The sequence below is a fragment of the Mucilaginibacter sp. P2_A4 genome, from assembly GCF_056405015.1.
The window spans coordinates 1-57,671 of record NZ_JBFUCX010000021.1 but is presented as its reverse complement, the minus strand read 5'-3'; the positions used below and the strand labels follow the sequence as shown (position 1 = coordinate 57,671).

Annotated in this window: 44 protein-coding genes and 1 pseudogene (1 of these 45 running past the window's edge); 17 read left to right on the top strand and 28 right to left on the bottom strand. The window is 41.8% G+C overall.

Going from position 1 to position 57,671, the window contains the following annotated elements; genetic code table 11:
• On the top strand, nt 1-148 hold the 3' end of the coding sequence (locus AC1DYB_RS27775) for a DUF4249 domain-containing protein (protein ID WP_477439820.1). It extends 671 nt beyond the left edge of the window; only the last 148 of its 819 coding nucleotides appear in the window; its start codon lies beyond the left edge, outside the window; it ends in the stop codon at nt 146-148.
• Between the two features lie 141 nt (nt 149-289).
• On the opposite strand, the gene AC1DYB_RS27770 is transcribed toward AC1DYB_RS27775, so the two are convergent.
• From AC1DYB_RS27770 to AC1DYB_RS27715, 12 genes are all read right to left on the bottom strand, one after another.
• Complete coding sequence (locus AC1DYB_RS27770) at nt 290-1,960, bottom strand: M81 family metallopeptidase (RefSeq protein ID WP_477439818.1); 1,671 nt, start codon at nt 1,958-1,960, stop codon at nt 290-292.
• Nucleotides 1,961-2,041: 81 nt separating this feature from the next.
• On the bottom strand, nt 2,042-5,284 hold the full coding sequence (locus tag AC1DYB_RS27765) for a glycosyl hydrolase (protein WP_477439816.1): 3,243 nt from the start codon (nt 5,282-5,284) through the stop codon (nt 2,042-2,044).
• A 456-nt stretch (nt 5,285-5,740) separates the two neighbouring features.
• Nucleotides 5,741-7,447 carry a hypothetical protein gene (locus AC1DYB_RS27760; RefSeq protein WP_477439814.1) on the bottom strand — a complete coding sequence of 569 codons (1,707 nt, stop codon included), beginning with the start codon at nt 7,445-7,447 and terminating at the stop codon, nt 5,741-5,743.
• 105 nt (nt 7,448-7,552) lie between these two features.
• A complete protein-coding gene (locus AC1DYB_RS27755; RefSeq protein ID WP_295717102.1) occupies nt 7,553-8,764 on the bottom strand; it encodes a DUF4998 domain-containing protein in 1,212 nt (403 codons plus the stop codon).
• A 31-nt stretch (nt 8,765-8,795) separates the two neighbouring features.
• Nucleotides 8,796-10,028, bottom strand: coding sequence for a DUF4959 domain-containing protein (locus AC1DYB_RS27750; protein ID WP_477439812.1), 1,233 nt, complete (start codon nt 10,026-10,028; stop codon nt 8,796-8,798).
• A 53-nt stretch (nt 10,029-10,081) separates the two neighbouring features.
• Nucleotides 10,082-11,992, bottom strand: a complete 1,911-nt coding sequence (locus AC1DYB_RS27745; protein ID WP_477439810.1) for a RagB/SusD family nutrient uptake outer membrane protein — start codon at nt 11,990-11,992, stop codon at nt 10,082-10,084.
• Nucleotides 11,993-12,017: 25 nt separating this feature from the next.
• Complete coding sequence (locus AC1DYB_RS27740; protein ID WP_477439808.1) at nt 12,018-15,209, bottom strand: SusC/RagA family TonB-linked outer membrane protein; 3,192 nt, start codon at nt 15,207-15,209, stop codon at nt 12,018-12,020.
• Nucleotides 15,210-15,870: 661 nt separating this feature from the next.
• Nucleotides 15,871-16,908, bottom strand: coding sequence for an aldose epimerase family protein (locus AC1DYB_RS27735; protein WP_477439806.1), 1,038 nt, complete (start codon nt 16,906-16,908; stop codon nt 15,871-15,873).
• 69 nt (nt 16,909-16,977) lie between these two features.
• Entirely contained in the window at nt 16,978-17,118 is a 141-nt protein-coding gene (locus AC1DYB_RS27730) for an AraC family transcriptional regulator (protein WP_477439888.1), read from the bottom strand.
• Between the two features lie 119 nt (nt 17,119-17,237).
• Nucleotides 17,238-20,576 (bottom strand): DUF5107 domain-containing protein, encoded by a 3,339-nt coding sequence (locus AC1DYB_RS27725; protein ID WP_477439804.1) that lies wholly within the window; start codon nt 20,574-20,576, stop codon nt 17,238-17,240.
• 15 nt (nt 20,577-20,591) lie between these two features.
• Entirely contained in the window at nt 20,592-21,935 is a 1,344-nt protein-coding gene (locus AC1DYB_RS27720) for a sugar porter family MFS transporter (RefSeq protein WP_477439802.1), read from the bottom strand.
• Nucleotides 21,936-21,992: 57 nt separating this feature from the next.
• Nucleotides 21,993-24,248, bottom strand: coding sequence for a hypothetical protein (locus tag AC1DYB_RS27715; protein WP_477439800.1), 2,256 nt, complete (start codon nt 24,246-24,248; stop codon nt 21,993-21,995).
• 376 nt (nt 24,249-24,624) lie between these two features.
• On the opposite strand from AC1DYB_RS27715, the gene AC1DYB_RS27710 reads away from it, so the two are divergent.
• Nucleotides 24,625-25,530 (top strand): AraC family transcriptional regulator, encoded by a 906-nt coding sequence (locus AC1DYB_RS27710; protein WP_477439798.1) that lies wholly within the window; start codon nt 24,625-24,627, stop codon nt 25,528-25,530.
• A 236-nt stretch (nt 25,531-25,766) separates the two neighbouring features.
• Nucleotides 25,767-26,531, top strand: coding sequence for an SDR family NAD(P)-dependent oxidoreductase (locus AC1DYB_RS27705; RefSeq protein WP_477439796.1), 765 nt, complete (start codon nt 25,767-25,769; stop codon nt 26,529-26,531).
• 202 nt (nt 26,532-26,733) lie between these two features.
• On the opposite strand, the gene AC1DYB_RS27700 is transcribed toward AC1DYB_RS27705, so the two are convergent.
• Nucleotides 26,734-27,543, bottom strand: coding sequence for a helix-turn-helix domain-containing protein (locus AC1DYB_RS27700; protein ID WP_477439794.1), 810 nt, complete (start codon nt 27,541-27,543; stop codon nt 26,734-26,736).
• A 68-nt stretch (nt 27,544-27,611) separates the two neighbouring features.
• Nucleotides 27,612-28,496 carry an oxidoreductase gene (locus AC1DYB_RS27695; protein WP_477439792.1) on the bottom strand — a complete coding sequence of 295 codons (885 nt, stop codon included), beginning with the start codon at nt 28,494-28,496 and terminating at the stop codon, nt 27,612-27,614.
• A 194-nt stretch (nt 28,497-28,690) separates the two neighbouring features.
• Between AC1DYB_RS27695 and AC1DYB_RS27690 the strand changes: the two genes are divergently transcribed.
• On the top strand, nt 28,691-29,932 hold the full coding sequence (locus AC1DYB_RS27690; protein ID WP_477439790.1) for an MFS transporter: 1,242 nt from the start codon (nt 28,691-28,693) through the stop codon (nt 29,930-29,932).
• A gap of 34 nt (nt 29,933-29,966) precedes the next feature.
• Here the strand turns inward: AC1DYB_RS27690 and AC1DYB_RS27685 are convergent, their stop codons facing one another.
• From AC1DYB_RS27685 to AC1DYB_RS27670, 4 genes are all read right to left on the bottom strand, one after another.
• Nucleotides 29,967-30,722, bottom strand: coding sequence for an HAD-IIB family hydrolase (locus AC1DYB_RS27685; protein WP_477439788.1), 756 nt, complete (start codon nt 30,720-30,722; stop codon nt 29,967-29,969).
• An 80-nt stretch (nt 30,723-30,802) separates the two neighbouring features.
• On the bottom strand, nt 30,803-31,819 hold the full coding sequence (locus AC1DYB_RS27680) for a nucleoside hydrolase (protein ID WP_477439786.1): 1,017 nt from the start codon (nt 31,817-31,819) through the stop codon (nt 30,803-30,805).
• Nucleotides 31,820-31,964: 145 nt separating this feature from the next.
• Nucleotides 31,965-33,260, bottom strand: a complete 1,296-nt coding sequence (locus tag AC1DYB_RS27675; protein WP_477439784.1) for a hypothetical protein — start codon at nt 33,258-33,260, stop codon at nt 31,965-31,967.
• Nucleotides 33,261-33,465: 205 nt separating this feature from the next.
• Nucleotides 33,466-33,783, bottom strand: coding sequence for a hypothetical protein (locus AC1DYB_RS27670; protein ID WP_477439782.1), 318 nt, complete (start codon nt 33,781-33,783; stop codon nt 33,466-33,468).
• A gap of 313 nt (nt 33,784-34,096) precedes the next feature.
• Between AC1DYB_RS27670 and AC1DYB_RS27665 the strand changes: the two genes are divergently transcribed.
• Nucleotides 34,097-34,336, top strand: a complete 240-nt coding sequence (locus AC1DYB_RS27665; protein ID WP_477439780.1) for a helix-turn-helix domain-containing protein — start codon at nt 34,097-34,099, stop codon at nt 34,334-34,336.
• A 64-nt stretch (nt 34,337-34,400) separates the two neighbouring features.
• Here AC1DYB_RS27665 and AC1DYB_RS27660 read toward each other — a convergent pair whose 3' ends face one another.
• On the bottom strand, nt 34,401-35,330 hold the full coding sequence (locus AC1DYB_RS27660) for an AraC family transcriptional regulator (RefSeq protein WP_477390926.1): 930 nt from the start codon (nt 35,328-35,330) through the stop codon (nt 34,401-34,403).
• 156 nt (nt 35,331-35,486) lie between these two features.
• On the opposite strand from AC1DYB_RS27660, the gene AC1DYB_RS27655 reads away from it, so the two are divergent.
• Nucleotides 35,487-36,989 carry an aldehyde dehydrogenase family protein gene (locus AC1DYB_RS27655; RefSeq protein ID WP_477439778.1) on the top strand — a complete coding sequence of 501 codons (1,503 nt, stop codon included), beginning with the start codon at nt 35,487-35,489 and terminating at the stop codon, nt 36,987-36,989.
• Between the two features lie 231 nt (nt 36,990-37,220).
• On the top strand, nt 37,221-37,595 hold the full coding sequence (locus tag AC1DYB_RS27650; RefSeq protein ID WP_477390922.1) for a DUF779 domain-containing protein: 375 nt from the start codon (nt 37,221-37,223) through the stop codon (nt 37,593-37,595).
• Between the two features lie 103 nt (nt 37,596-37,698).
• Here AC1DYB_RS27650 and AC1DYB_RS27645 read toward each other — a convergent pair whose 3' ends face one another.
• Nucleotides 37,699-38,121, bottom strand: a complete 423-nt coding sequence (locus AC1DYB_RS27645; protein WP_477439776.1) for a secondary thiamine-phosphate synthase enzyme YjbQ — start codon at nt 38,119-38,121, stop codon at nt 37,699-37,701.
• Between the two features lie 326 nt (nt 38,122-38,447).
• On the opposite strand from AC1DYB_RS27645, the gene AC1DYB_RS27640 reads away from it, so the two are divergent.
• From AC1DYB_RS27640 to AC1DYB_RS27620, 5 genes are all read left to right on the top strand, one after another.
• Nucleotides 38,448-39,002: an RNA polymerase sigma factor gene (locus AC1DYB_RS27640; protein WP_477439774.1), complete on the top strand. Its 555-nt coding sequence runs from the start codon at nt 38,448-38,450 to the stop codon at nt 39,000-39,002.
• A 5-nt stretch (nt 39,003-39,007) separates the two neighbouring features.
• Nucleotides 39,008-39,826: a zf-HC2 domain-containing protein gene (locus AC1DYB_RS27635; RefSeq protein ID WP_477439772.1), complete on the top strand. Its 819-nt coding sequence runs from the start codon at nt 39,008-39,010 to the stop codon at nt 39,824-39,826.
• A gap of 15 nt (nt 39,827-39,841) precedes the next feature.
• Complete coding sequence (locus AC1DYB_RS27630; RefSeq protein WP_477439770.1) at nt 39,842-40,693, top strand: DUF4097 family beta strand repeat-containing protein; 852 nt, start codon at nt 39,842-39,844, stop codon at nt 40,691-40,693.
• 11 nt (nt 40,694-40,704) lie between these two features.
• Nucleotides 40,705-41,520, top strand: coding sequence for a DUF4097 family beta strand repeat-containing protein (locus tag AC1DYB_RS27625; RefSeq protein ID WP_477439768.1), 816 nt, complete (start codon nt 40,705-40,707; stop codon nt 41,518-41,520).
• A gap of 313 nt (nt 41,521-41,833) precedes the next feature.
• A complete protein-coding gene (locus AC1DYB_RS27620; protein WP_477439766.1) occupies nt 41,834-44,185 on the top strand; it encodes an ABC transporter permease in 2,352 nt (783 codons plus the stop codon).
• Between the two features lie 41 nt (nt 44,186-44,226).
• Here AC1DYB_RS27620 and AC1DYB_RS27615 read toward each other — a convergent pair whose 3' ends face one another.
• The gene (locus AC1DYB_RS27615; RefSeq protein ID WP_477439764.1) at nt 44,227-45,411 is read right to left on the bottom strand and encodes a GAF domain-containing sensor histidine kinase; all 1,185 of its coding nucleotides are present in this window, start codon (nt 45,409-45,411) and stop codon (nt 44,227-44,229) included.
• A gap of 418 nt (nt 45,412-45,829) precedes the next feature.
• On the opposite strand from AC1DYB_RS27615, the gene AC1DYB_RS27610 reads away from it, so the two are divergent.
• Nucleotides 45,830-46,531 (top strand): NUDIX hydrolase, encoded by a 702-nt coding sequence (locus AC1DYB_RS27610; RefSeq protein ID WP_295720811.1) that lies wholly within the window; start codon nt 45,830-45,832, stop codon nt 46,529-46,531.
• A 78-nt stretch (nt 46,532-46,609) separates the two neighbouring features.
• Here AC1DYB_RS27610 and AC1DYB_RS27605 read toward each other — a convergent pair whose 3' ends face one another.
• Nucleotides 46,610-47,557 carry a Smr/MutS family protein gene (locus tag AC1DYB_RS27605; RefSeq protein WP_477439762.1) on the bottom strand — a complete coding sequence of 316 codons (948 nt, stop codon included), beginning with the start codon at nt 47,555-47,557 and terminating at the stop codon, nt 46,610-46,612.
• Nucleotides 47,558-47,695: 138 nt separating this feature from the next.
• Between AC1DYB_RS27605 and AC1DYB_RS27600 the strand changes: the two genes are divergently transcribed.
• Together AC1DYB_RS27600 and AC1DYB_RS27595 are read left to right on the top strand one after the other, a co-directional pair.
• Nucleotides 47,696-48,202 (top strand): DUF892 family protein, encoded by a 507-nt coding sequence (locus tag AC1DYB_RS27600; protein WP_295720813.1) that lies wholly within the window; start codon nt 47,696-47,698, stop codon nt 48,200-48,202.
• A 272-nt stretch (nt 48,203-48,474) separates the two neighbouring features.
• On the top strand, nt 48,475-50,355 hold the full coding sequence (locus AC1DYB_RS27595) for a M1 family metallopeptidase (RefSeq protein ID WP_477439760.1): 1,881 nt from the start codon (nt 48,475-48,477) through the stop codon (nt 50,353-50,355).
• A 74-nt stretch (nt 50,356-50,429) separates the two neighbouring features.
• On the opposite strand, the gene AC1DYB_RS27590 is transcribed toward AC1DYB_RS27595, so the two are convergent.
• Nucleotides 50,430-50,828, bottom strand: coding sequence for a YtxH domain-containing protein (locus AC1DYB_RS27590; protein WP_295720815.1), 399 nt, complete (start codon nt 50,826-50,828; stop codon nt 50,430-50,432).
• Nucleotides 50,829-51,033: 205 nt separating this feature from the next.
• Nucleotides 51,034-51,228 (bottom strand): cold-shock protein, encoded by a 195-nt coding sequence (locus tag AC1DYB_RS27585; protein ID WP_090644815.1) that lies wholly within the window; start codon nt 51,226-51,228, stop codon nt 51,034-51,036.
• A gap of 427 nt (nt 51,229-51,655) precedes the next feature.
• Between AC1DYB_RS27585 and AC1DYB_RS27580 the strand changes: the two genes are divergently transcribed.
• Nucleotides 51,656-52,309, top strand: coding sequence for an HAD family hydrolase (locus AC1DYB_RS27580; RefSeq protein ID WP_477439758.1), 654 nt, complete (start codon nt 51,656-51,658; stop codon nt 52,307-52,309).
• A gap of 92 nt (nt 52,310-52,401) precedes the next feature.
• Nucleotides 52,402-53,163, top strand: a complete 762-nt coding sequence (locus AC1DYB_RS27575; protein ID WP_477394822.1) for a hypothetical protein — start codon at nt 52,402-52,404, stop codon at nt 53,161-53,163.
• A gap of 3 nt (nt 53,164-53,166) precedes the next feature.
• Here the strand turns inward: AC1DYB_RS27575 and lysA are convergent, their stop codons facing one another.
• The 4 genes and pseudogenes from lysA to AC1DYB_RS27555 form a co-directional block, all read right to left on the bottom strand.
• On the bottom strand, nt 53,167-54,342 hold the full coding sequence (lysA, locus tag AC1DYB_RS27570; protein ID WP_295720818.1) for a diaminopimelate decarboxylase: 1,176 nt from the start codon (nt 54,340-54,342) through the stop codon (nt 53,167-53,169).
• A 72-nt stretch (nt 54,343-54,414) separates the two neighbouring features.
• A complete protein-coding gene (locus tag AC1DYB_RS27565) occupies nt 54,415-55,725 on the bottom strand; it encodes an aspartate kinase (RefSeq protein WP_295720819.1) in 1,311 nt (436 codons plus the stop codon).
• A 578-nt stretch (nt 55,726-56,303) separates the two neighbouring features.
• Nucleotides 56,304-56,903, bottom strand: coding sequence for a hypothetical protein (locus AC1DYB_RS27560; RefSeq protein ID WP_477439756.1), 600 nt, complete (start codon nt 56,901-56,903; stop codon nt 56,304-56,306).
• 2 nt (nt 56,904-56,905) lie between these two features.
• A pseudogene (locus tag AC1DYB_RS27555) lies at nt 56,906-57,671 on the bottom strand (hypothetical protein); the annotation flags it as partial.

The window sequence follows — 57,671 nt, the reverse complement described above, 5'->3', positions numbered from 1 at the left end:
ATACAAATACTTTTTCAGCCTCACCACCGGCGCTACCGGCGACGGTAATAATGCTGCACCCGCAAACCCCCTATCTAACATAACAGGTGGTGCATTGGGGTATTTTAGTGTACATACCGTACAAAGAAAAACTCTGACTGCGCCGTAAGTAGCGACTGACGGTGTAAAATTTCAGTCATCCTGAACTTGTTTCAGGATCTCACAGGACAGGTAATCATCATGTAGTATACCTTGCCTTTGGGATGCCGAAACAAGTTCGGCATGACTTTTTTTTATTAATGAATAATCATCACAATCCATTAGACGATGGAACCAGCCTAGCCGATAGATCCGGTTCTTTCATATCCTTATCCAGCGGAAACATAGGGCGTTGAATCCTGTGATAAGGCAGGCGCTCGATGTTCTGGTCAACGCCTCCCGGTGTTAGGGCAAGCAGCCAGTCGGCCCGCATGGCATAAAGCTCGGGCTCCAGGTAACCAATTTTCACTACCACAATATCGGCCTTTCGTGGGTTAAGACCCAGGCGGTTAAAGTCGATCTCCTTGTGGTACGGCTTACGCTTTTGAGTAATAATAACATGTACGCTGCCTACCCGCACTACAGCTTCAACCTCGGCATCCTTATCGCCATATTGTATAGATTCTACCGTTCCGGAGAGCCTTACCGGCGGAGCATACCTGGCATCTACCCTGGCTCCCGCATAACCTTCCACATGTTTACCAACGCCTGCTGCAATGGCGCTTTTTATCAACTCAGGCGCAGGGATAGAGGCATAAATTAGTGTCGGGCCATTTTCGCCCTTTAATTCCGGGCGGGCAAGGATCTGCGTCAATGTCCAGGTAGCATCGCCGGCGCCACCTGCAGTAGGGTTATCGCCCGAATCACTGATATAAAAAGGATGTTTACTACTTGTCAATGCCTTGTTAAGGCATTCGGTAAGGTTGCCGGTGGGCGCTACAAACTCAAAAGCTTTGCGGGCATCCCAAAAGCTTTGCGCCAGTTGCCCGGCTGTATGGGTAACCTTATCCTTGTCATCCCCTGTAACCATCACCACCGCATGGTTGCGGGGTTCATCTGCCCAGGCGTAACCTATCCATATCGCAGCGTCAATGATTCCCAGTTGCGCGGTAGCGGGTGCAACCGCTTTATACAGGCTTTTGCCGGGCTCTATCCGGGTACTCGTTTTTTCGCCGGGCAGCAATATGGGTATTGAAATGTAGGCCTTGTATGCCGGTTTGCCCTTTCCGCTTTCAATCCGGCTAATCAAATTTTCCACAGCCCGCTGTTTTGTTTGCATGGCATCCTCATGAGGTGCCATCCGGTAACAGGTAATCAAATCGGTGTTTAGGGCCAAACGCCAGGAAACATTGCCATGCAGATCCATCGAAGTAGAAATGATTGTTTTTTTACCAACCACTTTCCTGATCCTTACAATCAAATCCCCCTCCGGATCGTCAAGGCCGACTACGCTCATGGCGCCGTGAATATCAAAATACAAGCCATCGTAGGGCAAATACTTCTTAAGTGAATCCAGTGTTTTATTAACCAGTGATTCATAGGCCAGCCTGGTAACCGCACCGCCAGGCAGGCTTTTACCCACCAATGCAGGGAACCACACCGCCCTTTTGCGAACCGGCGAATCAACCGCTAAAAATGGGTATGAGCTAAAGACTTCCCCACCATATTTTGCGTGAAAAGCCGCTTCATCGGTAAGCGCCGGCGAAAAGGTACTCGATTCTATCCCCAGCCCGGCAATAGCTATCCGGGGCAAGGGCCTGGCAAAATGTGAATTGTTTAATTTATTGGATACGGAACTATGTTTATTTTTTCTGCTGGTAGCAGAGGTTGTAATTTTATTTTTAGGATCTGCACTCTTTAAGCTAACCGGATTGGCCCGGATGAAACCCGCCATTAAACCAATTGAAATTGTTATTAACCACAAACGCTTTACCATATTCATAAATAAAAAGGTTGTTATAAAGATACATTTTTACTTGAATGTGCCACGCCTGGTGATTTAACTTCGGGTACCTCTTATTTTTCAATATTTAACGGTTGTAATAGTAACCGGTCCCATCAAGCCCGATGTCTGCAACCCACTATTTGGGTTATAAAGGCTATTGCTTGTCCAGGTTTTGCGTTGCTCTGCAGGTAGCTTGCTGTCGCCTATCAGGCGGTTCATCCAGTTATTTACTACCGATACTTCCAGGGTGTTTGTACCATTTTTAACCGCGTTGGTAATATCAACCCGGTAAGGATAAGTCCATACACCGCCAACGTTGATACCGTTTACTTTTACTTTAGCCATCACTTTAACATCGCCAAGGTTAAGATATAAACGCGCGCCTTTTGCCGGTTTTAAAACTTTGAAGGTGTTTTTATAAACTGCTGTACCTGCATAATATTTGATACTATCATTTGCTGATGTTGTCCAATCTGTTAATTCATTAAATACCACCATTTGCTGAGGGCCACGCATTTTGGCATCGAAGGCTACCTGCCATGGTCCTTTTATATCCATAACCGGTTGTTGGGCCGGGAAGTTGACACCATTTTGTTTTTTGCTATCAATAGGCTTCCTGAAAACGATAAACGCGCTTTGCAATGGCTGCAAGCTTAACGGAACTGTTGTTTTTTTATCTTTTGATGAAAATTCAGGGAGCAAACGGGTAGCGCCCGTTACCGGATCCCAAAATTCGGGTTGCCTGCCCGCTGTTCTGAAAGATGGCGCAATATTAATCTCCTGTTCGGTTTGATTACTCACAAAATATATTTCCGCTTCAGGCGCAGTTCTGTGAATATAAAGCACCGGTTGCTCCGTTCCCGAAACAAAATCAGGAGCTATGTTCAGGATATTTAGGGCGGATTGCATATCCATGCCTGCCATTACCGTTCCTTTTCGAAAACTACCTTGTTTTACAGTTGTGCCATTAACGCTGCCCCATAGTTCGGCAGTTAATTTTTTAACAAGATCATCCGCAGCAGGATAATTCTGCAAACTTGGCGAGCGTTCCGGTGCAGGGCCTAATATGTGAGCACCCTGTAGTACAAGGTCCCTAATTTTGGTTAATAGCTCCGGCCTCATGGTTTCCAGTTTAGGCAGCACCAGCAGGTTATAGCTCATGCCATCGGGCAAAACCAGTTTACCGTTAAGCACCTTAACACGATTTTTAATTACTTCGGCATTGATGTAATCATAAGAATATCCCGCCGGCAGTTTGGGATCGGTAATACCAGTCATTTTAGGAGCATCTTCGCCGATAAAATAAGCTACATCGGCTACGTATTTTCCTTGTTGCAGCATAAGGTTATCTCTTTTTAAATAACCAGTAAACAAATCCATATAGCTAAACCAGGTATTATGCCGGTTAAATTCAGTACCGAAATTGGCATTAATACCGGGTACCTTATCCTCAGATGGCTGCGAAATAAAAACATGCAGTAACGTGTTATTGATCCCCTCAGTAAAAAAGCGGTCGCCCCGTTTTTTCAGCATATAGGGGTAGCGCAGGTATGCCCCGCCGCCTGCAGTAAAAGACTCTGCCGATACTTTATTTTTTCCATAAATATGAGCAGCGGAAGATGCCGCACGATTTTCGATATCGCCCAGGCTGCCTTCACTCCAAAACTCCCCGCCTATTTCATCACTTTGCCCTCCATATTGCAAAAACTCACCTGGGAAACCCCAGTGCCCATAGTTTTCCAGCCAGGTAGTCAGGCCATGTTTATGGCTCACGTCGCGCAACCCACCTACATAATCATAGGCAACACGATCAGCAATAAAACGTCGCAGATCCCAAAGGAAGCGATCGCTCCTGTCCTGGCTGCCAACTACGTAACCTTTTAAAACGGGTAAATAAGGAAGCGGATCATACCCATAAACTGCTTTAAATTTCCCCAGTAAACCGTCCGTCCAGTTTTGGCCACCGGTTTCGTAGCTGTCCTCAACGGTCACCTTCCAGGTTTTACGATCTTCGGGAGGTACACGTTTCATGATCTCGCCAAGAAAAGCGTTAAAATGCCCCTCAATATGATCTTTATTCATTTTATCAACTTCATAGCCTGTACCCTCTAGCGATGCCGGTCCGTTTTGCACACCTGTTGGCAGCATTCCGGTACGCATAATTACCCAATCTCCGGCAGGAGCGTTCCACTTCAAGGTGCCATCAGCAGCCATATTGGCTGATATATCTATGGTATTGTTCGGATCGATAGTTAATTGGTTATCATTGATCACCGGCTCGGCAGGCCATTGGTATTCGTTCCAGTAAGGTAGCGGCGTCTGGAACATTTTGGCCAGCGTTTTTTCGATGTAACGTTCAACCACCGGAGCTGCAGAGATCTGTAACTCGGCAACACCAAAGCCGGGCGAAGCATCACTAAATATCACCCGGAACTTTTTAGCCGTTGTAGCAGGAATAGATACAGCCACCGGGCCGTACGGATCAAAACCTACATTTAAACTATTGTTGCTGCGGTCAATATTAAAGCTTTTAACCGTTTTATAAACGCCATTATCCTCTGCCTGTAACTCCGCCTTTGCGGTTAAAGGATGATGTGAAGGATAGATAGTAATACTTCTCGCCGTAAATTCATTGGTTGTTTCCAGACCAACAGAAAACGACTTGGAGGCTGGTAGTACGGCTTCTGTCGACTGATTTCCATCCGTGATATTGGCAATATTATCCACCGGTACAGAGGTGCTGATCCTGGGTTTAAGATCAATAATTGATGTTCCAAAACTTTTAGGCGCTTTAAATGCAATCACCTTCACATCCTGAAAATCGTCACCCGGTTTCTTTAGTGATAAATTGATAGTTTGGCCACCTTTCACCTGCACCTCCGATGATGCCAGGTAACGCATAGATTGCGCTGGTTTTATCCATGGGCCGCCGCTTTGGCTCCAGCCGGGACCGTTAAAAATCCCTATCTGGATATTTAATGCTGTAGCGGTTTTTAACGCCGTATGCATAATATCCCACCATTCGGCCGAAAACAATTTAACTTTTCCATATGGCGTGGCGTCATAACCAATGTTGCCAATGAATGCTCGGTTAATCCCAACACTTTTCATTGCCTGTAAATCTTTTATAACTCCCTCTTTTGAAATGTTGTCCGACATCCAATACCAGTAAATGCTGGTCTGAATGGAATCAGGAGGATGGATGAACCTGCTATCCAGTGAAGGAATTTTATTATTTTTCTTAATTGAACCCTGCCCTTGAGCATTGCTGTCAATAAACGCAAGTAATAATAACGATAGGACGATGATATTTTTTGACATTAACTAAAAGCTTTTAGCACTATAAAATATTTATGCGTACTCCTTTTAAATAAGGACGTGTTTAAAAAAACACACAATAAAATTTCTGTTTATATGGTTGATAATAGCTAAAACTAAATAATTGAGATGCCATAACTGTCATGAACAGTCTGTTCCGCTTTTTACGTAAATTTAAACGGGGTGCGTAAGTCAAATATGCAATAGCAAACTTTATCTGGGTGCATATTTTTTAAGAGGATGCCAGCATTGTCCATTTAAGCAGCTAAGCACATGGGCCGAACCTACGGTTCTCTTTATAGGTTGCTACTTCAACGGATTAAAATCCGTTGTTACAATATTAGCCGTGGCTACGCCACTGGTTTATTTAAAGGAAAAATATTGATGTGTTTTTAAAATTAATCATGTTCCTGCCAAGTCCCAGAGCGATAAATGTCAACACCCATCTATAACCTAAACTCAATACCTCCAGCTCTTTAAATCCGCCCCTTTTGGTGCTCTCATTTTAACCTCGGCCGCCCATTTTTTGATGAACATTTGATGGTAACGTAGCCTGCTGATGTAATTTGGGTGGGAATGATCACCATTCCAACAGTGTTCGGCACGGTCGCCGTAGTCAACTTCACAGCCGCAGTTGGGATTGTTTAGTTTTTTAAGCATATCCTCGGCACTGTAAACCGCGTTGTTGAGGTAATAAGTATCCATATCACCTACATAAATATGAATCTTACCTTTAAGGCTCGCCCCTATCTTTGGCCAATCGCGTTGGATGATGTGGGTAAGATCAAAATGATCGCGCCAGTAAGCGGCTACACTGCTATCAATTGCACCTGTGTACTTATCAAAAATGCGTTGAGGATATCCGTCTTTATCCATTGGCGAAAAAACAGCTTCCCATATATCAAACTGGTCGCCGCTTCGGCTGCGGCTGCCCAAGGCAAGCTCACGTTGATTCACCTCTTTTAGGGTAGCGCTTACATGACCAAGGTAATCGCGCTCTGCCGGGCGGGGTGTTTTTTTGAAATCGCTTGTGGGGTAATAGGCATTTTTATCGTTGTAAATATCGATGGTTGTATAGTGGTGAAAATCTACCGGATCCGGGCAGGCGGCGTAACATCCGTTGTACTCGTTGGGATAAAATACCTGCGCGGCCAGTACTTCCCAGCCGCCTGTTGAGCCGCCGTACATGAACCTGGCCCAACCTTTTCCTATCCCGCGAAATTGCTTCTCTATTTCGGGAATAAGCTCATAGGTTATCGCATCCCCATATGGACCTAAATTGGCCGAATTTACAGCGTAAGAATCATCGTAATAAGGATTGGCATGCTGAATTTCAATCGCCAGCACTCTTGGAAAACCCGGACCAGTCCATTGTTTGTAAAAGTCATACGCCTCCTGTTCCACAATTTTATTATAACCTATAAGATGGAAGCGTGCGGAGGTATCCGGCTTTAAATTTTTATCGGGCGGCGTAGTGCTAAAACCCTCCAGATCTGCCGGGAAATGCCCGTGAAATATGGCCAGCGGATATTTTACTTTGGGATGCTCATCAAAACCGCCGGGCAACAAAATATTGGCGCCTAAGTACATCGGCCTGCCCCAAAATTCGGTAAGCAGCTTGCTTTGTATTTTGATATGCTTTATGTATTTGGTATCCTTTGGTGCCTCAATTGGCGGGATAGTTTTATTAATAGTGAGTAATACCTCGTTTGATGCCGCCGGATCAAAATGGATTTTTATTGGCGCTGAATAGATATTGCCCGGTGCTATGTTCCAATGCTGTCCCTCGCCCCTATCCATCGGTAATTTTACTGTTTGCCCGGTTTTTAAATGAAAGGTTTCGTATTTATGCAGCAGTACCTGCACATAATAATCGCCTGCCGGCACATCCTTTAAACGCTCAAGCGGATAACCAACGGCCTGCACATCTACCAGTTGGGTAGTGCCGGGTTTCCAGCCGTTAACATCCATACCAAAAACCAATTGCGTATTTGCAGCATCGCCAACCTGGAAACGGGGTTCGGCCTTGTTATTTTTAGAAAGCAGGAGTAACAACCTGCCATCCAGGTCTTTTTCGCCAAGCGCGGCATCAATATTTACTCTGAAAGTTTGGCTATACACGCAAAATGGAAAGGCCAGCAAAACAAATACGATCAGTTTTTTCATGTGTAAGGTGATTTGAACTAAATATAGGAAAAATGTTTAAGCAAAAAAGCCGGCAGCTATTAAACTACCGGCCTCCATTTAACCAATTTTAACCAATTTATAAACCTATTTGTCTATTTTGTACATTGTTAGTTCAAGTAAATGGAAGTAGTTTCCGCCACCCCATGTTTCTAATACTTTAAACCTGATATACCGGTATGATGCTAAACCAGCCGGGAAAGTGAATGGTTCGCCGGCTGCCGCAAAATCAGCATCGGCCTGGCTATTTTGGCCTGTAGGTAAACCTGATGGTTTAACTGAGGTAAAACTGCCCAGCTTAACCCAATTACTGAAATCGCCGTTTGAGGTTGGATTATTGCTTCCGTAAATTTCAAACCTTTTTGGATTGCCATAATTATATAAACCCGATGTGCGCTGCCATATTTTCATTTTGGCTAATGACGCCTGCTGACCCATATCAAAAGTGAACCAGATAGGAAAATCCTGACCCGGAGTATGGAAACCCGGTTCATTGGTGCTTTTATCCCATAAATAATAGGTTTCCCAACCATAGGCCGATGGCACATCGGTTGGCAGGTTGTATGCTTTAAATAATGATTTATCGCACTCTACAACATTGTATATTATAGGGAAATCGTCATAGTTTTTCACATCAAAAGCATCTACAGCATCCGCAACCGGCTTATAAGCCGACCGGTACTGAAGGGGCGTACCTAACTTATAATCTGTTAATGTTACCGATTTATCCTTCGGTCCGAATGATTTCTCGGCCGTTACTCCAAGTTTATTGGTATACTTTATGGTGGTTGATACGTTTCCTGTATCTGCCTTATTAAAATATAGTGTAACAGATCCATCGTCATTTAACTGGTACGGATTTGCCGTATTGTAGCCACGATTAAACAGCGCTGATACATATACAGCTCCGTAAACCCTTACATTGTTTATATCCTGCCCTACTGATGTGTTACCGTCATTATCATGAGCAATTATCCTGAAACTGTACACATACTCCTTTAAGCCGGGGATTGAAACCGTAATTGAATCTGCCGGACTATGAGATGTAGCGTTAACTATTACCGAATCGAGACCGTTGTTCCAGGAAACCACATAGTTTTTGATACTTGGATCGGGACTTGGATGCCAAACCAGTAATACTCTTAAGTTACCGGGATGGTAACCCACACCTGTAGCCAAACCGGGATATATAACCTCTTTGTGATCTAAAAATTTCTTATAATCCGTATCATATTTTTTGCAGCCGAAGATTGCAAAGCCTATAACAAGGAGAACAGTAATGGTAAGTTTGATTTTCATTTTCTTAATTTTTAATTAACTACATACTGCATTACAACGGATTGCCCGATATGGTGATCTCCTTGGCATTTACATAATCAAGCCCTGCCCAGGTTTGGGTGCACTGAAAGCGGATGTATTTCACAGCCGGCGCAACTCTTGGCATTTTAAAATCAATACCATCTGCGGCAAAAGCAATATCGGCCTGGTTAGCCTGGCCCGGTGGCAAGCCCGATGGCGGATTTGGGAAAACAAAATTACCCATGTTTACCCAGTCGCCAAGTACGGTACCTTCAGGAGTGATGGTTGCAGGCCATGGCCCGTAATCCTGTGGGTTATCTTTAGTTGCACCCCATATGGTAAACTGCCTGCTATTTTGATAGCCATAAATATCTGGCAACCTGTTATACAACCTTACACGGCTTATTTTTGCAGTTACGCCCAAACCAAACGTACCTATCTTTAAACCATTGCTAAGCGTGTGCCATCCGGGATCGCCTTTGTTACCATCAAAGAAATATTTAAACTCCCAACCGTAACCAATAGGACTATCACTTGCCAGGTGGTAAGTGAAAAACTTGGTTTTATCAAGAGCTATTTCATACAAGGGTGTTAACGTGGTAAAAACCGTATCCGAAATATTCCCAAATCTATCTGTGGTAAAAACACCAAACTTTTTAGGTGTTGCCGGGAAACCAAGCGCAGAAACATTGATGGTATCTCCGCTTATGTATTGAGGAGTCTGTTCGTCATAAACCTTGGTAGTTTCATTAAAAGTGATAACGTGAATGGCAACCGGAACCTTATTGTGGTTAAATCCAAAAAAGTTAGCGCCTCCAAAATCAGCCGTCGCTACCAAATTACTGTTGATCAACTCGTAGTTAGGCGTTGTTGGGTTCACCTTCACCGTAACCGGATCTGACATGATATTGGCCCTGCTTACAGCATATAAAGTAACTGTATATTCCTTTGCCTTTGCAAATCCATCAACCATAATGGTATCGGTGTAGTAGCTGGCTTTGGTTTCCCTGCTTTTGGTATCATTTATATTGTATTTTGCCAAAACGTAAAGCAGGTTTTTGGTATCGGGCAGCGTATAAGTAAGCCTCGCGCTGCCATTTAAATTTTCAACCTTAACAGCGGTTATAGGGCCGGGTTTTGTTTTATCGTTTGATACCACCTCGATGTTCGACTCCATTTTTTTGCATGATCCTAAAAGCATCACCAGCAAAACCGGGGCTAACATTAACCAGTTAAGGTACCTGCGGTTATTTATCTTCTTCATAATTTATATTTTTATATTAATCATTATAAACTTTCAAATGAATATCTATACGCCTACCAGTAAGGGTTTTGGGTAAGATTTTCATTAACGATAACATCTGTTGTGCTTATAGGCCACAGGTAATCTTTTAATCCAAATAGCGGTAATACTACCGTTTGCGGGCGGTAATAATTAACAGAGTTACCCTCGTTAATATTCCAGCCTTGCAATGGTTTGCTCAATACATCCTGTAACTCTTTCCACCTGCGCAGATCCCAGCCTATCTGGCCTTCAAAGCTTAGCTCAATTCGTCTTTCCTGGTGAATTATCTGGCGTAAACCTTCTTTTGTATTAGGTTTATCCGGCGTTTTTGAATAGGTTGACCATGACGCCTGTACGCCGCCTAAGCCTGCCCTGTTACGTACTTTATCTATATAAGTAAGTACTTCCTGTGTTGGACCGGATGCCTCGTTCAACGTTTCGGCATATAGCAGGTATAAACCTGATAAACGGATCAACGGCATATGGAAAGCAATAGGCTGAAAGCTATCATCCATTACAGACTGATAGTTAGCCAGTTTTTTAGGCCAGTAACCTGTAATATTGGTGGAGTTAAAACTCTTTGGGCCCGATACTGCAAAAGGTCCGCGGGCTTGCACGTAGTAAGCCTTATCTTCATCAACCACTCCATTACCAAACCAGATACCACCATCAAAACCGATGCTTGCATAAAACCGTTGCTCGCGGTTAAAGTGCAGTTTGGCTGTTTCGTAGCCCTGTTTAATATAATGCTTGTTGGCATCATCACCGGTTTGTGGTGTAAAACGACCTGCATAATCAAATGTCTTATCTTCATTTATAGGCACGCCATTGTTGGTATAAAACAAATCACCTTCTGAAATAGGCACCGCCCAGTTTGAAGGATAGGTATTTGCCATACTAACAGATTTTGAGGTAAGTTTTGGTATGGTATAACCCTGGTAATCAAAACCATAATTTAAGGCCCATACCAACTCCGGGTTTTGTTCCCATTTTTCTGTAACTGCAGATTGTAGTGTCAATATCTTCTTCAGTTCATCAGATACATTACCTATACCGGTTGTTGGCGCTGTATTGTACAGGTGTATGCCCTGTGCCTCACACTCGGTGATAGCTGCTTTACAGGCATCGGCTGCTTTTTGCCATTTGGTAGCATCATAGGTAGTTGCAAAAAGGTTTTTACCATCATGATCTTTAAAGCTTACGTAATCGGGGTTACCGTTAAATAACGGACTGGCCTCTGTTGTTAAAACCTCGGCTTTTACAGACATGGCTATGAATTTGGTAATACGACCAAACTCTTTTGCCTGGTTTTCAATTACCGGCGGCAAATCGGGTATTGCCTCATCAAGTAATGATATTACATAAGCGAATGCTTCATCTGTTGATGCTCTTTTGCGTTTTAATGATTCTGGCGGCGCGTCAATCGGGAAACTATCTTTGATTAAGATAGTTGGTCCGTACATCCTGATCAGGTAATACTCATAGTACGCTTTCAGGAATTTAACTTCTGCAATCCATCTCTTTTTTTCAGATGCACTAAGGTCAATCGGCTTATCAATGTTCTCGAGCATGATATTACACCGCCTTAAACCCTGGAAAATATTTACACTGCCAACATTACCACCCCAGTAATTAAGTACCGGGTTGCCGGTGCTTTGTACTCCTCTTATCAGGTTAAAACCTGCCTGGTCAAAGAAGTTAGTAATTAAATTATTGGGGTAAATAATTTCTGCCGAAGTAGTGAAACCTGCGTTGTAAATAACGTTTGATGTTTGCTGCATGGTTGAGTAGCAACCAAAAAGATAATTTTCAGCTTCATTTCTGTTTCTAAAGGCATAATCAAGAGTACCCACATTATCGGGGGCTACATCAAGGTATTTTTTACACGACAGGCCATTGAAACAAAGCACCGCGAGTAATATAAATTTATAATATGATCTCATATCGTCTGTTTTAAGCTGTTTATGATTATAAATTCACGTTAAGGCCAACATTGAAAACTTTTTGTATCGGGTAACCAAAACCATTTCCTGCCTGCTCCGGATCCCACATTTTGAAGGGGCTCCAGGTTAGTAAATTCAACCCGTTAAAGTAAATCCTCATGTTAGTTACCTTCAATGATTTTGATATCCGGGCTGGTAAGGTATAGCCTACCTCCAATGATTTTAACCGCAGGAAGCTGGCATCGCGCAGCCACCATGTGCTTGGCTGTAAGTTGTTTTCAATCACTTTGTTTGATACACCCAGCCTTGGATAGGCGGCATACAGATCCTGGTGTTCCTCGGACCAGTGACTATCTGCAAAGCCCTGTAAAACCTGGGTATTACCGTACACATAAGGATCAGGACTTGGGATGAAAGGGCTCACCTTTCTTGGGTCAACAAAGAAAGATACCCTTGCCTGTCCCTGGAAAAATGCAGAAAGATCAAAGCCTTTGAAACCTGTAGAGAAACCAAAACCGTAAACAATCTCCGGCGTTTGCGGGTAGCCTATAAATGCCTGGTCAAGATTATCTATCTTTCCATCGTTATTTAAATCCCTGTATTTAATATCGCCACCCTGCGGGGCAATACCATTATCGCTAAACCTTTGGGTTGGCGAGTTTTTGGCTTCCTGATCATCAACAAACAACCTTTCGGCTATGTAGCCATAACCGCGGCTTATTGGCTGACCAATAAAATGCCTCCATGGCTCTTTGTAATTAGGCTCTTCAATATAAGTGTACTTATTAGTTGAGTAGGTAAGGTTACCTCTGAAAGATGCCCACAGGCTATTACTAAAGTTTTGTTTAAAATCTGCAGAAAGGTCGATACCTTTTGAGTCTGCTACGCCTAAGTTTGAGCTGATAGGTGACTCAAAGCCTTCACTTGAAGGCACATAACGTTCACGCAATATATCATACCGGTGATTTTTGTAAAACTCGGCAACAACGTTAAGATTTTTTAACACGGTAAACTCAACTGCCAAATTGGTTTGCCTTGATGTTTCCCAGGTAATGTTCCTGTTTTCGTAGCTGTTGATAAACACCCCTTTTCGTTCGTAAGAGTTAGCAAAACCAAACTGCGAATAGTTAGGACCATCCTTTAGGTTAACATCAGATAAATAGAAGAAACGTTGTGAACCGATGGCATCATTACCCACCAAACCAAAACTGCCACGAATTTTTAAGCGGTCGATAATGCCTGGATTCCACCAGCTTTCATTAGATAATACCCATGATGCACCAATGGTTGGGAAAAAGCCATATCTGTGATTTTCTGAGAAACGTTCAGAACCATTGTAGCCAAAGTTTCCTTCAATAAAGTACCGGCTTTTATAATTATATGTTAACCTGCCGGCTAAACCTAAGTTTCTGAAAGGCAAAGAATACTGCAGGGTTGTGATGTGTAGTTTTGGATCCTGCGCACTTGAATAAACGGTTTGCTGCGCTGTACCTATTAATGTAGCATTAATATTATGATCGCCAAGCTGCTTGCTATAATCAAGGGCTGTTTGTAAATAAAAGAAAGTATCTGCATTTGGCTCATTTTTACTGTAAGACAGGTATTCCTGTGCTACATTGTAGCCCGTAGGCTGTGGATTAAGCCAGGTTAGGGTATACTTATCTGTTGGCTTATCATATGAACCTATGTTGTAATAAAAGGGATTATAAGCCAGCTGCGAATCAAAATATGAATGCCTGTTGGTATTAAATATCGATCTGAATTTTAATCCGTTGGTTAAAAAATTCAGGTTTTGATTTAACTCCAATTGCGCCGACATCCTGGAATCTGACGAGTTTTTATGCCCGCGTAATAAAGCCGCATAGGGGTTATTATACAATATGCTATTGCTGCTTGTACCATCGGCCGTACCCACGTTTCCAAATAAAATGTGCTGCGCGTTGGCGTTTGCATCATCGGCCGGGAAATAGGCCGGGAAAAGAACCGGGCTTGTATGGATAGCTACATTGTACAAATCAGAAGCGAAGGATCCATCAGTGGTGATAGGACCATTATATTCGCTAAAGTTGCCCGATAACCTTACAACAAGCTCGGTAGTTTTGGTAATATTTATATTGATGTTTGAGCGTAACTGATAGTTCCTGAACTTAACGTTGTTATTGTTGTTATTGTGAATATCTGATTTTAATACGCCATTATCAACATTATAAGTACCTGTAATGTAATACCGGGCTAAAGCGTTACCACCGTTAATACTTAAATTGTTACGTTGTGTTGTTGCTGTCTTTTTAAACAGCATATTCAACCAATCAACAGCAGGATACACGTATTGGTTGCTGCCCGGACCTCCGTTAATGGTATTTTGGGTATTATTTATTTGACTCTGCGAAAATGGCAAAGGCAGTTTTGGATCACGCGTTAATGAAGCCTCGTTATACAGATTCATGTATTGAATAGGATCAACCAAATCCAACGTTTTAGTTGACTGCGAAGAAGAATACTCCGAACGGAAATTAATTTTGGCGGGGCCTACTTTACCCTCTTTTGTGGCCACCAATATTACACCATTGGCACCCCTTGCACCGTAAAGCGCTGTAGCACTCGCGTCTTTTAATATCGAAAAGCTGGCGATGTCATCTACCTGCAAACGTGCAAGATCATTGGCCGATAGCTCCACGTTATCTATCAGGATAAGCGGATCTTGCTTGTAACCAAATGTGGTTACCCCACGCACAAAGAATGAGGCGTTATCCTGCCCCGGCTGTCCACTCCGTTGATAGGCTATAATACCCGCAGCCTGGCCTGCAAGGGCAGTGGTAAGGTTACTTGAGGGGATGCGTAATTCGCCAGGCTTAATACTGGTTACTGATCCTACCAAAGCTTCTTTACGTTCCTTTTTACCGTATGCGGTAATTACTACCTCATCGGCTATTAGTTTATCCTCTTTAAGGATTACGGTAAACACCTTGTTTGTTGCCGAAACTGTAAATGTTTGCGGCTTAAAGCCAACAAACGACACTCTTATTACAGCGCCGTCGTTAACGTCAAGAATAAACCTTCCGTTTTCATCAGTAACGGTACCTACTTTGGCATTGTTCACTACAGCAACAGTTACCCCTGGTAACTTTATTTTTGTAGTATCAACTACCAAACCTGTAACTGTAATTTTTGATTGTGAATAGGCGGCACAATAAAACAATGATAATATAAAAAGCATTAAACAACGTCGCAGGTAAAATTGCATGGGCTTTTTACTAAATGTGTAAGGTTGTTTCATAAAATTGGATTCATAAAAATTATTTTAATCAATTGGTTTTAATCAAATCGGCTTATTAATAATCCGCAGGACTATTGAGGGAATTATGAGCTACAGATACTTGTTGATTTATTTGGGCTTTAATAATAAACGCGGGGAATTTCTTCATCAAAATGCATAACTATCCCCTAAAGGTTAGCCAAAAGCGCCACGTACCTTATTATTTATAATTGATTGTCCTGTTTTCCCCCTTAAGGTTAAGAGTCAAAATCTTTACATACTTTATGGGTTTAGTTAATAATTGGTATTGTAAATGTAGGTGCCGGGAGTGCATCAAAAAATGGATAAACTTTCAAAAAAGATGGATAATTTTCTGATTATTTCGGTCAAAGTTGTTTTATCCATCAACAAGGTTATTTATAATTACACAGGCGAAAAAATTTATTTGCAGATAGATTATTGCTGAGGCGGAATTTGGCGATTGAATTTTTGTCCATCAATTTATTAACGCATAACCGCAACGGATCATCCATTTATCGCACAACAACAATCACTATTGCAGATAAAAGGGTAGCTACCGTGTAAAGTACAGGCATTAATCATTGATGATCTACTCAAACGCTTAAACCGTGCCGAATTTATAGACGATGGTTTCCTGGTACACATCGCCGGGCAGTAATATTGTTGAAGGGAAATTGGCATGATTAGGACTATCCGGATAATACTGACATTCAAGGCATAGTCCATCAAAGGGTTGGTATGGGCGTAACAAGTTGCCATGGGGCTTACAATCAAGGTAATCGCCAGTATAAACCATCACCGAAGGGTAAGTTGTAAACACCTCCAGCTTCCTGCCCGATGTGTTTTCAGTAAGTTTTGCCGCAGGTTTAAGCACATTATTATTGGCGTTTTTCAAAATGTAGCAGTCATTAAAACCCGTTTTTACACCGCCAGCTATCATTTTACCCAGTATGATCTCGCCTGTTAAAGCCTTATTACCAGCTGCTTTTATCTCGCCCGTAGGGATATAGGCCGCATCGACTTCTAACAAGGTATCAGCATAAACTTTAAGAGAATGGTCAAATATCCCGTCCCCTTTTGCTGATAGATTAAAATAAGCGTGATTAGTGAAATTAGCTACTGTTTTTTTATCAGAAGTAGCTTGATAGCTGATATACAATTCATTATTATCAGTCCATCTGTAATTTACTGCCAGATGAAGATTACCGGGGTATCCTCCATCACCATCAGCACTCTGCAGGGCAAAAGATATACCCTCATCAGTTACTTGATGATCAAAAACCTTAGCGTGAAAACCGGCAAAGCCACCATGATTGGAGTTAGCATCGTCATTGACGTCCAACTTATAAATGACACCATCCATTGTGAATTTAGCCCCCCCTGTTCTGTTGGCAAAACGCCCTATAGTTGCGCCCATATAGCATTCATCAGCTATATAACCGGCTAATGATGTATAGCCTAAAACCACGTTATCGTATTTATGTTGATTATCCGGCACTACGGCAGAAACTAATGTTGCGCCATAGTTTGTAAGTTCGATGTATGCTCCATTGGCATTTTCAAACTTAAAAAGATAAACTTTAGAGCCAAAATATTCGCCCCATTCCCGGCACGATACCTTAGTTTGGCTTTTGTTCATGATTTTGTGATGTTATAGGTTAAGATAGATTATATTATTGTTAAAACGACAAATATTAAACACAAACTTTCAGCTTGCTATTTCTTTACATGAAGGTTTATTTTTTCGTGTCAATTTGTATTTAGATGGCGAGACGCCGGTTACTTTGCTAAACAGCCGCGAAAAACAATACTGATCATCAAAGCCAAGTTCGGCGCCTATAGTTTTGATGTTTTTATCAGTAAAATATATCCTGGCTTGAGTCGTGATTTATTTAGGCTGAAGCATAAGCTTAATAAGCCGGGTAAATGTTTGCCACATCAACCCGGCTGAATATTGTAAACCCTTTATTAATAATTGGATACGTTTAATTGCTGCCTTGCCATCTCCAGGTGAGATTTAGCCCCGGCATGCATAGCATCAAAATCAATCACTTTGATAAACATCGCTTGTGCGGCCTCAAAGTTACCCAGCCCCAACATACCCAAGCCCTGTAAAAAGTAAGTATGAACGCGGTTGCGCATATCCAGGTCATCATCAAAAATCAATAAGTTGGGTAGTGATACTGCGAAGTAATCTATCTTCACCACATCGTTTTCATGGGCTTTACCATAGGCAAGCAGTTTGTTAAATATTTGCGTGGCTCTTTCTTTATCGCCCAATTTTTCCCAGCTTAAACCCTGGTAAAAAATCTTGTCGGGCTGCTGATCATTGTAAAACACAGCTGCAGATGGTTCATCCAAACCAATTGTTGATTGTTTATAATACTCATTTGCGGCGTCAGTTTGGTTTAAGCCTTCATAAGCGCAACCCAACCAATAATCAATATCGTTTTCCTGTGTGCCATACAATTTTCCTTCTCCCAAATTATGAGGATAGCTTTTTGCCGCGTTGAGATTGGCAATGGCTTTATCATATTCGCCTTCGCCCAGGTATTTTTTGGCTAATTGCACCATACTAAATACATACTGACCAGAAGCTTTGCCTTCGCCACCCTCCCATGGATGAAACTGACGCTCCATCAATAAACCAAGTGCTTTTTCATATTCGCCTGCCAAATTAAGCAGGGTAACTCTTTCCAGGTAAACATCGTCACGCTGCAAAGCTACTTCCAGGTTATTTTCTAAAAATTCCGAACGTTTCTCTGTAGGATAGTTCAGTCTTTTATACAGCTGATCCAACTCCATCAAAACCCTTGCATCAGTAGTATCCAGGTAAAATGCCTTTTCAAAATAAGCAAGCGCTTTTACCTGGTCATTTTGCTTGTTGAAATAAGCTATAGCCAAATTCCTGAAAACAGTAGGGAAAGTTTCATCCAGCTTTGCCGACGTTTCCCAGTAACTTACCGCTTCATCATACTGGCGCTTATCATAAAATAGGTTACCCAAATAGTAAGGAGCTTTGGCATCTGCAGCATCCACTTCAATAGCAAGCTGCAATATATTCACCTCATCCAGTCGGTTAGGGAAGCACAGGTAAGAATCGGCGGCAGCAGCCTTTTCAAACCATTTTTTAGCATCATCCAACAAACCACTTTTATGGCTGAAATATCCAAGGCTATAATAAACCATTGGGTTATTGCCCTTTTCTTTTAATGCCAGTTTCAGTAACTCACCGGCTTCAATGTATAACCCCGCAGCGGCATAATCCAACGCGTATTCTATAAAATTCTGATCATCATTTCTTGAGAGTGCTACCAACTTATCAAGGCATTTTTCTACTTGCTCTACGTCACCTGCCTGTTTATATACTTGTATTTTTTCAAAAATAGCACCAAGATTAAAGCCGTCCCTATCCAAAGCCACATCAACAAATTGAAGGGCCACATCAAACTGCATAAGTTTACGCAGTGCGGCCGCAGCTATCACGTATGCCTTGCTGTTATTGGCGTTTCTATCCAATGATTGGGTAATGTGGTCCAAAGCCAATGAAAAATGACCGCGGGCCATATCTATCTGCGCTACCGCAAAAAAGCCGGTATCCTTCCAGGCATTGCTCCAGGTAGATTTATAAAATACAGTATAAGCCTCATCTGCACGGTCCAAATATTTGAGACATAAACCCAAATTGTAATATGGTTCGCTATCGTAAGGATTAGGGTTGCGCTGAATACTGGTTTCTACCGCTTTTCTTAAAAACGGTCCGGCTTTCGCGAACTGGCCTTTGCGGATATACCATTTACCCAATGCGTTGTTATTACGAATATCTGTAGGCTCACGGCGCAATGCTTCCTCATAATATGGCACCGGGCTATAGGTAGCGTGACGATATTGCTCCAGGTGCTGGGCGGTTAAAAATAACTGCTCAACACTCTCTACTGCTTCGGGCTGCAAAGCGGGTTTGGCCGCGGTTGGCAATTCGTTTTGTTTGTTTTTGGCAGGCTCGTATCTTAATACTTCCTGTTTATTGTCATTAGTGATGATGAGCAGCAACTCATTTTCGTTCACATCAGCCGTTAGTTCCTGTACAAAAACATTTTCGGGAGTGATAGTTGTGCTTTGCTTAAATAACTCCTCGCCTTGATGAGTCAGGCTGATATTCAGGTTTGGCTGTACCGAAGTTACCTGCATTTTAATGGTTACCCTGTCGCCTGTTTTGCTTAAGGCCAATAAAATATCTTTCGATGCATTTTTCACCATACCCAATTCCCTGTACGGCAAAAAGTACTGGGTAAATGTTTTTTCTTCGTAAGGCATCAGCCAGCTAAAATCGGGCTGATTATCGGTGAATACACCGGTCATCAGCTCAATGTACGGACCATCCTCATCAGTAAGATTTCTGTCCCAGGCCTGGCCAAAGTCACTATGACCCCAGGTCCATTGTTTTTTACCGGGCGATACATGATGATTAGCCACGTGCAACAGGCCCGCCTGTGAGTCATGCTCATATCCACCCACAAAATCATAATCAGAATTGATAGCCATGTATGAGGTTGGCACAGGTATGTTTTTATACATCGAGATATCTGTACCCGGCGAATAATCAACCTTATAATAGGTGCCGGTAGCTATCGGGAAATCAGACACATCGCGTTTGCCATGGTCAAATACGGCGTTCACATCAGGCGGAAATACAGATTGATAATAATCATTCACCTTAACAGCCGGATTTGCCCACCATAAAAAAGTTTGCGGCAGCGCCGAGCGGTTAAACAGCTTTGCTTTTATTTCGATATAAGCAGTATCGGGGTGCAAGGTAAAGCCCGCCATCCCCTTGGTATGGAACATGCGCTCCACCTCGTTAACCCAAACAGTTTTGCTGCCATCTGCGTGCTCTTCCAGCTTATAATCAACCGGATCAAAGGTGCTTGGGCGGTGATGCTGGGGCCAGTTAAACTCAATACCACCAGAGATCCATGGACCAGTTAAACCCACCAACGCGGGCTTAATTACCTGGTTGTGATAAATAAAATGCCTTTGTTTTATTTTATCAAAAGCCGTTTGGATACGACCGCCCAACTGGGGCAATATCATCACCTTCAGATACTTATTTTCAAGGAAAAGACCCGTATATTCCTTGTCTTCTTTTTCATCGGCAATTTTTTCAATTACCGGGTTTGGATAAACCACCCCACTACTGCCCTGGTATACCCGTTTTTCAAAAAACATAGGGTTTTTATCTGGCTTGCCAACACTATAGGTGGGGATAATTACTTTCTCTTCCCAAACGGAAACAGTTGAATTTTGCATACTAACTATGTATTATTAATGTCTTATTAAATTGTCTTCTAATTCCTCTAAAGTTTGACCTTTTGTTTCCTTTACCCTGGCTTTTACAAACAGAAAGCCACCAAAACAAATTGCCGCATACAGGTAAAATGGCCCGTAAGCACCTAATATTTTTGCAAGGATTGGGAAGGTAAAAACGAGTATAAAGTAAGCTCCCCATAACGAAACGATGGCTACAGATGAAGCTACCCCACGGATTTTATTAGGAAATATCTCCGAAATTAATACCCAGGTTACAGGTGCCAACGAAATTGCATAGGTGCTGATAGCCAGCAATACAAATATGGATACCAACCCTGCCGGGAAGTGATTTTGCAGCAGGAACGCCAGTACAATGTAAAGGACAGATAACCCCAGTGAACCCCATAACATTAATGGGCGACGGCCAAGTTTATCAACCTGCCACATGGCCAGCAAAGTAAATACCAGGTTCACCACGCCTATAGCAACGGTTTCAAACAATTGCCGGTTAAGGTTTGCTCCTACCGATTCAAATATGGTTGAGGTGTAATTAAATACCACATTGATACCGCAAAACTGCTGAAACACAGCCAGCGTGATACCCACAACAACCGCAGGGCGAACGGCCTTTTCAAACACCATTGCATAGGATTGCTTTGTTGCCCCAATCAGTGATTTTTCAACAGCTTTAAAGGTGGCATCTGCAAAATCCGGAGATCCTATTTTATTCAATATCACTTTTGCTTTATCCATCTGACCGGATTTCATCAACCACCGTGGACTTTCGGGTAGCCAGGTAACCCCAATGAGGAATACGGCAGAAGGCACAGCCCCCAAACCAAACATCCAACGCCATGAATCGGCCCCGTGATCGGCCAAAAAATAGTTGACCAGGTTGGTAATAAGTATCCCTATAACCACTGTAAGTTGATTGATGGCCACATTACGCCCCCTAACCTCGGCAGGTGAAACCTCGGCAATGTACATTGGGCAAAGCATAGAGGCCATACCTACACCTATCCCGGCTGCAAAACGCAGTATTAAAAAGTAAGTTAGCGTAGCCGAAAACGCTATCCCGATAGATGATATAGCGAAAATTAAAGCAGCTATGATCAACCCAGGTTTGCGGCCATAGCGGTCGGCAATGTTTCCTGCAAACAGGCAGCCAACTATACAGCCCAGGGCCAGCGAGCCGGTCAAAAAACCTTCCCATACGGGGGTAAGTGCAAATTGTGTGCGCAAAAAAGGCAATGCGCCGGATATCACCGCAAAATCAAACCCGAAAAGGTATCCCCCGAGGGCCGAAATAAAGGAGATGCCGATAATGTAACTACTGTTAAAGCTTTTTGAACTACTCATTTTTTAGGTTGTATGTATTAATTGGGATAGGCATAATATCGAATTTATTTTCAATGGTCAATTTATTGGTACAAGTTTTATTAATATCGCATCGGCCGGGGCCGCGCTTAAGGTAACTTCGGGTACATCGGCCTTTAATTCGCCAATAACAGCATTTGATAAAAAGTCTCTTAACTCATATTTTTTATGCGCATCAAGATGCAGGGCTTCTCTGCTAAGTACCTGCTTAAAATCGTTTTTTAGGTCGAAATTAAACAAGGCCAACATGGTGTTATCACCGGGTAAGTAAAATGATAGTTGCTGATCAAATGTTTCACCATCAGCAGTTTTTAGTGGGATGAACGCTTTGGGATCGCTAAAAAAAGCAGCGATATTTTTATTGTTTAAAAACTCCTGTGCCCGATAGGCGGCAAGCGGGTTCCTAAAATCAGATCCATCGCCCAGGATGCTCCCCATCACCATCATGGCATATAAGCGCACCTTTATTTCCTGTTCGTTAAGATCCGGATTTCTCTGGAAGTTTTTCATGATGCTTACATCCAGGTTGGTATACGGGAACAAAGTACCCTGAACCCAGCCCATATGTGATCCTGTGGCTAATGATGATTCGGTACTCCCCCAACCCGGAAAACCCTTTTGATCATCGCGTAAGTGCGAATACACATCGGTAGATACAAAACGGGTATGTGCATATTGGTGCGGAAAAAGCGGCGAAATGGCCTGCGTGATAAAAATATCTTTACCCATAACGGAATCAACCAAATGTCTTAGCGTTTTCATCCCATAGTTATAGGCCTGCATTCCGGTACGTACATTTACATCGTAGCGCCTTGTTGTTTCCAGCGAGCCGGCTGTAAGAAAATCAATCTTTAAAAATTTAGCGTTGATAGCTTTGGCCTTTTTTAGTTGCTGAATGATGTACAAACGGATGGCAGGATGGGTTGGATCCATAGCGTATGCGCCCCATTTACCATCTTTGTACATGATAGGCTTGCCCTCTTTATCATGCAGTAAAACATCTTTTAAATCATAATTAGAACCGGGTACCTTTTTACCGTTAATATCATCTTTCCAGGCCCACATGGCAAAAGGGATAAAATAAAAACCCATTTGCTGGCCATTTTTTGCACCATACTCGCCTATAGATTTTAAAACTTCGGTTGAGTAAATTCCCTGGTCGTATGAATCGATGCTCAATACCGGTTTTGAATACTTGCTGAAATTGGGCATAGAATGTATAAAATCCGAGATCTGCTCTAATGCAGGGGGCATCATTACTCCCTCATAACCCAATACGCCTTCCACACCAAAGCTATTCCAGTAAACCGGCGCATAGCCTTTCCAGGTTTGCTTGCCATTGATGATTGAGTTTACACGGCCATAATCTAAAAACGCGTCGTGTACATTGGCCAATCCGCATAAATAAATAGTTGGGGAGCTTACCGTTTTACCCTGCATAGTACCATGTTCTGTATGATCATGCGTGCCATCCAAACCACCATATGCCGACTTTAAAGATGGATTATCAGCTGTAGCTACGCCACCAAAAACCTTTAACGAATCAACATAGCCCAGTTGGGTACCTGTTTGATAAGCTAAGCCTGTTTTCCAGAAATCATGGTTCACGCTACCTATAACCAAGCCGGAATTTTTCAACTGATCATAAATGGCTACAAATTCATAGCTGATGCCTGCATTTTGGGGTGAGTTTGCTTTGGGCCAGCTTCTTTCTAATGTTGGCGTCCAGTCGTCATTATCAAACGGAACATCCAGGATGCGGGGCTCGGTGCCGGGGATAAACAGTTTGCCTTTATAGGCCGGAAGGATAGCTATAGGGCTGATATCCCTGGTCTCGATGGGTTTATCTGTACTTGTAGCACTTACATTGATCAATGCATACGGCCTGTTTTCATATAGCGTAAAGCGTTGTATCAAAACAATTTTATGGTTACCATCACTATGCTTTACGGTAAGACTGACGCCTTTGCCAACGTTATCATTGATTTGTGCAACTTCACAATTATGCGATGAGAAATCGGCAGTTGAAAAATTACGGGAATTTAAATCCGATACATAAGCAACGGTATTATTCATCCGCATCCCATTGGCAAATAAATAATTCACCGTACCTGTAAGTTTATCAACGCTGATTTTCAATTGCGGGTTGCTGATAGTAGTGTTATCCGCGCTTTTTTTAATTGGCTGCGCATATAGTACACTTCCCGATATTGTTAAGATAAGCGCGGCAACAAAACGGTTTAGTTTTATCCAGCTTAATTTGTACGTGCTAACTGGTAAGTTAAAGTGCTGCATTTAGTTTAGTTATGTTCTATTATTGATGTCTTTATTTAAAGCTTTCCAAGCTGTGCTTATCCCTTAGTTTCGCTGCTATCGCCCTGTGAAAAACAAAGCTCAAATTCCCGTTTAATCAAAAAAAGGAAAAATCAGGAAGCATTAAATGTTGACTGTATCACTAATTGGTTGCGATGTAAATCTCATGGATTAAATGAGATAATAAAATAGGTAATATTATGATAATGATGGACTTTATTACGACAGGAAGCTAAAAGTTTATTTGCAACTTATATACCTTATATGATGGTATTTTAAGATTTTTTATGAATGTTTGTATTTCAGGGATAACCAATTAATCTAAAGATTAAAATACAATAGCATTCATAGTGAAAAAATGATCAAAAATACTGTTCTAAGGCGAAGAGATGGTTTTGAGGGGCAAAAGCTTATTGTATTGCCTAAAAAGATCATTACCAATTTTTTAAGCAAAGACCTGGTGACCAAACAGATCTACATCACTGATATTGGATACTACCCCAAAGCAAAGCACCACTACGCCGAGCGCCCCAATGGAATAAATCAGCATATCATTATTTATTGTACCGAGGGTTATGGCTGGCTGGAGATCAATAAGAAAAAAGTGGAGGTATCACCTTCGCAATTTATTGCTATACCTGCCAATACGCCACATAAGTATGCAGCCAACATGGATAAACCATGGACAATATACTGGATACATTTTAAAGGCGAAATAGCCGCATTTATAGTGGAACTGATCCTGAAGAACTCTGAAAATTACAAGCCGTACCTATCTTTTAATGAAGACCGCATAAAGCTGTTCCAGGATATATGCTTTAACCTGGAGAAAGGCTACAGCAGCGATGCCTTGCGCTACGTAAACATGATATTTTCGCACTTTTTGTCGTCATTGATCTATGAGGATAAGTTTAACCATGTTGATGATAAGCCGGCAGATGATGATATTGTGGAAAAGACCATCGCCTACATGCAGGAAAACATCAATACTATGATTAGGCTGGATGATCTTTCCAGCTATGCAAAATTATCCACCTCACACTATTCGGCTATTTTCAGGGCTAAAACAGGTTATTCGCCAATAGAGTATTTTAACCAGTTAAAAGTTCAAAAGGCTTGCCAGTATATTTCATTTACATCCATGTCTATCAAAAACATCGCACTAAGTTTGGGGGTAGAGGATCAATATTATTTTTCAAGAATGTTTACTAAGTTGATGGGAAGCTCGCCTAACGAATACAGAAAGAAGGTTAAAGCAAGCTAAAAGGGAAAAGGCTAAAAGCTAAAGGCGGAAAGCCGAAAAGCTAAAAGCAAAAAGCTGAAAGCCCAAAGCTTTGAAATCAACCTGGTCCAATATATTAATATAGCATGCGGCTTTTTGCTTTCAGCTTTTTGCCTTAAGCATCCCCCCTATTTGAATTTCGCAAACATTGGATTGATGTATGCAAACCGCCCGGTATTTTACCATATAGCTTTGTGCTATCAAATTAAAACAGAAAAATGGAACCAACAAATAAAATAGCCCTTATAACCGGTGGCAGCCGCGGGTTGGGCAAAAACATGGCCTTAAGCCTGGCTAAAAAAGGCATTAACGTAATACTTACCTATCACAGTAAACAGGACGAGGCACAGGCAGTAGTGGCCGAAATTGAGAAAGCCGGTCTTAAAGCCGCGGCTTTACAACTCAATGCCGGCGATGTTAAAAGCTTCGATAGCTTTTTTACCGCGGTAAAAGCAGTGCTAAAAGACACTTTTAATACCGATCATTTTGATTTTTTAATAAACAATGCCGGTATTGGCGTTGGCGCTTCTTTTGCCGAAACTACAGAAGAAGATTTCGATCTGCTTTTCAATATTCATTTAAAAGGCGTATTCTTTTTAAGCCAAAAAGCGCTGCCAATTATTAACGATGGCGGCCGCATCATCAACATATCAAGCGGTTTGGCCCGTTTCAGTATGCCGGGTTATGCAGCTTATGCATCAATGAAAGGCGGCATTGAAGTACTAACAAGATACATGGCTAAAGAATTAGGCGCACGCAAAATTGCGGTTAATGTAGTTGCCCCCGGTGCTATCGAAACAGATTTTGGTGGTGGCCTGGTACGCGACAACCAACATGTAAATGATCATGTTGCCGGTATAACCGCATTAGGCCGCGTTGGCTTACCTGACGATATTGGTGGTGTAGTTGCATTTTTATGTACCGAAGAAGCCCGTTGGATAAACGCACAAAGGATAGAAGTTTCGGGCGGAATGAACCTTTAAGAATATCATTTTAAACTCCCGGTTTAAATAAAAAACTCCCGGTTGGCATCCGGGAGTTTCAAAAACAAAAATTCAAACCAATAAATTAACTAACCTTTTACAACTTTTCGTACGTTAATTAAAACGATAGGGTTACATTTTGTGAAAAATATTTTAAATACTGGTAATCAGGCAATCCGACAAGGTTTTGCTTAATTAATAATTAAATTCTGGATGGTGCAACACCATAAGTTTTTTTAAACGCAAACGAAAAATGTGACAGATCCTCAAAGCCCAGATCGAGGTAAACATCTGACGGGGCCTGCCCTTTTTCTTTAATAAGATAATGGGCCTCCTGTAACCTGCGCTGTTGTAACCACCTGCTGGGTGTAACATGAAATATCTTTTCAAAATCGCGCTTAAAAGTAGCAAGACTACGGCCTGTCAAATAAGCAAAGCGATTAAGGTGAACATTAAAATGGTAGTTTTTATTCATAAAACCCTCCAGATCTATTTTACCAGGATCGCTAAAATCAAATAAAACATCTTTGAGCCCGGGGTTTGCCTGGAGTAAAATCAGGATAGCCTCGCGTAACTTTAAACGTTGCAGATCATTACTGATAGTATGCCCTGTTTGCTGGTAAGGCAATAATGACTCCATAAAGCTTTTATAAAGCGGATCGGGCTTCAGGCTAATAAATGAATCACCGATATCGTGCTTACCTGATTGGTAACCATATTCAATACTGAAATTACGCAATGTTTCCTGGTCAAGATAAACAGACAAAGCCTTGTACTCGCCATTTAAAGGAGGCTGCTTTACAAACTTAACCAGGTGGTTACGTTTGCTCAATCTAAAATCGCCTTCTTTTACTGTATATGTTTTATTATTTGCATCGCTTATGGTGAGCGAGCCCGCTATCTGGTAGCTAAAAACATGCTCGGGCACAAATTGCTCGCCTTCCCTGCTCCTGGCTATGTAGCAGGAATAGTTTATTTGCCGCAGTACCTGTTCTTTTTCTTGTTTAAGCATGTAATTCAAATTTACAAATAATAACAGTACAGGATTATTTACCTCTACTGTTATTATTTATTGATAATTTATTTTTTAAGGTTGAGGTATGCTTTGCCTTGTTCAGATTCAAAGAAATTATCTGCCTCATCATGATCTGTGGAGATACTAACATCGAACCATTTTTCCAGCTCGGCCAGCTTTGCCGCTTCAGAACTTTTCACAATAGCTATCCCTTCGCTGCCCAATATCAAATGCAAAGGTGGCTTTGGCTCCTTAATAATATCAATCATTACTTTGGCTGCCTTATCAGGATCGCCCACGGGTACAAACTTTCCACTTTGAAAAAAGTCGGCCCTTTTACCTACAGAATCCTCATAGCCTTCAATAGATTTTGCATAGGTCATCGAGTCGCCTGCCCAATCTGTACGGAAACCACCCGGTTCAATCACAATTACTTTTATCCCCAAAGGTGCAAGTTCCTGGGCCAAACCCTCGCTAAAACCACTTAAGCCAAATTTAGCCGATTGATAAATAGTAACGCCTGCTGAACCAACCCTGCCCCCAATGGAGCTGATCTGCAATATATGCCCTGACCGCTGCTTACGCATATAAGGTAACACCGCACGCGTAATAGCAATGGGAGCATACAGGTTTGTTTCCAACTGGCTGCGCACCTGCTCATCAGTATAAGCTTCAGCGGCACCGGTAATACCAAACCCGGCATTATTTACCAATACATCAATGCGGCCAAAGTGCTGTATTGTTTTTTCAACCGCGGCATTTATTTGCTCCTGGTTGGTTACATCCAGTTGAACAGGTAATAACTGGTTAGGATATTGATCTGCCAGATCCTTTAATTGTGCTGTATTACGTGCTGTTGCAGCTACTTTATCGCCATTGGCAAGTACCGCTGCTGTAAGGCTTCGTCCCAATCCGCGGGAGCTGCCTGTTATAAACCAAATTTTTTCCATGTCTTTTTTACTTTTTTGTTACAACAAATATCGGGTGTATTTACAACCTCAACTTTGTTAAAAAGCTCAAGTTACTTTGTTAAAAAGTGCATAAAATCAAACAGCCTATCTCCCGCCATAATAAAAGGCAAACTATTTACAATCAAAAACTTATCTTTAGGCTGCCTGTATTATGATGTATTAAACTCAAGCTAATGGCGCCAAATACCACTAAAGCAACCCTGTTTCCCATACTGTTGGTAAACTTTATAGATACCCTTGGCTTTAGTGTCGTTATTCCGTTTTTGGTGGTTATTGTTTTAAAGCTGGGCGGTAATGAGGTGGTTTATGGTTTTATGAGCGCTACCTACTCCTTTTTTCAGCTGATAGGCGCCCCCATATTGGGCAATTGGTCTGACAAGTTTGGGCGTAAAAAAATATTGCTCCTGAGCGAGGCAGGAACCTTTTTGGCATGGCTTATATTTTTAGCCGGATTAATTATACCTAACCACCAGATAAAACTAACCGACACTTTTATATTTAGTCTCCCTTTACTACTCATCTTTTTAGGCAGGGCGCTTGACGGCCTCACCGGCGGTAATATGTCTGTTGCCAATGCTTACGTAGCAGATATTTCTGTAAAGGAGAATCGCAAACAAAATTTTGGGCAAATGGCCGCGGCATCAAATATGGGTTTTATTTTGGGGCCATTAATGGCTGGTTTATTAGGAGCCACCATATTGGGCAATATATTACCTGTTATAGTTACCGCGCTTATTTCGTTGGTGGCATTACTGGTAATCTGGTTGCGCATCCGTGAACCACAGGCTAAAAAAGAAAATGCCACCACTCCCTCCCCCCTCGTAAAACAAACCAATTTAAAAGGATTAAAGGAAGTGTTTAAACTACCTTATGTACCCTATTTTTTGGTCCTTTATTTCCTTATATTTTTAGGCTTCAATTTTTTTTATGTTGGCTTTCCGGTGTATGCTGCCGGGCAGCTGCATTGGAAAGTATTAAAACTGGGCGTCTACTTCTCCTTTTTAAGCGGGATGATGGTTTTAGTGGAGGGACCGGTATTGAGCTTTATTGCCAAACGCGTTTCTGGCGCTGTGTTGGTAATTACCGGCAGCCTGATCCTTTGTGGCTGCTTCGTGCTTTTAAAATTCAATAACATAGTGCTCATTTATTCTTCTGCCTTTCTTTTCGCAATTGGCAATGGCCTTATGTGGCCTTCATTTATCGCCTTGCTATCCAATACCGGGAACGGGCAGGTACAAGGTAAAATACAGGGCTTTGCGGGCAGTGCCGGCAGCCTGGCCAGCATCATTGGGCTCATTAGCGGGGCCTTTTTATATCATACGCTGGGATCAAACCTTTTCCTGGTAACGGCAGCCTTTATGTTGCTTATAGCATTCGCGGCTATACCTTTGATCAGGATCGAGAAAAAAATGTGAGATGTAAACTCCTCATTAATCAATTCTTTATTGATCAATGTACCGGTTTCAAACAAGCAATTACAGCTTCAATAACCCTTTTTGTTTCCCGCGGATCCCGAACCTGGATACAATCGGCGCTGGTGGTTCGGGCGGGATAATCGTTGCCGCCGTCAAAAAGGGCATCACCCATGAACAGCATTTCCTTGATGGATATTTTCAACATATCGCGAAGTTTGTACATCCCGTATGCCTTATCAATTCCCGGCTTGGTAACATCAATTGATGTAGCCCCACCCAGGTTTACCGCAAACTCCGGGATCAGTTTATCAAGAATCACTTTAATCTTTTTGCGCTTTTTAAAGTCGGGGTCCCAGGCTTTTTTGGGCTCCAAAGGGGCCTTTTGCCCAAGGGCCGAAAAGGTAATCTGGCTATCACGGTCTTCAACCGTATCGCCCCAGGTCTTTTCCGCTTTAAATCCCGATTTTTCCACGGCTTGATTTAGTGACGCAGTGATCTTTTCCTTTTCCTCCGGTGTAAAATCTTCCGAATAGATCTTTTTCCATTGGGATGCCTTGTACTGGTAAAATTTGGTTCCGCAGGTTGGCAATATAGATAAGTGAGTTAGCTTGCTGCCTTTGGGCAAATGTGCTATTACCTGCTTTTCAAACTGGGGCCAGTCGCCGCCAGATATGATAGCCACCTGCGCTACTTCCAGCAAGCCGGAAAACAGCAGCGCCATTTCCTTATCTATCGCTGCCTTGCTTTCGGCAAGGGTGCCATCCAGGTCAAAAACAATGAGTTTTTTCATGTTTTAATCCAACGGATGAGGAGGAGATTGGTTTTAATTTACTCCTCCATTTTGCATATAGCTTAAAGTACAGTACGTGCTTAAAGCATTTCCAGCTTGGCAAAAAAATCATTAAACATCAGGCTAATATCCAGGTGCTGGTAAACCCTGATGTTTCGGCCGTTGGCATTATACTCATAGGCACCTTGCGCGTTTATCCGTGGGCAGGGTTTAAGCACATAATCGCTGCTTGAAGGATCGGCCTCAAAGGAGGATTGCAAAGCGGTAAGCAACACTAGCGGGCTATCGCCTAAAATATAGGTTTCTCCAATATTAAGGTGGTATTGCTGTAAGCGAATCATGAGGTTTTCAAGCACATTGTTTAGGTACTTTCCTATCTCGCCATGAGGTTTTATCCGGGTTTGCAATTGTGAGTAAGGCAACAACGCCTGGCGATAAGCATTGCGGGGTATCTGCCATAATTTTAATTGCGGCTGGTTAAAAACAACCCTCGCCGCAGCAATGTCAATATTAAGATTGTATTCGGGATTTGAATAATTAGGTGGCGGTAGTGCCAGGTCGCTGTATTCGGCACCGCCTATCCAAACCAATGTAAACTTGCCGGCTATCTGCGGGTTGGTTAAAACAGCCGAAGCAACTTCGGTAAGGCCAGCGCCGCAAAGCACATATAAGGGCAAGGAAGTATCAGTACGTGAAGCCTCTTTGATAATAAAATCAACCGCCGCGCTTTTAACTGGGGTACTATCATTCAGCATCCCTGTGTTTGATCCGGCAATTACAGGCATCCGGCCATTCATCTTCATTATGCTTAGCAGTTCGGTAGCTTTTTTAACAGCATTATCTGCCTGGGTTTTGGAGTTATCAAATCCATCCCCCACTTTAAGGTGCGAGCCAATAATGCCCCTAATCTCCACCGATGGTGATAATAAAAGATGGGTAAGCGCAAATAAACCATCTGGATCGCCACTAAAGTCGTTATCAATAATAACCCGCATTCTGGCAACAACAGGCTTGCTATTAGCGGCCGTTTGCGCAAATGACATGGATGGCAGCATAAAAAGCAGCAAAAGGCTTATTATTGATAGTTTTCTTATCATGGGTTTAAATTTAATTGGTTTACTATGGCAATATAAACGTTTTTTGATAACCATGTACTTTGCCACGTTGATAATAGCAACAAGAACCATTAAATGAATTTTAGAATTGTTGCCTTTTACTCCTTTTAAATGACGCCAATTCCCCTTACCTGTTCAAAGGATACTCATTTACCCAATGAAAGCCACGCCGCAGCAGTAAAAAATTATCCAGGTCGTATTTTTTGAGGTTGATGGTCAGCGAATCTCTGTCCCATTTGCCTTTCAGCAGCAAATCGCCATTTTTTGCTTCGGTGTAAGTTAAATAGTGCTTGTTCACCGTATCTGCGTATGTATTAATAGTAATAACATGTTTCTTCAGGTCGGGTTTAAAGCTGTAATTTTTTGAACTATCGTTCATGAATTTAATCTGCGCATTATCTGTATAGCTAATCACCAACTTGCGCCAGCGGTTGGTATCTGTAGTAAGCGGCGCAATGGTATCCTTGTTTCGCACAAAGCTTTGCACATCATAAATACCATAAAAAGGTGGCTTTTTAGCCTTATCGCCATAGTATTTGGCGGCTTGTAAATTACTTATGGTATACCCAACCAGCACATACACTATAAAAACATATTTAATACAACATAGTGTGATGTTTTTCCACCTCTCCTTAAAACTGTGTGGAGCTATGTTTGATGGTGGGGCTTCCCTGTTTAGCAAAAAGAAATTAATTAAACGCCGCGCATCCTTAACCAGCAAAAACAACGACATTATTACCAGCATGGTTGATAACAACTTAACCGGCACATCAAAACAATAGTTTATAGCCATAATATTGCCGGCAACCACCACGCCCAACAGTGCACCAAGAGTTGTTGTTTTGCGAAAAAGCAACAACAAACCACAGCTTAACTCACCTATACCTGTAAAATAATTAAAGCCTTTGGAGTAGCCCATATACGTCCAGGCCAGGCCCATGGGCGATGCATTGCCAAAGGGTTCCAACAGGCGGGCGGGAGATGGTGACGGAAATTGCAGTTTAATCACTTTTATAAAGCCATAGGTGAGCATGGTGATAGCCACATAATAACGTACAATTACGCAAACCCAATAAAACAGCTTGTTATAATTGCGGGCCTTTCTGTCAATTGCCGACCAAACACCTGCACCTAAACCCGCCACTACCACGCTAAACAATATAATGAGGTAATCATAAGTGGTATCGCCGCTGCCATTGGTAAATATGGTAACAGGGTTGGCCATGTGTAATACGTGAGCCGCCAGCCATGGAATTAGTTTATGAAATGGCTGGATATAGTACCTGGAAGCTGCATTTAAAAATGGTATGGTGCCATTGGGATTAAACAATATGTACAGCAAAAAAAACACCAGGAAAAACCTTAATGCTATTTTTTGCGCACCAGACCAGTAAATGGGTTCAGTAGCGGCAGTAGTAGTCATATTTTATTGCGATGATTTAGTTTAGGCTAAATATAATAAATCAGGCAGTAAATTATTGAAGGGCAAAAAATTAAAGGGCGTAAGTAGTATCACCCACCGGGCCAGGATGCATGTGCCGCCCGGTTTTGGTACATACCAGGTGTAAAAGAATCGAAAGAAATTCACCTTTCACCTCATTTCAAAAAGGTGGAAGGTTGTTAAATATTTAAATCAGTACCGCTGTGGATACTCCTGCTTCGGCTATAAACAACCTGTTGATAAACGACCAAATAATATCAAACAAGCTTCGCTTTTTTACAGGATCAATAACAGGCACTTCAATGGGCGGCTGATCATCCGGCGGGGAATCAAGTTCCTGCATTTCAACCAGGATACTTTCACGTATGGCGGGGTCGCGGTTCACAATATCATCAAGTTCGGTAAGTTCGTTAAAGGTGGCTGTGCCACTCCTTTGTCTTTTAATCAGGATGTCGAAACGGTCTTGCAAGAATGTACGCCGCTCCAGTTGTTTGTGATGCTTCATGATGCTATCCCTTAGTGAACAACATGAAGCAAAGCGAATGCCATGGTTACATATAATTGATTATCAAATATTTATAAAATAAAAAACTAACTACCGTTCATTTTTGATACAAGAATATGTGCGGTATCGGTCATGTGATACAATTGAGTATGATCAACGCTAAATACAATAATATGGAAATCTTCCCCACTAAATTTAAAAAGCGATTTTGACGCCACAACCTACGCGACTACCTTTTATCGCAATAAATGCCTGAAGCAAAAATCCAACCTGTTTTTTATTACGTAATTGTTAAAAACAAATTAAGCACTTCATGAAAAATTCCAGGGATTATCATGTAAAAACGGTGGCCGAAAGCATAAGGAACACCAGGCAGCAGTTAAACTATTCGCAGGAATACCTGGCGGCTAAGCTTAATGTATCGCAAAATACTTATAGTAAAATAGAATTAGGAAACGTAAAACTAACCCTGGATAGATTTTTCAAGATCTGCCACATCCTCGAAATAGATCCTGCTGAAGTTATCAATGCCGACAAAGCATTTGCAGCCTGATGAGGGCGACAAAAAAAAGGACTAAAGAATATTTAAGCTGCATTTAATAACAATCGCTCGTCACCTAATTAACAACCTTCAATATCCCTGCCTTGTATAAACTCGGCGTAGTACCTGCAATTTTCCTGAACGCGCGGCTAAAATAATGCTGGTTGTTAAAACCTGCTTTAAAGCAGGCATCGGCCATACTGCAATACGGATTGTGTAATAACTGTTTGGCAAATTCTATCCGTTCCTTAATAATATAATCAACTGGCGACATCCCCATTTCATACTTAAAGGCTCTAAAGAAACTGGCTTTGCTCATGTAAGCCATCTGGCTAAGGGCGTCAATATTCAGTTTTTCGGTAAGGTGACTTTTGATATACTGTAATATATAAGCAAACCGCTTACCAGCAGATAGTTGCTGCAAGTTTTCCTGTACATGGTGCAGGTTTTGCATCTGCATAATACGGATAAGCAATTCTTTAAGAGTTAGATTAGCCAGCACATCTTTGGTAAGCACATCGCCGGTGCTTATGCTGATGAGCTTATTGATGAGTTGCGCCAGCTCATGGTTATTAAAAAAATGAAACTGCTGATAATTAAGCTGCCATTTATCATCGTCGGCCCGCGGGTAATTCTCGTTCAAAAAATCAATGGTACTTTTTATCTCCTGGTGGTTAATGGCCAATGCCGTACACTGCGATGGATTAAGCTCAGATGCTTCGGGAAAATCAATGGTCATGGTAACATTGGGCGGTACAATAACGGTTTCGCCGGGCAGGTAATCAAAGCCGGGCTTATCAAACAGGTGCATTACCTTTTTGCCCCGCAGCATACTGGTAATCACCAGATCGTTAAAAGTGAGGGGCACAAGTTCGCTGCGCTGATAAGTTTCGTAAATATTAAGTTCACAATGGTTTAAAGTGTATGCCTTACGATTTTCTACAAGCGTTTGTATCTCTTTTTTACCACTAAGGGCAAACGGAGACACCAGGTTTCTCTCATTCATAATTGGCTTAATTTAAAACAAGTTAGGCATAGTTAATGATACTTTATAATTCAATTTAAAATTGAAACTATAATGCACCCAATTGATAGCATTGTGCAAATAACCAATGCCATAGGCACTTACCTTAGCTACACCAATTAAAAAACAAAAACCATTATGAGTGTAGCGCAAAGACCAATCTTTAAGGAAAAGTACGATAATTTTATTGGCGGTAAGTTTGTTCCGCCCGTCAAAGGAGAATATTTTGACAATATTTCGCCCATTGATGGAAAAGTTTTTACCCGGGCCGCGCGCTCAACCAAAGAAGATATTGACGCAGCTGTTGATGCTGCTACCGAGGCATTTAAAACCTGGAGCAAAACGGCGGCAACCCTGCGCAGCAACCTGCTGTTAAAAATAGCGCAGGTGATTGAGGATAACCTAAGTTACCTGGCCACGGTAGAAACCATTGACAATGGCAAAGCCATCCGTGAAACCATGGCTGCCGATTTGCCGCTGGTGGTTGATCATTTCCGCTACTTTGCCGGGGCCATACGTGCCGAAGAAAGCAGTATATCCGAGCATGATGAGTTTACCGTAAGCATCAACCTACAGGAGCCGCTTGGCGTAGTAGGGCAAATTATCCCCTGGAATTTTCCTTTACTCATGGCCACCTGGAAAATAGCTCCTGCTTTGGCTGCCGGCTGTTGCGTAGTTGTGAAACCCGCAGAGCAAACCCCAACCAGCATTATGGTGCTGATGGAACTGATTGGCGATATCCTGCCTCCGGGCGTGCTAAACATTGTTACAGGTTTTGGGCCTGAAGCCGGTAAACCGCTGGCAACTAACCCACGCATCAGCAAGGTTGCCTTTACCGGTGAAACCACTACCGGCAGGCTGATCATGCAATACGCATCAGAAAACCTGATACCCGTTACGATGGAGCTTGGCGGTAAATCGCCAAATATTTTCTTTGAATCTGTTGGCGATGCTGATGATGAGTTTTTTGATAAGGCTGTAGAAGGTGCTGTACTATTTGCCTTAAACCAGGGCGAGGTTTGTACCTGCCCATCGCGCATGCTGGTTCATGAAAACATTTACGATAAATTTATGGAGCGCGTAATTGCCCGCACCAAAGCCATCAAAATGGGCGACCCGCTGGATTCAACCACCATGATGGGTGCGCAGGCATCAAATGATCAGTACGAAAAGATCTTGAGCTACCTGGATATTGGTAAAAAAGAGGGTGCCGAAGTATTAGCCGGCGGCGATGCACTGAAGCTTGATGGCGACCTTGCAAACGGGTATTACATAACACCAACCATATTTAAAGGGAATAATAAGATGCGCATTTTCCAGGAAGAAATTTTTGGTCCGGTTGTATCAGTTACCACTTTTAAAACCGTTGAGGAAGCCATCGAAATTGCCAACGACACCCTTTATGGTTTGGGCGCAGGTGTTTGGACCCGCGATGCACACGAAATTTACCAGGTACCGCGCGCTATACAGGCCGGCCGCGTTTGGGTTAACTGCTACCATGCCTACCCTGCACATGCACCATTCGGCGGGTATAAAAAATCAGGTTTCGGCAGGGAGAATCATAAAATGATGCTGAACTACTACCGCCAGACAAAGAATATGCTGATCTCATATAATAAGAACAAACTGGGCTTTTTTTAAGACCAGGCGAGTTGAGGTTGCTGCAATTGTATTGGGCTATTGCAGCGCCTCTTTTTAATACCAAATGAAAAGCAAAGAGTAGACAATACCCCTATTAAGAAGAGCGGCGGTTGTGTTTTCATTAACTAAGAACGCAGCCACTGCTATTTTGCAGCTCAACCTGCACGTGCTCCAAAAAAGGACCCATACTTTTGCAAAAAAGAATTTGTTATTTCTTATAACCTACCTGCCATGACCAAAAGAGTTTCTGTTACTCCCGAAGCCGAAAAGGTGATAGCTGAGCTAAAAGCCAAATTTGGCCCGCTGATGTTTCATCAAAGCGGAGGTTGTTGCGACGGCTCCTCGCCCATGTGTTTTGAAAAAGGTGAATTTAAAATTGGCAGCAGTGATGTAAAAATTGGCGAAGTAGCAGGTTTTGATTTTTTCATGAGCATTGATCAGTTTGAATACTGGCGGCACACGCACCTTACACTTGATGTTACTCCCGGCAGGGGCTCCAGCTTCTCTATCGAGATCCCGATGGGTATCCGGTTTATTATCCGCTCCCGCTTATTTACCGATGAGGAGTTGAATGATCTGGAACCTGTGGAATATTTTGAATCATAAACCTCGAATCCAAATTGCATATCTGCTCTGTATAGCTGGAGACGCAAATATGCGTCTCTACAAAATGAGGTTGAGCTTGCTACATAATTAACAAACGCCCCATTTACTCGCCCCAGGCTGTAATAACCAGGTCGCGGCTGCCGCCATAATTCCGATGCTCACACAGGTAAATACCCTGCCAGGTACCAAAGGCCGGGCGACCATTACGGATAGGCACCATTACCGAACTACCCAGCATGGCTGCTTTTAAATGAGCGGGCATATCATCAGATCCTTCATCATCATGCCTGTAGTCGGGGTCATTCTCAGGCACGGCCTTGTTGAAATACATTTCAAAATCCTGCCGCACGGTTGGGTCGGCATTTTCATTAATAGTTAAAGATGCCGAGGTATGCTGAATAAAAACCTGCATCACTCCCACCCGCATAGTTGCTATTTGCGGTATAGCCTGCAAAATTTCGGCAGTAATTAAATGAAAGCCCCGTTTGCGCTCCCGGAGGCGAAGAATTTGCTGATGTATTTGCATGAGGCTAAATATATTGAGAATAGATTCTTGGAGCAAGCACTTTTGGAGTAAAGATTTTTGGATCAAGGAGCAAAGACATTTAGAGTAAAGATTTTAGGACAAAAGATGAAGGATGCATTTTCCTTCTTTTTGTCCTTTGTCCAAAACTCCTTGCTCCTTGATCTAAATGTCTTTATTCCAAAAATCTTTGCTCTTTGCTCTAAATGTCCTTGTTCCAAAAATCCTTGCTCCTTGATCAAAAAAATCTTCGATTTTTTTCTAACTTTCTGTAACCAATTAAAATTTCTGCGGTCTCCAATATGTAAATTAAAATAACCGAGCCTTTTTTGAACGCACTTAGTGATAACACGATCATGCTCCGGGTAAAAGCCGGAGATTTGGAAAGGATGGGTTTGCTGTTCGAGAGGCATTACCGTTCGTTGTATGGCTTTTTGTTCCACATGACCTATCACCGCGAGGCCAGCGAGGATATGGTGCAAACTGTGTTTTACAAAATGCTGCGGTACCGTAACAGTTTTACCGGCGAGGGTGAGTTTATGGCCTGGATGTACCAGATAGCCCGCAATGTGCTGAAAGATGAGGTTAAAAAAAAAGGCAAACTGCAGGGAACGCACCATGATGCTAATGAATTGGCCGATAGGCTTCCCGGTGGTGCCAGTGCCGATGAGCACCTGGAAAAAAAGCAAGCTAATGCCGGTTTATACATGGCGATGAATAAGCTAAGCGATGACAACCGGGAAATACTGACGCTGAGCCGTTTCCAGGAGCTGAAATACCAGGAGATAGGGCAAATTTTAGGCATTACCGAAGGTGCCGCTAAAGTTCGCGCCTTTAGGGCCATGCAGGAGTTAAAGGATATTTATACTAAAATGGAACGTTAAACAGGATGAAGATGAATTGTGAACAATACGAGGAAAAATTTAGCGATTACATAAGTAAACAGCTAACTACTGCTGAGCGTGAGGCGTTTGAAAAACACCTGGCAGGCTGCGAAAGCTGCATGCAGGAATTTACCGCCATACAACAGGTTTGGGATTTGATGGATGAAATTCAGGTGCCCGAGCCAGGTGCCCACATGCCGGTAAAATTTAAGGCGATGCTGGATACCTACAAGCAATCTGTTGATGAGAAAAAAGAGGCGTTTAGTATTAAAGAGCTGCTGACCCGTTTATGGCAATGGCAGCCACGCTGGCCATTGGCTTACAGTTTGGTTATAGTGCTCATCAGTTTTGGTAGCGGGTACCTTGTTTTCCATGCCAGTACCACCGGTAAGCAGGATGAGCAGTTGCAGGCCCTTACTTCGCAGGTGCATGAGCTAAAGCAAACCATGATGCTGGCCCTGCTGGAGAATCCTTCCGCATCTGAACGGATCAAGGGGGTGAGTTATACCAGCGAGATCAAGCATGCCGATAAAGAGGTGATTGACGCTTTATTTGCCACGCTTAACAACGATCCGAATGTGAATGTACGCTTGAGCACATTGGATGCTTTGACCCACCTGGCTGCGCACCCGGAAGTAAGGCAGGGGCTCATCCAATCCATCATACAGCAGGATTCGCCGCTGATGCAATCGGCCATTGCCGATGTGATGCTTAAACTGCAGGAAAAAGGGTCGGTAAATTCATTTAAACAACTTTTGAAACAAAAGGACCTGAACCCTGGCGTAAAGGACAAGATAAGGCAAACCATAACACAACTCATTTAAAAAAAGAACCATTTTATGAAAACAACATTGATCACCGTTTTTACGGCGCTGGGGCTTTGCTTTGCCCAAACACTGGCACATGGCCAGGAGTATAAAGAACACATCAGCAAGCAGTTTACCTTTGGCAAAGGTATAGTGGTTGTGTACAACATTTGGGGAAGCATTAAGGTAGAAGGCTACGCAGGCGATAAGGTGCTGATGGAAATTGACCAAACCATTAAAGGAAAAACCCAGGCCGATGTTGATCTGGCCAAAAAAGAATTTAAGCTGGGCTTTACCCAAAAAGCAGATAGTGTAATAGCTTACACTGCCGAGCCATACGATACCCGCCCCCACAATTGGACCCGCGACGACAAAGACCATCACCAGAATTACATAGTACAACTGGAATACACCATCAAAGTGCCATTTAATATGAGCCTGGCGGTTTCAACAGTAAACGATGGCCATATTACTGTTAAGGATGTTTATGGCTCTTTAAAAGTTAACAATGTGAATGGTTCTTTAGAGATCATTAATGCTAAAGGCACCACTATTGCACATACCGTGAACGGCCCGGTAACTGTGAATTACTTGGCTGTGCCTCCCGGCGAATCATCATACCATACCATAAACGGGCAGATGAATATTACTTACCCCGCCAATTTGTCGGCAGATCTGTCATTTAAAAGCATGAACGGCCAGTTCTTTACCGATTTCCCCGATGCCCAGGTAATGCCAAGTAAGGTGGTAAAAACCGAAGCAAAAAGTGGTGCAGGTACCACCTATAAACTCAACTCCAACTCTGATGTGCGCATTGGCTCGGGTGGTAAACTATTCAAATTTGAAACCCTTAACGGGAATATTTATATCAAAAAACAACAATAACAGAGGATAACATGAAGACGATAAAGATTTTAAGTGTATTTACAGCAGCCATTCTATTAACGGCCCGGTTATCGGCACAGGAGCAATTAGTTGTTCCGCTGAGCGATCCTGGTAAACCTTATAAACTAAATGTGGGTTTAATTGATGGTTCGATAACAATAATAGGTTACGAAGGTAAAACCATTGTAGTAGAAGGTCAGATTGATGAAAAGCGGAAAGAGCGCGAAAAAGATAAAGAGAAAGTAAGCGGTATGCGCCGTTTAAACAGCAATGGTATGGACATCAGCGCACAGGAAAAAGATAACCAGGTTAATGTACACAGCAGCATGGGCAAACCTGTTAACCTAACCATCAAAGTCCCTAAAAGCGGCGGTAACACCTTTAAAATATCAACAGTAAATGGCGGCGACATCAATGGCAGTAACCTGGATGGCGAACTGGAGGTATCAAACGTAAATGGTTCAATTAAATTAACAGATATCACCGGCTCGGTAGTAGCCACTACAGTTAATGGTCCGGTGGTTGTAAGTTTCAGGTCTATTGATTCAAAGGCGGCTATGGCGTTCTCTACACTCAACGGAAAAATAGATATTACCTTCCCTGCCGGCTTAAAAGCCAATGTGAAGCTAAAATCTGATCGTGGCGATGTTTTTACCGATTTTGATGTTGCTACCGAGCAGCATAAACCCAACGTTACCCGCAGCAATAAGGACGGCATGTACGGCCTTAAAATTGACGACTGGGTATACGGCAAAATAGCCGGCGGCGGCCCCGAGATATTAATGAAAACCACTTTCGGCAGTATTTATATCAGGAAGGCGAAGTAGGCCATCGATGTCATTGCGAGTTTTACTATCTGGGGATACTGAAAGGAAAATGACGTTTTAAAAGGTTTGTCATCCTGAGGAACGAAGGATCTATTTGCAGACTGTGCAGGGCGAAGAAGCATGGCGAATAACAGATCCTTCACTGCGTTCAGGATGACAAAAGGTTTCTTTGCGAACACGTCATAGATAGCAACGAAGCAATCGCGAACAGAGCAGGTTCACTCTGCATAGTATGCGATTGCCACGCTTCGCTCGCAATGACATAAAAATTTGTATCTGCACATTTGTAATCTGCACATCCATCCATACGCTTATGTTAAAAAACTATATAAAAACAGCCTGGCGCAATTTGCTCAAGAATAAGTTTTATTCAATCATCAATATTGCGGGTTTAACCCTTGGATTGGCCATTGGCATCCTGATACTGGTTTGGGTACAGGACGAGTTGAGTTTTGATGGCTTTCATAAGCATGCCCCTGATATTTACCGGCTTGAGCTGTTTGGCGGTACAGGTGCCAGCAGGCAGATCTACAGCATTGGTGTAGCGCCTATCGGGCCAATGGCCAAGCAACAGCTGCCCGAGGTAAAAGAATCGGTGCGCATTACGAGTAATAATTTTTCGCTGTACAAGTACAGGGATAAGGCTTTTGGTGATGAGAATGCTGCTTTTACCGACCCCTCGTTTTTTTCGATGTTTGATTTTCATTTGATAAAAGGGAACGCGGCCAAGCCATTTGCAGATGATAACTCGGTAGTGATCACCCAAAAAACTGCCCAAAAATTCTTTGGGGATCAGGACCCTATAGGTAAAGTAATTATTGCCGATGGTAACAATCTAACAGTAAGCGGTGTAATTGCCGACTTCCCCAAAAACTCCAGCATCAACTATGATATGCTGATGCCGATGAGTTTCCATATAAAAGATATGCTGGCCAGAAAAATCGACCTGAGCAGCAACTTCAGCTTTTTTAATTATATAACCTACCTGCAGCTTAAACCGGGGGCCTCATTAAAAGGCCTTACCACCAAAATAAGGCAGATCCACCTGAACCACAAAGCGGACGATACCGATGCCGAATACCTGTTACTCCCCATAACCAAAATGCATTTATACAATGGTGATATGAGTGATAAGGGTATCTCCACGGTGCGCATCTTCATCGTTATAGCCTTGCTGATACTGGTTATCGCTTGCATCAACTATGTAAACCTGTCAACCGCGCGCTCCATGCTCAGGTCAAAAGAGATCAGCATGCGCAAGATCATCGGGGCAGAAAAAATACAGTTGTTTATGCAGTTTATTGTGGAAACCGCCCTGCTGTTTTCATTGGCTGCATTGCTGGCCATTGGGCTGATATTTATTTTAATGCCCCTGTTTAACAACCTGCTTCATAAAGAAATGGTTTTCAATTTGGCCGATTATCATATCTGGGGCATTCTGCTGGGAGCCATTACGGGCACGTTGGCAGCATCAAGCATTTATCCGGCTCTGCTGCTGTCATCCTTTGAGCCATTAAAGGCATTAAAAGGCAAAATCTCTGCTGGTATCGGCGATGTGCTGTTCCGCAAGGTATTGGTAGTTACGCAGTTTGTGTTTTCAATAGTGCTCATCATTGGTACTATGATCATTACGGGTCAGCTCAATTACATCCGTCAAAAAAACCTGGGGTATGATAAAACCAATGTGCTCAGTTTTTGGATGCGCGATATGACCCAGCATTATGATGCTGTAAAAGCCGAGCTGATAAAACAACCTGGTGTACTGGATGTAACCCGATCAAATCAAAACGTGGTAAGGTTTCAAGGTTTTACCGGCGCGCTGGATTGGGATGGGAAAGATCCCAAGCAAAACATGATGATCCACCCCATAGTGGTTGATAAAGACCTGGTATCGTTCTTCAAAATGAAAATGAAAGAAGGCGCCACATTTACAGGTTCGGTTACCGATACCGCCCACTATGTTTTAAACGAAGCCGCTATTAAAGAAATGGGAATTAAAAACCCTGTAGGCAAACGCTTCACCATGCAAGGGGTAAAAGGCACTATCATAGGGGTTGTGAAGGATTTTCACTATGCATCCATGAAAGAAAAAATTGCCCCGGCTATGTTTTACTACCAGCCCAGGTATTTAAATACCATTTACATAAAAACCACCGGTCGCGACGCTCAAAAAGCTATCAACGCGGCTCAAAAGGTATTTAAGCAGTACAATGGAGAGTATCCATTTTCATATAACTTCCTGGATGACATATTTAACAAAATGTACCAGAGCGAGCAGCAGGAAGGCAAACTCTTTACCTATTTTGCCGCTATCGCCATTTTTATCTCCTGCCTTGGCTTATTAGGATTGGCAGCCTATACCGCGCAGGTGCGTACCCGCGAAATTGGCGTACGCAAGGTATTGGGAGCAAGCGTAAGTGGTATTGTTGGCTTACTGGCCCGCGATTTTATTAAACTGGTGCTGATAGCCATTGTGATAGCCTCGCCGCTGGCATGGTATGCAATGTACAAATGGCTGCAGGATTTTGCCTATAAAATAAATGTAGGCTGGCAGGTTTTTGTATTTGCCGGAATGATAGCGCTAATTATTGCCTTTGCTACCATAAGTTTCCAGGCGGTGAAAACTGCCTTAATGAACCCGGTAAAGAGTTTAAGGAGCGAATAAAAAGCCTTGTTTTAAAAGTGCAGACCTTGTTTTTGAAACAATTAACAAGGCGGGAGCCATAAAGTAAAACAGGTGCTATCATCATCAGACGATACGCTTAGTGTGCCGCCGTGTGCCCGTGCAATTTCTGATGAGATATACAAACCCAAGCCAAGGCCCTCCTTGTGCGGCTCAACGTCGCCACGGTAAAATGGCTGGAACAGGCGCGCCTGCATCGCATCCGGGATCCTGTTACTACTATTGGTTACGGATAACGTTAAACCATTGGCGCTGCTTGATGCTTCAACAACAACAGGCATATCGTTTTTGCCGTGTGATAGTGCATTACCCAATATATTTGAGAACAGTTGGGCAATGCGCCTGCCATCGCAATTTACAGTATCCGTAAGGTTTAAATTGACAACAATAACCCTTTCCGGCCAGATGATACGCAATTCGGTTATTACATTGTTGAGGATCTCTTCCAGCGGCTCGTTATCTTTACGATTAAGTATGATCCCCTCACCAAGCCTGCCGCGTGCAAAATCCAATATATTTTCAATGAGGCCTTTCATGCGATAGGCAGAATCCTGTACAATGTTGGCTAAACGTTTAACACGATCATCGGCTGGCATTCGCAACAACAATTGGGCAACATTAAGTACCGCGCCTACAGGATTAAGCAAATCGTGCCCCAATATGGCAATAAACTGCTCGCGTAACTCGGCAATTTGGCGTTCTTCAATTAATTTCAGTTCGCTCAGCGCCAGCCTGTCTATCGCATCCAGGTGGAAAGCAATAAGTTCCGCAAACAACTTAAACATGCCAACAATTTCGGGCGAACTTAAAACAACCGGGCGGGGATCAATAGCGCAAAGCGTACCAAAAAAATCACCGTTTTTAAGTATAATTGGCAAAGAAATATAGCTTTGAAAACCATACATGGCAGGCGTATGATGGTTATAAAAACGTTCGTCCTTATCTACGTGATCAATAATTACGCCCACTCCGCTTTGCCTTATCTCATGGCAAATGGTTGATTTCAATACCAGCTCACCTCCGGGTACAAGTCCAAATTGAATCTCGTCACGTACGGCACAGCAAATCCATTTTTCGTCGGTAACCCTTGCAACAGCAGAAAATCCCATACCCGTAGTACGGCATATCACTTCCAGAATTGACGCTACTACAGGGATATTATTTACAGCTTCTATATCTGCCTGAATCTCGGGGGTAAAATTTTCCAATTGGTACTGATGTTATATTTTTATGTAACCTGAATAACTTTTCAAAGTGTTAAAACCGCAACCATTTTTTGACTTAAATAGTTTCAATTTTTTTAATATACCAAGAAAACATCATTCTAAGATACTTTATATTTTATTAATTAAAGTTCATTCAAAATAACAACAACCGCAACAAAACCGAAACGTTTTAGGTTAGGATAAATTTAAACACAGCTTGTTGGGTGCCGCACATTTAAAAATAGACACTTTGCCGCTCGCTAAATAAAATATCCTGGTTACTTTAATTGTTATTACAACACTACAAATCCTCTCAATTATTGCCCCCCAGGTATCAGATTGCAGTTACAACTTCCATTTAGTTCACATATACCAAATGTTGTTATATATTTGTTTTTATTACAAAAGTTCAAAGTAAAAAATGCTCAAGTATTCTAAACAAACCAGGTTATTATTAGCGGTAGATTGCATAATTTTTGGCTTTGATGGGGAGCTTCTAAAAATATTACTGATTAAAAGAGGCTTTCAGCCCGAAAAAGGCAACTGGAGTTTAATGGGTGGTTTTGTGCAGAATGACGAAAGTTTGGACCAGGCTGCTAATCGTATTTTAAAGCAGTTAACCGGGCTTGAAGGAGTGTACCTTGAACAATTATATACTTATGGCGACCCTAATCGCGACCCCCTGGAGCGCACTGTATCAGTTGCCTATTTCGCCCTGATAGATATCCACAAGTACGAAACACAGATAAGTGCCGACTATCATGCCGAATGGTTTCAGCTTAAACGGGTGCCAAAACTGATATTTGATCAACAGGAAATGGTGGAGCAGGCCCGTAAGCGCATCCGTTACAAAGCTGCCATGCACCCTATTCTGTTTGAGCTTTTACCTACCAAATTTACTATCCCCCAACTACAAATCCTGTACGAGAGCGTTTTTAACACCACCATTGATAAACGTAACTTTAGCAAGCGTGTACTGGCCACCGGCCTACTAATTAAACTGGCCGATAAGGATAAAGCGGGCTCCAAACGCGGGGCTTATTATTACCAGCTTAATATGCAAAACTACTATGCTAAATTCCAGGCGTTTATGAATTTCATTCCAAATCCGGATGCGTTGTAGCGATATTGCAAAAAGCAATCTTACTAAACAGGTAACAAGGCCTTGTTTTATAAGACTGCTTTGCTCAGTATAATATTTCTACTTCAGCATTACCTTAGTTGCCCCGTAGCCAAACTTCTCTTTTCTTGCATCCATAAAAGTTTGCACTTTAGGATGTTTACTTAACACCTTTTGCAATTCGTGGCGCAGGGTGCCGTTACCAGCACCGTGTATAAATGTGATGTCGTGTAATTGGTGTACAATAGCCGCATCAAGTGCTTTATGAAAATGAGCCAGCTGAATGCTCAGTATTTCGCTGCTTTGCAAAAATTGATAGTCGTCACGCAGTTTTTCTATATGCAGATCAACCTCGCTCACCGGTTTTTCAAAAACAACCTTCTCTTCCGCAGGTTTAAAAAAGCTTTCTTTTAGCTTTTGGGCGTCCAGGACCAATTCAGGCTCGTCCAGCCGTATTAACCAACCTGCCTGATTCAATAAAGGCACTTGCTTTTTTGTTGAAGAAAAATCTTTCGCTTTAAATTTCTCCTTAACTACCAATGGCGCAGGTGGTTCAATATTTTGTTTTGTACTATAAATAACATGAAATGTAAATGCAGGCCACAGTTGCAAATCGGCCAATTGCGCCGAGTAAATCATTGCTGATGACTTTGGTGCTATAATTCCAGAAAACTCGCCTTTAAATACCTGTTGTTTTTCGGTATTAAACCCGGCCAGCAACTGGAACGATGTAGTATTCACCAAATGAAAATGTACTACAGATTGTGCTTTCGCATCGGCAACAACACCAACATAGATACCTTTTTTATCAAACTGCGATAAATCAACTGGCTTTTCATCAGCTTCGGTATTCTTTTTTGATCCGGCAGGTTCATAACCGTGTACAGTAGTAACTTTACTGGCCAGCACAGGTATCTCAAACTCATCCTCGCCAGTAACGCCAATCATCTGGTCGTCAATAATGCGGGTTACAAACCCTTCCATTTTTTCATCAACAAACCGAACAAAATCGCCTAATTTATATTTCATAACTGTACTTATCAGGAAGCAAAGTTAGTTTATCCGTACACATTAAAACAAAATAAAACTTACAGGCTTTCTTAGTATAACTTTATATACACTAATTTATTGATACCTCTTATTGTTAACAATATTAATTATGATATCATGAGCGATAATACCATTAAAATTTTAGAGCCCGGCCAGTTAAAGCAAGTATTTATTCATAATCTTAACCGGTTATACTTTAGCAAATGTTACCTCAATAAAAACCTTGACCACATCATTAGCCTGGCATCATTCAGCAATTTAAAGCTGGCCATTAATGAATTTTGGGGTGATGTAAAAAAACAAATAATCAGGATGGACGAGGTGTATTCCTATATGGGCGAAATCCCTTCTGATAAAAACTGCAACCCTATAAAAGCTATCATTAAAGACCAGTTTTGCCTGGATGAAAAGCAGGCAATAACTGTTTTCAGCGATCTGGATATCATTATGTACATTCAATTATTGGAGCATGTAAACATCACATCATGCCGGATGCTGATGATGGTAGCCAAACTATTAAAATACGATAAAGTAAATCAGCTGCTTACTGAGTGCATGGATGAATCAACAGATAATGACCGCCTGTTCATGATCATCTCCAAAGAATATTTATCAGAGGATTAATAGGTTATCAAACCTTTTTTTAAAAAATAAAGCCATCCGCAAAAAAGCGGATGGCTTAAATATTAGTTATTTAATACCCCTATTAAAATAACTTGAACAAATAAAATAAACATTTTCCGTAATCACAAAACATTTTTGACCAATAAATTAGTTGTTACTATTTTGTTACCAAAAACTGACCAGTAAGTAGGTATATTGATTTTTTATTTATTTTGTAACTTTTTACTTTAAAAAGCATCTTTACAAATATCCAACAGGAATTTATTTAAACTATGAACATGATCAAACCCATTACGCTAACTGCTCTATCCTTTTTTGCGCTTATACAAGTACAGGCGCAAAATTTGTATATGCCGCGCGATATCCAGAAAGCTTTCAATAAAGGCACCCGACAGGCAGATGGCAATCCGGGAAAAAAATACTGGCAAAACCACGGTACCTACAACATTACCATTACTGCTTTGCCGCCAGACAGGAATATAAAAGGATCAGAAACCATAACTTATGAAAACAACAGCCCGGATACGCTGAAAAGGCTCAACATGAAGCTGATCCTGAATATACACAAACCGGGCGTTGCCCGTTTTGGCGATGCAGGCGCAGATTACTTGACACCCGGCATCCAGTTTGATAAGTTTTTAGTTAATGGCGAAGCTGCAAAAATAGATGGTGCAGGCGCATCAACCAACATGGGGGTTACTTTAACCAAACCCCTGGCGCCTCATGAGCAGGTAAAGTTAGATATTGACTGGCATTTCCAGATCTCGTTAGAAAGCGGACGTGAGGGAATGATAGACCAAACCACCTATTACCTGGCTTATTTTTACCCAAGAGTATCTGTTTACGATGACTATAATGGCTGGGACAGACTTCCATTTTTAGATGGACAGGAGTTTTATAATGATTTTAATGATTATACGCTTACTGTAAATGCCCCTAAAAATTACATTGTATGGGCAACCGGTACTCTACAAAACCCTAATGCTGTATTACAGCCGGAATACGCTAAACGTTTGGAAACATCCATGACCAGCGACTCAACCATACATGTGGCTACTGCTGCAGACCTGGCTAAGAAAAACGTTACAGCACAAAAAGATCAAAATTCATGGGTATGGAAAGCTAATGACATCAGCGATATGGCTGTTGGTATAAGCGATCATTACGTGTGGGATGCTGCCAGTGCCATTGTTGATGATGTTACCCACCGCAGGGCCAGCATGCAGGCAGCGTTTCTGGATAGTGCAGTAGATTTCCATCATGCGGTGCAGGCCGGGCGTCACTCATTAAGCTGGTTATCACATAACTGGCCGGGTGTACCCTACCCTTTTCCTAAAATGACCGCATTCCAGGGTTTTGCCGATATGGAATACCCAATGATGGTGAATGATAGTCACCAGGATGATGTACAATTTGCTGCTTTTGTGCAAGATCATGAAATAGCGCATACTTATTTCCCCTTCTACATGGGTATTAACGAAAGCCGCTACGCTTTTATGGACGAAGGCTGGGCGACTACTTTTGAACGCCTGATAGGTACAGACGAGGTAGGAGCCGAGAAAGCCGACAAATTGTTTAAAGATTTCAGGGTAGACAGATGGATCCATGATGCCTCAACAGCAGAGGATCTGCCGATTATAACCCCATCAAGCGAGTTAAAGGCCGGTTACGGTAACAACTCTTATGGCAAGCCGGCATTAAGCCATTTTGCTTTGAAAGATATGCTGGGCGATAATCTGTTTAAAAAGGCGCTGCATGGTTATATGGATCGCTGGCATGGCAAACACCCTATTCCCTGGGATTATTTTAACTCCATGAGCAATGTATCTGGCCGCAACCTCGATTGGTTTTTTAATAACTGGTTCTTCACCAACTATTATATTGATCTCAATTTGCAAAAGATAAACAAAGTTGCTGGTGGCTATACAGCAAACATAAAAAACGTGGGTGGTTTTGCCATTCCGTTTGATGCAAAAATTACCTATGCAGATGGTACAACCGAAACCTTACACCAAACACCCGCTGTTTGGGAACACGATCAGAAACAGATTGTGTTAAATATCAAAACCGCTAAAAGCATCAAAACAATAACATTAGATGGCGGCGTGTTTATGGATGCCAATGAAAAAGACAACACCTTAGAGGTTAAATAAATTTACAATACTTGTAAAAACAAAAAACCCGGCAAAATGGCCGGGTTTTTTGTTTTTATATATAGTACTAAATATTATGCGTTCTGTATAGAATTGTTCCAATCATTGGCAGTGCCTTTTACTTTTGCTTTGGCATCATTAACAGCACTTTCTGCAGCTGCATGCACCTTATCATCCGCATTTTTAGCATTTGATTTTACAAATTCAATGGCATCATCTTTAGAATCATAAAGATCGTTAACGGTGCCGGTAAATTTTGTTTTTGCCTTTTCATAAGCATCATTACCATATTGTTTAATGTCGCTTGCTGTTGATTGTGCTTTATTTTTGGCAGTATCCAAAAGGTCGTTTATATAATCGGCAATATCGTCTCTCAGCTCACCACCTTTTTCGGGGGCCAACAATAAACCTAATGCAGCACCCGCTGCGGCACCAACTAATAGTGCGGCTATAATTTTTGCTTGATCTTTCATTTTTTATATGTTTTTGTAGATATGATTTAACTTACCTAACTACAAACAACAACAATGCCAGTTTTGGCAGCAGCGTAAAAGAGATAATACCAGGTGAATACAAAACAGGCGAAAAAACCAGCGGCCAGTTACTAAAACCAATGCCCAATAAAAAAGGCATCCACTTATAAGTGAATGCCTGGTATGCTTAATGATTATATTATACTTAGATAACTTTTACATTTACCGCATTTAAACCTTTTCTGCCGTTCTCTACTTCAAATTCAACTTTATCATTTTCACGGATCTCATCGATTAGGCCTGTTGAATGAACAAAAATGTCTTGACCACCGCTTGTAGGTGTGATAAATCCAAAACCTTTTGTCTCATTAAAAAATTTTACTGTTCCTTCTTTTTGCATTATTTTATTTATTAAAGGCGCCAATTTAGGCAAATTTTCTAAAAAGCCTAACAGCCAAAAGTCATTATTCAATTTGAAAACCTGGCTGTTTAACGTTTTTAAAAAGCAACAATAGCTAATCAACTGATTTTCAAAGCATCTCCCGCATTCAGATTTTCAAATTAGTCTACAGGATTTATTATACCTCATCATATAAATTTTAAAACAAAAAAGCCCATCAGCTTTTGGGCAAACGGGCTTGCTAAAAGTAATAATCGCACAAAAGCAACCACAACACACTCCTTATTATTTTAGCTACATTTTTAAAAACTGTATTTCAACATATAGTTAAAGTAAAATTCCTATCATGTATATGGTATATATACGTGTCTGCTTCAATTTTAGTTTTATTAAATTGTAAGTTTGCGCCAAAATCAAAAACAGATATATGAAGGCCTTTATATTCGACCTTAATGGTACCATGATCAATGATATGCCTTATCATACCAAAGCCTGGCAAACACTTTTAAATGACCAACTGGGTGGCTCTTTCACCTGGGAAGAAGTAAAAAAGCAGATGTATGGTAAAAATCCCGAAGTATTGGTAAGGATGTTTGGTCCCGATCGTTTTACCACGGAAGAGATGAACGATCTATCCTACAAAAAAGAAGAAAAATACCAGGAGGAGTTTTTGCCACACCTGGCACTTTTGCCCGGTTTACAAGAGTTTTTAGAAGCCGCTTATCAAAAAGGTATCCCTATGGCCATAGGCTCTGCAGCTATTCCTTTCAATATTGATTATGTGCTCGATAATCTTAACATCAGGCATTACTTTAAAGCAATAGTAAGTGCAGATGATGTGGTATTAAGCAAACCGCACCCCGAAACCTTTTTAAAGGCTGCACAACTTTTAGATACCATGCCCGATGATTGTGTTGTGTTTGAAGATGTGCCCAAAGGCGTTGAGGCGGCGGCCAATGCCGGTATGAAGGCTATAGTGATTACCACAACGCATGAGCAGCACGAATTTGAAAAATTAACCAACGTGCTGCATTATTCGGTCGATTTTAAGGATGATTATTTTACGGGGCTGATAGATTAATTTGTAGCCCGCTGTTATATATCCGGCAGATTTACCGTATTATTGATTAAGGTTTATATTCTGTAAGCCTTAAACCTAATCTTTCCTGATATATGAACATAAAATTTTACCTGCCTGCATTACTCATCCTTGGCTTATTAAGCTCATGTAGCGACCATATTTACGGCCCTGCTTTGCACCATAGCGATATAGCCTACATGCCCAAACCCATGTCAATGGATAGCGCAAAATCGGCCACTTATATTTCTGGCGCGCTGGTGCTTGATTTTAGCCCCAACCTTAACGACCAACTTACCAGCGGGCAGGTTAATATAAGCCATGCCAATACTTTTAAAAACTTTAACCTGGCTTATGGAGCATTTACCTCCCTGGGTAATTATGCCAATAACGACCTGCAGCCTAATGACCCGTTTTACTTTAAAAATAAGTTTTTTGGTGCAGTTGGTGGCCGCCTATCAGGCAACTTTTTTATCAATAGCGATAGCCGTACAGATTTCAGGATAATTGGTTTTGAAGCTGCCTACAGTCATGAATTTGGCGACTATGCCAATTTCAGGAAAGCAGTAACCGGCCAGCCCAATTTTTATACAGATACCCGTACCGACCTTTTTACAGGAGGCTTAACCAGCGAAATTGTATTTCATGGCAGAAAACCAGATACCCAGATGGGCTTCAGAATATTTGTTGGCGAAACATTTGGCAACGACAATATCTACAACAATAGCAACAACAATTACGTAACTTATAAAACGCCAACCTATGTCGCGTTTTCTTATTTCGTACAGTTTAAGCAATACTTTGCTGTTGTTGAAGGTGGCACTTATGTGCAGTTCAGGGTAGGTCTTAAGTTTTAAAACCTACTCCGAATAAACGCTTCCTACCCTATCGCGCAGGTTATAACCAGATGCCATTACCTCGCCATATGCACCCGCTGTGCGTACCGCTATCAGGTCGCCACGGAATGATACAGGCAGGTCAACGTCTTTCTGGAAACAATCTGTGCTTTCGCATATAGGCCCTACTACATCGTATTTTAAATCAGTTGCCGGTTGCGTGTTGCCGGTTGCCGGTATTTTATTTTGACTTAAATTCTCAATTTGATGATATGCCTGGTAAAGCATCGGCCTAATCAGTTCCGTCATCCCGGCATCCAGTACCAAGAAGTTTTTCTTTTTACCGTTTTTAACATACAGTACCCTCGATATCAGCGACGCGCTTTGGGCAACCAGCGCGCGGCCAAGCTCAAAGTGTACTTCCTGGCCTGGCTTAACATTCAGGAAGCTTTTAAATACCTGGAAATAGTTTTCAAAATCGGCAATATTAGTATCGGGACTATAGTAATCAACCCCTAATCCACCGCCGGTATTGAGTACCTTAACCGGGAAACCATGATCTTCAAACCAATCCTGCATCTCATTGATGCGGGTACAAAGGCTTTTATAAACTTCCAGATCAGTAATTTGCGAACCGATATGGAAGTGAATACCTAAAAACTGCAGGCTGGCACATTTGCGCAATGCCGTGGCCACATCAGGCAACTGCCATATATTGATCCCGAATTTATTTTCATCTAAGCCCGTGGTGATAAAATGGTGTGTATGCGCATCCACATTAGGGTTAATACGGATAGCCACATTGGCCTTTTTACCTTTGGCTGCAGCCAGCTCGTTTATTACCTCAAGCTCCTGTACCGACTCTACATTAAAGCAAAAAATATCTGCATCAAGCGCCAGGTTTATTTCCCTGTCAGATTTGCCTACACCGGCAAAAACTACCCTGCCTTTATCAAAGCCATGATCAATAGCTGCCTTTACTTCGTTACCGCTCACACAGTCGGCACCAAAACCAAAAGACTGGATCATATCCAAAACCTTAGGGTTAAAATTGGCCTTCATGGCATAATGCACATGGAAGCCATGCTTTGCCGAAGCATCACGGCAGGCATCTAAAGTTTGGCGCAAAACACCCATATCGTAATAATAAAACGGGGTATCTAACTGCTGAAATTTATTTATGGTATCTGTATTAAACATTTTATGAGAGTCAAAAATCAAAATTAAAAAGTCAAAAATCCGGGCTCCGAAATCGAATATCCCAAATCCGAATTAAAACAACCGGTTATGCAGGCTCCGCAGAGTTTCTACCTTATCATCGGTTTTTACCAGTAATGAAAGGTTATGATCACTGCCACCGTATGATATCATCCTTAACGGTATATGTTTCACCGCCTCCAGCACCCTTGCTGCATAACCATGCTTTTCGGCACCAAAATCACCTACTACGCAAATAATGGTATGGTTTACATCCAGCTCAACAGAACCAAACTTATTAAGTTCGCTGGTAATTTCGCCCAGGTACGTAGTATCATCAATAGTTAATGAAACCCCCACCTCTGATGTGGTTATCATATCGATAGATGTTTTATAACGTTCAAAAACCTCAAACACCTTTCTTAAAAAACCATGGGCAAGCAACATCCTGCTTGATTGAATTTTGATGGCTGTAATGCCATCCTTGGCGGCAATAGATTTAATTTTGTCCTTCTCGCTGGTATTGGTAATCAGGGTACCTTTGGCCTGCGGATCCATGGTGTTAAGCAAGCGTACCGGGATCTTATATTTTTGAGCCGGGAAAACGCTTTGCGGGTGTAAAATCTTAGCTCCGAAATAAGCCAGCTCGGCAGCCTCATCAAATGACAGCTGGGCAATGGGCTGCGTACCTTTTACAATCCGCGGATCGTTGTTGTGCATGCCGTCAATATCTGTCCATATCTGCACCTCTTCGCTGCGGATGCCGGCACCTATCAGCGATGCGGTATAATCGCTGCCGCCGCGGCGCAGGTTATCAATTTCGCCAAAAGCGTTGCGGCAAATAAATCCCTGGGTAATAAATAAATTAACCTCCGGGTGTTCATCTAATAAAGGAGTAATTTTTTCGGTGATGTAATCAACAATAGGCTCGTTATCCTCATCTATCTTCATAAAATCCAAAGCAGGCAGCAATACCGATGGTATGCCAATCTCCTTTAAATAAACGTGATATAACGTGGTGGATAGTAGCTCACCTTGTGCCAGTATTAATTTTTCTTCAACGGCCGTGAACTGGTCATTAGCCAGGTTACTAAGCAATGCAAAATGATAATCTATTACTTCTTTGCCTTGTGTTAAATATTCGGGATTAGCAAACAGTTCCTGTATAAAAAGCTCGTATTTATCCTTCAGTAAAGTGATCAGGTTAATGGCCTTCTTTTTATCTCCTGTTAAATAAGCCTGTCCAATCTCCACCAGGTTATTTGTAGTACCTGATACTGCCGAAAGCACAATGATCTGTCTTTCTGCAGGGTTAATAATGTCGAGCAGGTTTTTCATACGGGCGGGGCTACCCACCGATGTACCGCCAAATTTTAAAACTTTCATTGCTATTTTTGTTAACCGCAAATAAGCGCACTAACGTACCTTTATTTGCGGCGCTAAAAATAGGATTTTAAAATACTTATAACTAATTAAATTTGGCCGCCCCGGCAAACAATCACCAGTCTGCAAATTATCATTGTATGACGGCATCACCCCAACCGAAAAATGCCGCACGTTGTAAAACGGATTGATGCCGCACGCGCCAGGATAAGTTGTAAATGTATTGCTGGCCCTATCTGCTATTTTACCGCCCAAACACGAGGAATTCTTTACGGCAGGTTTTGCAGCGATAGCTTTTTACCGGCAACCAAAACAATAGCAATTTTACTAACAACTTACGGTGTATCCTTTGGCCTGTACTGGTGTGGCATACAGTACAAACCGCTGATTTACATCTTTTTTTTGATGAGCTTTTTTCTATTTCAACCATATTTATTCGTCGAAAACAAAATTATTTATTCCATTATATATCGGGTACCATCAATAACAGAACTTTTAACACAATTTAGTTCAGCCTGAATTTTTTTCAGGCTATTGATGATAAGTTGATCCGGATATTGTTTTTTTAAAAGTCGCCGGTTTCATTTAATAACATGTACAGGATATACATATTCAAGATATAAAAAGAAAAAGGCAATTGAAATAGCTAATATAATTAATCCTATAACGGCCGAATTAATTTTGATACCATCTTTACTTAGCTCAAAGGTAGTGGAACCGGAGAGTGATATATCAGCTTTAGTTTCCTGGGATGTAGTGTCATCTGTAATTTTGGTAGTGGCATCAGGGCCTTGTATAATAATAGCTTTTTTAGCATCAGTTTGATTTCTCAGCATTTCATGGGTAAATTCAAACTGCTTATAGGATAAATACAAACCTGTTAAAACTATAAATATAACTACCGCGAATATAATTATTGACGTATAATATTGAAAATCATATACTTTTTGTCCGTGTTTAATACCATACCTATCCTCTTCTATTTTTAAATCTTCCGATTTTTTAATATTGCCCGGCAAAGTATATCTCGCATCCATTTGGCGAGTATTATTGTAGTTAGTAGTGTCCTTTTTTTCAGATGCAAAAAGACGTTCTGTTTCCTGTTGTCCATTTGTTTGCGCCTGGGCAATATTTAAAGTGAAGATGGTTAATAAACAAAAAAACACAACTATCCTTTTCATACTTATTTCTTGGTTAGCTTATTATAAAAAGAGAGTCTATAATCTCTTAAACCAAACCAATTGCCTGCATCAACCTTTTCTGCTTCCAGTTTTTTATAACGCTCTATGTTACTAAGTTTTTGCGCATTGGTAAACTGCTTTTTATTACCCCAGTAATTATATATCAATTTTAAATATTTATCAGCTTCTAACTTAACGTTAGTTAAAGAATTTTGATGTGCTCCATTTACCCCCGGTGTGTCTGATCTCGTATCCGGTGTATCGATGCCGATAGAACCTACAGGAGAAGCTGGGAATACGATAACGCAACCAGAACCATCAACAACGCTACCGGCAGCAGTACCTGGGCATTTGTCAAACTGATCAGCAACACCGTCACCGTCTGAATCTTTTTTCAGGTCGTTAACCGCAGTTTCTACGTTGGTAACACGGCCTTTTAAAGCTTCAACTTCCTGGCGTAAAGCTGCATCGTATAATTCATCATACATTTGAGCAACTGGGTTTACCCACTCTAAGTTTTGTTTTGATTTAGGACCAAAAGTATACTCTAAACCACCGTAAGTATAAGAGTAGTGGCTAAAAGTAGGATAAGTGTGAACACCAGAGAAGTTATAACCTTGTACAAAGCTAACAGTGTAACCTAAGTTTAAAGCTAACGCGTCAGATAATCTGAATTTAACACCTGCACCTACAGGAGCAAATAATTCTTTCACGTTTTTATCACCGAATGGCAAAGTATTTACAGTGCCTCCAGCAGATGTAGATGTA

What these genes read in the sequence shown, in the direction of transcription:
- AC1DYB_RS27770 (WP_477439818.1), bottom strand. Translation starts at nt 1,960, where the DNA reads ATGAATATGGTAAAGCGTTTGTGGTTAATAACAATTTCAATTGGTTTA.
- AC1DYB_RS27765 (WP_477439816.1), bottom strand. Translation starts at nt 5,284, where the DNA reads ATGTCAAAAAATATCATCGTCCTATCGTTATTATTACTTGCGTTTATT.
- AC1DYB_RS27760 (WP_477439814.1), bottom strand. Translation starts at nt 7,447, where the DNA reads ATGAAAAAACTGATCGTATTTGTTTTGCTGGCCTTTCCATTTTGCGTG.
- AC1DYB_RS27755 (WP_295717102.1), bottom strand. Translation starts at nt 8,764, where the DNA reads ATGAAAATCAAACTTACCATTACTGTTCTCCTTGTTATAGGCTTTGCA.
- AC1DYB_RS27750 (WP_477439812.1), bottom strand. Translation starts at nt 10,028, where the DNA reads ATGAAGAAGATAAATAACCGCAGGTACCTTAACTGGTTAATGTTAGCC.
- AC1DYB_RS27745 (WP_477439810.1), bottom strand. Translation starts at nt 11,992, where the DNA reads ATGAGATCATATTATAAATTTATATTACTCGCGGTGCTTTGTTTCAAT.
- AC1DYB_RS27740 (WP_477439808.1), bottom strand. Translation starts at nt 15,209, where the DNA reads ATGCTTTTTATATTATCATTGTTTTATTGTGCCGCCTATTCACAATCA.
- AC1DYB_RS27735 (WP_477439806.1), bottom strand. Translation starts at nt 16,908, where the DNA reads ATGAACAAAAGCCAAACTAAGGTATCGTGCCGGGAATGGGGCGAATAT.
- AC1DYB_RS27725 (WP_477439804.1), bottom strand. Translation starts at nt 20,576, where the DNA reads ATGCAAAATTCAACTGTTTCCGTTTGGGAAGAGAAAGTAATTATCCCC.
- AC1DYB_RS27720 (WP_477439802.1), bottom strand. Translation starts at nt 21,935, where the DNA reads ATGAGTAGTTCAAAAAGCTTTAACAGTAGTTACATTATCGGCATCTCC.
- AC1DYB_RS27715 (WP_477439800.1), bottom strand. Translation starts at nt 24,248, where the DNA reads ATGCAGCACTTTAACTTACCAGTTAGCACGTACAAATTAAGCTGGATA.
- AC1DYB_RS27710 (WP_477439798.1), top strand. Translation starts at nt 24,625, where the DNA reads ATGATCAAAAATACTGTTCTAAGGCGAAGAGATGGTTTTGAGGGGCAA.
- AC1DYB_RS27705 (WP_477439796.1), top strand. Translation starts at nt 25,767, where the DNA reads ATGGAACCAACAAATAAAATAGCCCTTATAACCGGTGGCAGCCGCGGG.
- AC1DYB_RS27700 (WP_477439794.1), bottom strand. Translation starts at nt 27,543, where the DNA reads ATGCTTAAACAAGAAAAAGAACAGGTACTGCGGCAAATAAACTATTCC.
- AC1DYB_RS27695 (WP_477439792.1), bottom strand. Translation starts at nt 28,496, where the DNA reads ATGGAAAAAATTTGGTTTATAACAGGCAGCTCCCGCGGATTGGGACGA.
- AC1DYB_RS27690 (WP_477439790.1), top strand. Translation starts at nt 28,691, where the DNA reads ATGGCGCCAAATACCACTAAAGCAACCCTGTTTCCCATACTGTTGGTA.
- AC1DYB_RS27685 (WP_477439788.1), bottom strand. Translation starts at nt 30,722, where the DNA reads ATGAAAAAACTCATTGTTTTTGACCTGGATGGCACCCTTGCCGAAAGC.
- AC1DYB_RS27680 (WP_477439786.1), bottom strand. Translation starts at nt 31,819, where the DNA reads ATGATAAGAAAACTATCAATAATAAGCCTTTTGCTGCTTTTTATGCTG.
- AC1DYB_RS27675 (WP_477439784.1), bottom strand. Translation starts at nt 33,260, where the DNA reads ATGACTACTACTGCCGCTACTGAACCCATTTACTGGTCTGGTGCGCAA.
- AC1DYB_RS27670 (WP_477439782.1), bottom strand. Translation starts at nt 33,783, where the DNA reads ATGAAGCATCACAAACAACTGGAGCGGCGTACATTCTTGCAAGACCGT.
- AC1DYB_RS27665 (WP_477439780.1), top strand. Translation starts at nt 34,097, where the DNA reads ATGAAAAATTCCAGGGATTATCATGTAAAAACGGTGGCCGAAAGCATA.
- AC1DYB_RS27660 (WP_477390926.1), bottom strand. Translation starts at nt 35,330, where the DNA reads ATGAATGAGAGAAACCTGGTGTCTCCGTTTGCCCTTAGTGGTAAAAAA.
- AC1DYB_RS27655 (WP_477439778.1), top strand. Translation starts at nt 35,487, where the DNA reads ATGAGTGTAGCGCAAAGACCAATCTTTAAGGAAAAGTACGATAATTTT.
- AC1DYB_RS27650 (WP_477390922.1), top strand. Translation starts at nt 37,221, where the DNA reads ATGACCAAAAGAGTTTCTGTTACTCCCGAAGCCGAAAAGGTGATAGCT.
- AC1DYB_RS27645 (WP_477439776.1), bottom strand. Translation starts at nt 38,121, where the DNA reads ATGCAAATACATCAGCAAATTCTTCGCCTCCGGGAGCGCAAACGGGGC.
- AC1DYB_RS27635 (WP_477439772.1), top strand. Translation starts at nt 39,008, where the DNA reads ATGAAGATGAATTGTGAACAATACGAGGAAAAATTTAGCGATTACATA.
- AC1DYB_RS27630 (WP_477439770.1), top strand. Translation starts at nt 39,842, where the DNA reads ATGAAAACAACATTGATCACCGTTTTTACGGCGCTGGGGCTTTGCTTT.
- AC1DYB_RS27625 (WP_477439768.1), top strand. Translation starts at nt 40,705, where the DNA reads ATGAAGACGATAAAGATTTTAAGTGTATTTACAGCAGCCATTCTATTA.
- AC1DYB_RS27620 (WP_477439766.1), top strand. Translation starts at nt 41,834, where the DNA reads ATGTTAAAAAACTATATAAAAACAGCCTGGCGCAATTTGCTCAAGAAT.
- AC1DYB_RS27610 (WP_295720811.1), top strand. Translation starts at nt 45,830, where the DNA reads ATGCTCAAGTATTCTAAACAAACCAGGTTATTATTAGCGGTAGATTGC.
- AC1DYB_RS27605 (WP_477439762.1), bottom strand. Translation starts at nt 47,557, where the DNA reads ATGAAATATAAATTAGGCGATTTTGTTCGGTTTGTTGATGAAAAAATG.
- AC1DYB_RS27600 (WP_295720813.1), top strand. Translation starts at nt 47,696, where the DNA reads ATGAGCGATAATACCATTAAAATTTTAGAGCCCGGCCAGTTAAAGCAA.
- AC1DYB_RS27595 (WP_477439760.1), top strand. Translation starts at nt 48,475, where the DNA reads ATGAACATGATCAAACCCATTACGCTAACTGCTCTATCCTTTTTTGCG.
- AC1DYB_RS27590 (WP_295720815.1), bottom strand. Translation starts at nt 50,828, where the DNA reads ATGAAAGATCAAGCAAAAATTATAGCCGCACTATTAGTTGGTGCCGCA.
- AC1DYB_RS27585 (WP_090644815.1), bottom strand. Translation starts at nt 51,228, where the DNA reads ATGCAAAAAGAAGGAACAGTAAAATTTTTTAATGAGACAAAAGGTTTT.
- AC1DYB_RS27580 (WP_477439758.1), top strand. Translation starts at nt 51,656, where the DNA reads ATGAAGGCCTTTATATTCGACCTTAATGGTACCATGATCAATGATATG.
- AC1DYB_RS27575 (WP_477394822.1), top strand. Translation starts at nt 52,402, where the DNA reads ATGAACATAAAATTTTACCTGCCTGCATTACTCATCCTTGGCTTATTA.
- lysA (WP_295720818.1), bottom strand. Translation starts at nt 54,342, where the DNA reads ATGTTTAATACAGATACCATAAATAAATTTCAGCAGTTAGATACCCCG.
- AC1DYB_RS27565 (WP_295720819.1), bottom strand. Translation starts at nt 55,725, where the DNA reads ATGAAAGTTTTAAAATTTGGCGGTACATCGGTGGGTAGCCCCGCCCGT.
- AC1DYB_RS27560 (WP_477439756.1), bottom strand. Translation starts at nt 56,903, where the DNA reads ATGAAAAGGATAGTTGTGTTTTTTTGTTTATTAACCATCTTCACTTTA.